General features: G+C 70.5%; 46 protein-coding genes, 3 pseudogenes and 1 riboswitch (2 of these 50 running past the window's edge). Of the genes and pseudogenes, 19 read left to right on the top strand and 30 right to left on the bottom strand.

What is annotated here, in order from left to right; all coding sequences use genetic code 11:
• The 3 genes from FDM97_RS17800 to FDM97_RS17790 all read left to right on the top strand — a co-directional run.
• Nucleotides 1-643 carry the final stretch of a phosphocholine-specific phospholipase C gene (locus tag FDM97_RS17800; protein WP_137991392.1) on the top strand. Its footprint begins 1,382 nt before the window's first position, so only the last 643 of its 2,025 coding nucleotides appear in the window; the start codon falls outside the window, past its left edge; its stop codon occupies nucleotides 641-643.
• Between the two features lie 302 nt (nucleotides 644-945).
• A riboswitch (cyclic di-AMP (ydaO/yuaA leader) is annotated at nucleotides 946-1,103 on the top strand.
• 2 nt (nucleotides 1,104-1,105) lie between these two features.
• Complete coding sequence (locus FDM97_RS17795; RefSeq protein WP_137991391.1) at nucleotides 1,106-1,972, top strand: transglycosylase SLT domain-containing protein; 867 nt, start codon at nucleotides 1,106-1,108, stop codon at nucleotides 1,970-1,972.
• A gap of 189 nt (nucleotides 1,973-2,161) precedes the next feature.
• Entirely contained in the window at nucleotides 2,162-3,334 is a 1,173-nt protein-coding gene (locus FDM97_RS17790) for a hypothetical protein (protein ID WP_137991390.1), read from the top strand.
• Between the two features lie 3 nt (nucleotides 3,335-3,337).
• Here FDM97_RS17790 and FDM97_RS17785 read toward each other — a convergent pair whose 3' ends face one another.
• The gene (locus FDM97_RS17785) at nucleotides 3,338-4,615 is read right to left on the bottom strand and encodes a phosphoribosyltransferase family protein (protein WP_137991389.1); all 1,278 of its coding nucleotides are present in this window, start codon (nucleotides 4,613-4,615) and stop codon (nucleotides 3,338-3,340) included.
• Between the two features lie 59 nt (nucleotides 4,616-4,674).
• The gene (locus tag FDM97_RS17780; RefSeq protein WP_137991388.1) at nucleotides 4,675-5,787 is read right to left on the bottom strand and encodes a CapA family protein; all 1,113 of its coding nucleotides are present in this window, start codon (nucleotides 5,785-5,787) and stop codon (nucleotides 4,675-4,677) included.
• Nucleotides 5,788-5,941: 154 nt separating this feature from the next.
• Between FDM97_RS17780 and FDM97_RS17775 the strand changes: the two genes are divergently transcribed.
• Nucleotides 5,942-6,646 (top strand): alpha/beta fold hydrolase, encoded by a 705-nt coding sequence (locus FDM97_RS17775; protein WP_137991387.1) that lies wholly within the window; start codon nucleotides 5,942-5,944, stop codon nucleotides 6,644-6,646.
• Nucleotides 6,647-6,692: 46 nt separating this feature from the next.
• Here the strand turns inward: FDM97_RS17775 and FDM97_RS17770 are convergent, their stop codons facing one another.
• Both FDM97_RS17770 and FDM97_RS17765 read right to left on the bottom strand, forming a co-directional pair.
• Nucleotides 6,693-7,610, bottom strand: a complete 918-nt coding sequence (locus FDM97_RS17770; RefSeq protein ID WP_254705635.1) for a phosphatase domain-containing protein — start codon at nucleotides 7,608-7,610, stop codon at nucleotides 6,693-6,695.
• Nucleotides 7,611-7,613: 3 nt separating this feature from the next.
• Nucleotides 7,614-8,834 (bottom strand): RNA ligase, encoded by a 1,221-nt coding sequence (locus FDM97_RS17765; RefSeq protein ID WP_137991386.1) that lies wholly within the window; start codon nucleotides 8,832-8,834, stop codon nucleotides 7,614-7,616.
• Nucleotides 8,835-9,173: 339 nt separating this feature from the next.
• On the opposite strand from FDM97_RS17765, the gene FDM97_RS17760 reads away from it, so the two are divergent.
• The 6 genes from FDM97_RS17760 to FDM97_RS37105 all read left to right on the top strand — a co-directional run bounded on the left by FDM97_RS17760 (nucleotide 9,174) and on the right by FDM97_RS37105 (nucleotide 13,358).
• Nucleotides 9,174-9,785 (top strand): ankyrin repeat domain-containing protein, encoded by a 612-nt coding sequence (locus tag FDM97_RS17760; RefSeq protein WP_137991385.1) that lies wholly within the window; start codon nucleotides 9,174-9,176, stop codon nucleotides 9,783-9,785.
• Nucleotides 9,782-10,891 (top strand): YncE family protein, encoded by a 1,110-nt coding sequence (locus tag FDM97_RS17755; RefSeq protein WP_175439151.1) that lies wholly within the window; start codon nucleotides 9,782-9,784, stop codon nucleotides 10,889-10,891. Before FDM97_RS17760 ends, FDM97_RS17755 begins: the two co-directional genes overlap by 4 nt.
• A 54-nt stretch (nucleotides 10,892-10,945) precedes the next feature.
• Nucleotides 10,946-11,893 (top strand): endonuclease/exonuclease/phosphatase family protein, encoded by a 948-nt coding sequence (locus tag FDM97_RS17750; protein ID WP_254705634.1) that lies wholly within the window; start codon nucleotides 10,946-10,948, stop codon nucleotides 11,891-11,893.
• Nucleotides 11,894-12,002: 109 nt separating this feature from the next.
• On the top strand, nucleotides 12,003-12,185 hold the full coding sequence (locus FDM97_RS17745) for a hypothetical protein (protein ID WP_432816223.1): 183 nt from the start codon (nucleotides 12,003-12,005) through the stop codon (nucleotides 12,183-12,185).
• Nucleotides 12,186-12,352: 167 nt separating this feature from the next.
• Nucleotides 12,353-13,069 (top strand): flavodoxin family protein, encoded by a 717-nt coding sequence (locus FDM97_RS17740; protein WP_137991384.1) that lies wholly within the window; start codon nucleotides 12,353-12,355, stop codon nucleotides 13,067-13,069.
• Nucleotides 12,987-13,358 (top strand): helix-turn-helix domain-containing protein, encoded by a 372-nt coding sequence (locus FDM97_RS37105; protein WP_137991383.1) that lies wholly within the window; start codon nucleotides 12,987-12,989, stop codon nucleotides 13,356-13,358. The genes FDM97_RS17740 and FDM97_RS37105 overlap by 83 nt, the downstream gene beginning before the upstream one ends.
• Before the next feature lie 65 nt (nucleotides 13,359-13,423).
• Here the strand turns inward: FDM97_RS37105 and FDM97_RS17730 are convergent, their stop codons facing one another.
• From FDM97_RS17730 to FDM97_RS37100, 4 genes are all read right to left on the bottom strand, one after another.
• Nucleotides 13,424-14,530, bottom strand: coding sequence for a ricin-type beta-trefoil lectin domain protein (locus FDM97_RS17730; protein WP_137991382.1), 1,107 nt, complete (start codon nucleotides 14,528-14,530; stop codon nucleotides 13,424-13,426).
• 26 nt (nucleotides 14,531-14,556) lie between these two features.
• A complete protein-coding gene (locus FDM97_RS17725; protein WP_137991381.1) occupies nucleotides 14,557-16,203 on the bottom strand; it encodes a glycoside hydrolase family 27 protein in 1,647 nt (548 codons plus the stop codon).
• 86 nt (nucleotides 16,204-16,289) lie between these two features.
• Entirely contained in the window at nucleotides 16,290-17,717 is a 1,428-nt protein-coding gene (locus FDM97_RS17720; RefSeq protein ID WP_137991380.1) for a non-reducing end alpha-L-arabinofuranosidase family hydrolase, read from the bottom strand.
• Between the two features lie 756 nt (nucleotides 17,718-18,473).
• Nucleotides 18,474-18,689 carry a hypothetical protein gene (locus tag FDM97_RS37100; RefSeq protein WP_217510242.1) on the bottom strand — a complete coding sequence of 72 codons (216 nt, stop codon included), beginning with the start codon at nucleotides 18,687-18,689 and terminating at the stop codon, nucleotides 18,474-18,476.
• Nucleotides 18,690-19,386: 697 nt separating this feature from the next.
• Here FDM97_RS37100 and FDM97_RS36440 point away from each other — a divergent pair.
• Nucleotides 19,387-19,626 (top strand): annotated as a pseudogene (locus FDM97_RS36440) (flavodoxin family protein); the annotation flags it as partial.
• A 143-nt stretch (nucleotides 19,627-19,769) separates the two neighbouring features.
• On the opposite strand, the gene FDM97_RS17705 reads toward FDM97_RS36440, so the two are convergent.
• Nucleotides 19,770-21,026, bottom strand: a complete 1,257-nt coding sequence (locus tag FDM97_RS17705) for an MFS transporter (protein ID WP_137991379.1) — start codon at nucleotides 21,024-21,026, stop codon at nucleotides 19,770-19,772.
• A 138-nt stretch (nucleotides 21,027-21,164) separates the two neighbouring features.
• Between FDM97_RS17705 and FDM97_RS17700 the strand changes: the two genes are divergently transcribed.
• The gene (locus FDM97_RS17700) at nucleotides 21,165-22,046 is read left to right on the top strand and encodes a winged helix-turn-helix transcriptional regulator (RefSeq protein ID WP_137991378.1); all 882 of its coding nucleotides are present in this window, start codon (nucleotides 21,165-21,167) and stop codon (nucleotides 22,044-22,046) included.
• A 305-nt stretch (nucleotides 22,047-22,351) separates the two neighbouring features.
• Here the strand turns inward: FDM97_RS17700 and FDM97_RS37095 are convergent.
• Nucleotides 22,352-22,519: pseudogene (locus FDM97_RS37095) on the bottom strand (helix-turn-helix domain-containing protein); the annotation flags it as partial.
• A gap of 428 nt (nucleotides 22,520-22,947) precedes the next feature.
• On the opposite strand from FDM97_RS37095, the gene FDM97_RS17690 reads away from it, so the two are divergent.
• Complete coding sequence (locus FDM97_RS17690) at nucleotides 22,948-24,615, top strand: ABC transporter ATP-binding protein (RefSeq protein ID WP_254705633.1); 1,668 nt, start codon at nucleotides 22,948-22,950, stop codon at nucleotides 24,613-24,615.
• A gap of 261 nt (nucleotides 24,616-24,876) precedes the next feature.
• Here the strand turns inward: FDM97_RS17690 and FDM97_RS17685 are convergent, their stop codons facing one another.
• The gene (locus FDM97_RS17685) at nucleotides 24,877-26,115 is read right to left on the bottom strand and encodes a DUF418 domain-containing protein (protein ID WP_137991376.1); all 1,239 of its coding nucleotides are present in this window, start codon (nucleotides 26,113-26,115) and stop codon (nucleotides 24,877-24,879) included.
• Between the two features lie 138 nt (nucleotides 26,116-26,253).
• A complete protein-coding gene (locus tag FDM97_RS17680; protein ID WP_137991375.1) occupies nucleotides 26,254-26,781 on the bottom strand; it encodes a hypothetical protein in 528 nt (175 codons plus the stop codon).
• Nucleotides 26,782-27,161: 380 nt separating this feature from the next.
• Between FDM97_RS17680 and FDM97_RS17675 the strand changes: the two genes are divergently transcribed.
• Entirely contained in the window at nucleotides 27,162-27,788 is a 627-nt protein-coding gene (locus FDM97_RS17675; RefSeq protein ID WP_254705931.1) for a response regulator, read from the top strand.
• Nucleotides 27,785-28,906 (top strand): sensor histidine kinase, encoded by a 1,122-nt coding sequence (locus FDM97_RS17670; protein ID WP_137991373.1) that lies wholly within the window; start codon nucleotides 27,785-27,787, stop codon nucleotides 28,904-28,906. The genes FDM97_RS17675 and FDM97_RS17670 overlap by 4 nt, the downstream gene beginning before the upstream one ends.
• A gap of 117 nt (nucleotides 28,907-29,023) precedes the next feature.
• Here the strand turns inward: FDM97_RS17670 and FDM97_RS17665 are convergent, their stop codons facing one another.
• The 13 genes from FDM97_RS17665 to FDM97_RS17605 form a co-directional block, all read right to left on the bottom strand.
• Nucleotides 29,024-31,648 (bottom strand): RICIN domain-containing protein, encoded by a 2,625-nt coding sequence (locus FDM97_RS17665; RefSeq protein ID WP_137991372.1) that lies wholly within the window; start codon nucleotides 31,646-31,648, stop codon nucleotides 29,024-29,026.
• Nucleotides 31,649-31,688: 40 nt separating this feature from the next.
• Complete coding sequence (locus tag FDM97_RS17660; RefSeq protein ID WP_137991371.1) at nucleotides 31,689-34,049, bottom strand: non-reducing end alpha-L-arabinofuranosidase family hydrolase; 2,361 nt, start codon at nucleotides 34,047-34,049, stop codon at nucleotides 31,689-31,691.
• Between the two features lie 279 nt (nucleotides 34,050-34,328).
• Complete coding sequence (locus tag FDM97_RS17655) at nucleotides 34,329-35,879, bottom strand: sigma-70 family RNA polymerase sigma factor (protein ID WP_137991370.1); 1,551 nt, start codon at nucleotides 35,877-35,879, stop codon at nucleotides 34,329-34,331.
• Nucleotides 35,880-35,978: 99 nt separating this feature from the next.
• Entirely contained in the window at nucleotides 35,979-36,167 is a 189-nt protein-coding gene (locus FDM97_RS36855) for a DUF1304 family protein (protein WP_284440292.1), read from the bottom strand.
• A gap of 16 nt (nucleotides 36,168-36,183) precedes the next feature.
• Complete coding sequence (locus FDM97_RS17645) at nucleotides 36,184-37,659, bottom strand: non-reducing end alpha-L-arabinofuranosidase family hydrolase (RefSeq protein ID WP_137991369.1); 1,476 nt, start codon at nucleotides 37,657-37,659, stop codon at nucleotides 36,184-36,186.
• Complete coding sequence (locus tag FDM97_RS17640; protein WP_137994872.1) at nucleotides 37,659-38,405, bottom strand: cupin domain-containing protein; 747 nt, start codon at nucleotides 38,403-38,405, stop codon at nucleotides 37,659-37,661. Before FDM97_RS17640 ends, FDM97_RS17645 begins: the two co-directional genes overlap by 1 nt.
• Nucleotides 38,402-39,262 (bottom strand): DUF6807 domain-containing protein, encoded by an 861-nt coding sequence (locus tag FDM97_RS17635; protein WP_137991368.1) that lies wholly within the window; start codon nucleotides 39,260-39,262, stop codon nucleotides 38,402-38,404. Before FDM97_RS17635 ends, FDM97_RS17640 begins: the two co-directional genes overlap by 4 nt.
• The gene (locus FDM97_RS17630) at nucleotides 39,259-40,305 is read right to left on the bottom strand and encodes a Gfo/Idh/MocA family protein (RefSeq protein ID WP_137991367.1); all 1,047 of its coding nucleotides are present in this window, start codon (nucleotides 40,303-40,305) and stop codon (nucleotides 39,259-39,261) included. Before FDM97_RS17630 ends, FDM97_RS17635 begins: the two co-directional genes overlap by 4 nt.
• Nucleotides 40,302-41,342, bottom strand: coding sequence for an endo-1,4-beta-xylanase (locus tag FDM97_RS17625; RefSeq protein ID WP_137991366.1), 1,041 nt, complete (start codon nucleotides 41,340-41,342; stop codon nucleotides 40,302-40,304). The genes FDM97_RS17630 and FDM97_RS17625 overlap by 4 nt, the downstream gene beginning before the upstream one ends.
• Nucleotides 41,343-41,370: 28 nt before the next feature.
• Entirely contained in the window at nucleotides 41,371-42,690 is a 1,320-nt protein-coding gene (locus FDM97_RS17620) for a glycoside hydrolase family 30 protein (protein ID WP_254705632.1), read from the bottom strand.
• A 108-nt stretch (nucleotides 42,691-42,798) separates the two neighbouring features.
• Nucleotides 42,799-43,629 (bottom strand): carbohydrate ABC transporter permease, encoded by an 831-nt coding sequence (locus tag FDM97_RS17615; RefSeq protein WP_137991364.1) that lies wholly within the window; start codon nucleotides 43,627-43,629, stop codon nucleotides 42,799-42,801.
• A complete protein-coding gene (locus FDM97_RS17610) occupies nucleotides 43,626-44,615 on the bottom strand; it encodes a carbohydrate ABC transporter permease (protein WP_137991363.1) in 990 nt (329 codons plus the stop codon). The genes FDM97_RS17615 and FDM97_RS17610 overlap by 4 nt, the downstream gene beginning before the upstream one ends.
• A complete protein-coding gene (locus FDM97_RS17605; RefSeq protein WP_137991362.1) occupies nucleotides 44,608-45,900 on the bottom strand; it encodes an extracellular solute-binding protein in 1,293 nt (430 codons plus the stop codon). The genes FDM97_RS17610 and FDM97_RS17605 overlap by 8 nt, the downstream gene beginning before the upstream one ends.
• 264 nt (nucleotides 45,901-46,164) lie before the next feature.
• Here FDM97_RS17605 and FDM97_RS17600 point away from each other — a divergent pair, with 264 nt between their 5' ends.
• The 4 genes from FDM97_RS17600 to FDM97_RS17585 all read left to right on the top strand — a co-directional run bounded on the left by FDM97_RS17600 (nucleotide 46,165) and on the right by FDM97_RS17585 (nucleotide 52,680).
• The gene (locus tag FDM97_RS17600; protein ID WP_137991361.1) at nucleotides 46,165-47,178 is read left to right on the top strand and encodes a LacI family DNA-binding transcriptional regulator; all 1,014 of its coding nucleotides are present in this window, start codon (nucleotides 46,165-46,167) and stop codon (nucleotides 47,176-47,178) included.
• 9 nt (nucleotides 47,179-47,187) lie between these two features.
• Entirely contained in the window at nucleotides 47,188-49,407 is a 2,220-nt protein-coding gene (locus tag FDM97_RS17595) for a beta-glucosidase (protein WP_137991360.1), read from the top strand.
• The gene (locus FDM97_RS17590) at nucleotides 49,404-50,882 is read left to right on the top strand and encodes a glycoside hydrolase family 43 protein (protein WP_137991359.1); all 1,479 of its coding nucleotides are present in this window, start codon (nucleotides 49,404-49,406) and stop codon (nucleotides 50,880-50,882) included. Before FDM97_RS17595 ends, FDM97_RS17590 begins: the two co-directional genes overlap by 4 nt.
• A gap of 355 nt (nucleotides 50,883-51,237) precedes the next feature.
• Complete coding sequence (locus FDM97_RS17585; RefSeq protein ID WP_137991358.1) at nucleotides 51,238-52,680, top strand: endo-1,4-beta-xylanase; 1,443 nt, start codon at nucleotides 51,238-51,240, stop codon at nucleotides 52,678-52,680.
• A gap of 57 nt (nucleotides 52,681-52,737) precedes the next feature.
• Here the strand turns inward: FDM97_RS17585 and FDM97_RS17580 are convergent.
• From FDM97_RS17580 to FDM97_RS17560, 5 genes and pseudogenes are all read right to left on the bottom strand, one after another.
• Nucleotides 52,738-53,004 (bottom strand): annotated as a pseudogene (locus tag FDM97_RS17580) (class II aldolase/adducin family protein); the annotation flags it as partial.
• A gap of 45 nt (nucleotides 53,005-53,049) precedes the next feature.
• A complete protein-coding gene (locus FDM97_RS17575; protein ID WP_137991357.1) occupies nucleotides 53,050-53,958 on the bottom strand; it encodes a carbohydrate ABC transporter permease in 909 nt (302 codons plus the stop codon).
• Between the two features lie 13 nt (nucleotides 53,959-53,971).
• On the bottom strand, nucleotides 53,972-54,976 hold the full coding sequence (locus FDM97_RS17570) for a carbohydrate ABC transporter permease (RefSeq protein ID WP_137991356.1): 1,005 nt from the start codon (nucleotides 54,974-54,976) through the stop codon (nucleotides 53,972-53,974).
• Between the two features lie 122 nt (nucleotides 54,977-55,098).
• Entirely contained in the window at nucleotides 55,099-56,409 is a 1,311-nt protein-coding gene (locus tag FDM97_RS17565) for an ABC transporter substrate-binding protein (protein ID WP_137991355.1), read from the bottom strand.
• 303 nt (nucleotides 56,410-56,712) lie between these two features.
• On the bottom strand, nucleotides 56,713-57,671 hold the 3' portion of the coding sequence (locus tag FDM97_RS17560; protein ID WP_137991354.1) for a LacI family DNA-binding transcriptional regulator. 55 nt of this gene lie beyond the right edge of the window; only the last 959 of its 1,014 coding nucleotides appear in the window; its start codon lies beyond the right edge, outside the window — the gene reads right to left on this strand; it ends in the stop codon at nucleotides 56,713-56,715.

Genomic DNA, 57,671 nt, shown 5'->3' with positions numbered 1-57,671 from the left:
CGCCCTGCCCGCGCAGGAGGCCGGCACCCGCCCGGCGCGCGCCGTGCCGTACCAGGTCAACGGCAATCTCGACCGGTTCGAGTTCGGGGCGGCCGGGAAGATCCTCGCCTGGTTCTCGATGACCAACCAGGGCGCCCAGGCGAAGCGGGCCGCCCACTTCGCGATCCACCCGCACCAGTACCGAGACACGGCGGCCTGGCAGTACACCGTCGACCCGGGCGCGACGTCCACGGACTACTTCAACATCGGGACGGGCTCGGGGTCCGGCAAGTACGACATCTCGATGATGGGCCCCAACCGCTTCCTGCGCCGCTTCATCGGCGACGCCTCCAAGGCGGGGAAGGCCATCGAGGTCGCGGCCCGCTTCGCGACCGAGCCGGGCACCGGGAAGACGGCCCTCTACTTCACGATGACCAACACCTCCGCCTCGCCGGTGACCTTCACCATCCGGTCGAACGCCTACCGCACGGACGGGCCGTGGACGTACACGGTCGCGGCGAACTCCTCCCGCGAGGACTTCTTCAACGCGGTGGCCTACCACAACGGCTGGTACGACTTCACGGTCCTCGCCGACATCGACGGCACGTGGTCGCGCCGCTACACCGGCCACATCGAGACGGGCGCCCCGAGCGTCACGGGCTGACGTACACCCACGTACCGACCAAAAGGGATACAAGTGGCCTTTTCAGCTCCTTGTATCCCTTTTATCGGCGCAGCGGAATTTCCCGGAATGACCGATTTTCTCGCCGGGTGAGATGAATCACGCCGCAGGGTGACGGCGCCCTCCCGCCGCGCCCCTCCCCTTGCGCCTCAAGGAAGTTCGGCGCACTCGGCGCCGCGCGAAAATCCCCCGGGAATTACCCACGGACTCGGCATCTTGTTTCGGCCGACATTTCTCGCCTACGGTCACCTCCACTCGGGCGGATCGCCGAATCCTGCCACCGCCCGAAAAGACCGACCATTCACCCGTAGGCAGGAGCGGGGGACCCACTTTTCGCCGGTCCGGATTCCCGGAGCGGCTCGGGGTGAAGTCGCATGCGTGCGGCCGGGCATCTCCAGCCCGAACCCGACAGCTCACCCCGCAGGCGCCGGAGAGGAATCTGTCATGCCCGCACACGGTAAGCACCGGCGCCCCAAGCGACGTCCCCTCAGCCGCGGTATCGCCCTGGCCGGTACAGGTGGCGCCGCACTGGCGCTCCCCCTGGTCGCCACGGCCGGCACCGCGCACGCCACGCCCCACAAGGCTCCCGAGATCGCGACCGTCGAGAAGACCGCCGCCGGCGTCTCGGCGAAGATCGCGGAATCGGTGACCGTCGCACCGAATTCCGCTCCCAAGACCTACACGGTCACCCGGGGCGACTCCCTTTCCTTGATCGCTCACGAGCAAGGTGTGCGGGGTGGCTGGAAGGCCTTGTACCAGGCCAATCGCAGCGCTGTCGGTGACAATCCGTCACTTATCCATCCCGGACTCGAACTGACGCTTCGCGGGAAATCCGCCACCGCTCCGAAGCCGAAGTCCTCGACCACCAAGCGCACCGACGCCACGGACCGCGCGGACCGCTCGCAGCAGCGGAGCGTCCCGGCCACCCAGAAGGCCCCGGCGAAGGCCGCCCCGGCCGCCGCCGCTCCGGCCGCCGCCGCCAAGAGCTACGCCAACAACCTCGACGGCTGGATCCGGGAGTCGCTGGACGTCATGGCGAAGTACGGCATTCCCGGTACGTACGACGGGATCCACCGCAACATCATGCGCGAGTCCTCCGGCAACCCGCAGGCCATCAACCTCTGGGACTCCAACGCCGCGAAGGGCACCCCCTCCAAGGGCCTCCTGCAGGTGATCGAGCCGACCTTCCTCGCCTATCACGTGCCCGGCACCTCGATGGACCTCTTCGACCCGGTCGCCAACATCACCGCCGCGTGCAACTACGCCGCGGACCGCTACGGCTCCATCGACAACGTCAACGGGCCGTACTGACCCTCGGCGGGCATCGACGCAGGCTGAAGGCCCCGGCCCTGGCCCCTTGCGGGCCGGGGCCGGGGCCTTCGCCGTCGCGCCCCAAGCGGTATGGGGTATTCCGTCCCATGGTGCGATCGTGGCGGGCAGGATGGGCGCCTGATGATCCGCGGCCGGGGAGCGCGGATCCCGTCCCAGGGGGGAACAGCGATGAAGAGAGCCCTTGCCGTGTCCGCGGCGGCCGCCGCACTCGCCGGTCTGCTGACGGCGGCCGGTCCCGCCGCGGCCGAGTCCGCGGCCGAGACCGCGGCCGGGACCGCCGCCGACCTCGCGCCCGGCACCGAAGCCTGCGCGTCGGGCCCGCGGGCCCTGCCCTCGCTCCCGCCCGCCGGCGGCAGCTTCACCACCGAGGGCGTGCACGATCTGGGACCGCGCGGCCTCGCCGTGGGTGCCAGCGGGAGCCTGCCCGTGTACTGGACGGGTGAGCGGCTCCATCGGGTGCCGATGCCCGAGGGGTATGACGAGGGGGTCGTCCGAGCCGTCAACCGGCAAGGTCTCATGGCCGGTTGGGTGAGCCGGCGGTCGGACCGCGCGACCGCTCTGTTCACCTACCGCCCGGGGGCGACCTCGGTGCGGCTGCTCGCCGAGGGCGGGGCGCCGGGCGCGTACGACGTCGATGTGAACGACGCCGGGATCGTCGCGGCCGTGGACGCCGACGGGACGGCGAAGCAGTGGCGGGGCGGACAGGTGGCGCGCACGCTGCCGCTGCCGCCGGACGCCGGTCCGGGCACGAGCGTGAAGCGGATCACCGGGATCAACACGCGCGGAGACGTGATCGGCGCGGCCGAGCAGTCGTACGACGGTCCCGACGGCTTCACCTGGAGTTCCTTCCCGGTCCTGTGGCCGGCGGACGGCGGCCCGGCACGCGCCCTGCCCGTCGCCCGCGCGGAGTGGCTGGTCCACAACCTCGCGGAGGGCATCGACGACGCGGGCCGGGTGACGGGGTACGTCTCGGTCACCGACCGGTTCGACCCGGACCACAAGCCGTGGGTCTGGGCGCCCCCGTACGAGGACCACGGCTCCTCCCCCGGCGTCCTCGCCGGTCGCCAGGAGGGCACGTTCGAGGCGATCAGCCCCACGACCGGTGTCTCGGTCGGGGCCGCCATGACGCACGCGGAGGACACCCCGGTCCCGCCGTACCAGGCGCAGTTGTGGCCGGGACACGGCCCGCTCCTCGCCCTCCCCTCGCTCACGGCCGATCGCGACGCCCGGGCCCGCGCGGTCTTCGACGACGACCGGGTCGGCGGTGTCGCCGTGGACGCGTCGTGGGTCGCCCACCCGGTGATCTGGACGTGCGCGAGCCGCCAGGCGTACGTGCCGTAGCCGTCAGAAGTGGTCGGTGAACCAGGCCGCGGCGTGTTCGCCGACCTGTTCCAGCGTGCCGGGCTCCTCGAAGAGGTGACTGGCGCCCGGGACGATCACCAGCTGGCTTTCGCAGCGGAGCTGACGCTGGGCCTGTTCGTTGAGGTCGATGACGAGGGTGTCGAGGCTCCCCACGAGGAGGAGTGTGGGGGCACGCACCTCGGCCAGGCGTGGTCCGGCCAGGTCGGGGCGGCCGCCGCGGGAGACCACCGCGGCCACGGTGGAGGAGGGGTCCGCCGCGGCCCACAGGGCGGCCGCCGCCCCCGTACTGGCGCCGAAGTAGCCGGTCCGCAGCCCCTCCAGGCCGGTCCGGGCGCCGAGCCACGCCGTCGCCTGGGCCAGCCGGCCGGCCAGGAGTTCGGTGTCGAACACATTGGCCCGGTCGAAGGCCTCGTCCTCGGTGAGCAGGTCGAAGAGCAGGGTGCCCAGTCCGGCCCTGTTCAGGTCGTCCGCCACGGCCCGGTTGCGCGGACTGTGCCGGCTGCTGCCGCTGCCGTGGGCGAACAGAACGACGCCCGCGGCGCCCTCGGGCACCACCAGCCGGCCCGCGACCCGCACGTCGCCGACCGGGATGCGCACCTCTGCGTCCTGCGCGGCGGTGCTGTTCCCGCTGTGGCCGCGCTCCAGGCAGGCGACGACCTCCTCGTCCGAGGTCTGTGAGAAGTCCTGGTAGAACTGGCCGATCGCGTAGAAGAACTCCGGTTCGTGGACGCTGACCGTCTCGTCCGCCTCCCCGCCGAGCCGCTCCGGCCAGCCGAGCGGCGCGACCGGAACCGCGAGCACGATCCGTGCGGCCCCCTGGGCGCGGACGACCCGGCAGGCGGCCAGCGCGGTGGCGCCCGTCGCCAGGCCGTCGTCGACGACCACGGCCGTCCGGCCGTCGAGCCGGGCCGGCTCCTTCGTCCCGCGGTAGCGCTCGGACCGCTGCCGCAGCACGGCGCGTTCCCGTTCCTCGACGGTCGCGAGGTCGCGGTCGGAGACACCCGTCTCGGCCAGGACGTGGTCGTTGAGGACCCTCACATCGCCCTCGCCGATGGCGCCCATGGCCAGCTCCGGCTGGAAGGGCACGCCGAGCTTGCGTACGAGACAGACGTCCAGGGGAGCCCCGAGTGCGTCGGCAACCTGTTCGGCGACCGGCACGCCGCCGCGTGGAAGTCCCAGGACCACGACGTCACGGTCCTTGAGATGGCCCAGGCGGGCAGCGAGTTGCCGTCCGGCGTCCGTGCGATCGGTGAAGTACATGTCCCGTTCGTCTCCCTGCTCCGAAGCAGTGCGCGCCGGCCGGTCCGCGCCGTGTCCCGCTAGGCGGGGCGGGCGACGAGGCTTCCGTCCTCGTCGAGGGCGACCTGCGCGCCGTAGGGCCGGCTGGTCCGGCCGAGAACGTCGTGGAGCCACCGCGCATCCCGGCCGGAGGCGTGCTCCAGCCGCATGCGCCGGGCCTGCAGGGGAATGATGCGCACCTCCTGGAGTCCGCCGTCCTCGGGCCTCACCGAGGCGAGGTGGAGCAGGCGCAGATCGTCGCGGTACTGCTCGTAGCCGGTGATGCCCTCGTAGTCGTTGATCAGGTCGCCACAGCCGTGGAGGACGAGTTTTCCCCGGTACACCTCCAGGGGCCGGGGGTGGTGCGAGGAGTGGCCGTGCACGATGTCGACGCCGCCCTCGATCAGCGCGTGCGCGAGCTCGACCTCGGCGCGTGAGAGCGCGTAGCCCCAGTTCGAACCCCAGTGGATCGACACCACGACGATGTCGCCGGGGTTCTTGGCGTCCCGTACCCGGCCGGCGAGCTGGGTGGCGGCGGTGTCGGCCGGCGCGGCGGCGAAGTGGACTCCGCCGCGCCGCGCGGTGGCGGCCCAGTCGTACGGGATGCCGCTGGAGGCCATGCCGAGGGCGTGGACGACGAGGCGTCCGCCCCCGGGAAGGCCGACGGTCGCGGGTCGCTGCGCCTCTTCGGCGGTCGCGCCCGCTCCGGCCGTGCGCAGTCCGTTCGCGGCCAGGGAGGCGAGGGTGTCGTCGAGTCCGCCGCGGCCGAAGTCCAGGACGTGGTTGTTGGCCAGGACGCAGACGTCGGGGCGCACGGCGGCCAGGCTCGGCAGATTGGCCGGGTGCATCCGGTAGTGGACCGCCTTGCCAGGGGCGAACGCGCCGTTCGTGGTCACCGCCGTCTCCAGATTGGTGACGCGGGCGTCGGGTGCGGCGGCGTCCAGGGCGTCGAGCGCGACCCCCCAGGGATACGCGAAGTCCGCCCGCCGGGGAACGGGGCCGTTGACCGCCTCGGCGAGCGCCACATAGGACCGTGCGTCGTGCACATACCGTTCGCGCAGGGCCGGGTCACCGGGATGAGGGAGGATCTGGTCCACCCCGCGGCCCAGCATCACATCGCCGCAGAGGAACAGTCTGACCAGGTCACTGCCCATACACCCAGGGTAGACGCGGTGGGCACGGGATCGTGGGCCTCGCGTGGGCGCCGTCTGCGAGTCGTAGCCGGGCGGTGACCCGTTGTGGCCGGTCCGGCCCTCGGGCATCGGCCGCGCCGGCCCGATTGTCAGTGCCTCCCGCTACGGTGCGGCCATGACACATTTCGTACTCGTGGCAGGGGCTTGGCTCGGATCGTGGGCGTGGGACGAGGTGGTGCCGGAGTTGCGCGCGGCCGGCCACGGGGCCCACGCGGTGACCTTGTCCGGGCTGGCCGAGAGACAGGGGGTGGCGGCCGGGCAGCAGACGCATGTGGCAGACGTCGTCGAGGTGGTCGAGCGCCTCGATCTGCGCGATGTCGTCCTCGTGGGGCACAGCTACGCGGGCATCCCGGTCGGCCAGGCGGCCGAGCGGATCGGTGACCGGCTGGCCCGGGTGGTCTTCGTGGACTCCGAGGTGCCCGCGCACGGGGCGTCGATGGCCTCCGCCTGGTGGCAGGGGCAGGCGGCCTTCGAGGCGGCGCTCGCCGAGAACGACGGGTTCTGGGTCCCGCTGACCGCGCCCGAGTTCGAGGGACAGGGGCTCACCGACGGGCAGATCGCCCGGATCGTCGGCGGCGCGACGCCGCAGCCGGGCGCCACGCTCACCGAACCGGCCGAACTGGCCCGCCCGCTCGGCGAGTTGCCCGCGACGTACATCAAGTGCCTGCTGGACGGCGCCGAGCCGAACGACGCCGTGGCGACGCTGCTGAAGAGCGAGCACTGGCGGCTGGTGACCATGGACACCGGCCACTGGCCCATGTTCTCCCAGCCGCGCGAGCTGGCGCGGATCCTGCTCGACGCGGCCGCGACGCGCACGTGACGGGGGCGGTGGGTGGTCTCCACTCGGGGCGGAGACCACCCACCGGCTAGAAGTTGCCGTAGTTGACCTGCCAGGTCGGCAGGCCCATGCGGCGCCAGAGGGCGACCACGCGGTCGCGGTCGTCGAGCGAGACCCGTACCGCGTAGCGGTGGCGTACGTGCGCGTCGAAGAGTTCGGCCTTCACGATGTCGTCGCTGCGGCCGTCGTCCGACGCGCGCATCCACAGCTCGTCGTACGGCACGTCATGGCGCGCGAGCCACTCCTCGGTGATGCCGCGGTGGTCCTCGCTGCGCCCGGACAGCAGCACGATCGTGTCGTTCTCGGCGCTGCGGAAGGCGCGCAGGGCCTGCCGTACCGAGACGTTGAGCAGGTCGAGGTCGCACCGTGTGAAGTCGTACGGGCCGCGGTCGCCGCGCAGCGCGAGCGTGCCGTCGATGTCGCACATCACCGCCGACGGCAGTGCCGGGTCGGGGACGTACGGCTCGGCCGCCGGCTGCGTGCCCAGCCACTCGGCGGTCAGCCGCCACCCGCCCCGGGTGGCCTTGGCGTGCTTCTCGGCGAGGACACGGATGATCTCCTCGCCGACGGAGCGTTCCCGCTCGGCGTCACGCCGTACGCACTCCTCGACCGGCACGTCGGTGAAGTCGTGCACGACGAAGCCCGCGTCGAGGCCCATGACGGCGGCCTTGAGCCGCTTGGGGATGTGGGGCGTCAGATGCGTGTTGTCGACGACCACGTCGAATCCGCCCTCGACGGCCGAACGGACCGCCGCGTCCTGGATGTCGAGGACGGTCCGCTCGTGCGCGTGGGAGCGGCCGCGCTCGGGGGCCGGGATGTCGAGCATGGTGCGCAGGTCGTCGAGGTTGACACGGCGCATCCGGCCCTCGGCCTCGGCCTGAAGCCGCCGGGCGGCCGTCGTCTTCCCGGAGGCGGGGAGCCCCGTCATGACGTGTACTACGGGCACGGTTCAGTTCTCCACATCGGTCGTGAACGGGTCGGACGCCTCGGGCCTGACGGCGCGCCAGACGACGAGGTCGGTCGGACGCCCGTCGAGGCGCAGGAACATGGCCGAGCGGACGTCCTGGTCGACGGGCAGGGTCCGGACGGCCCGGGCGAAGGCGCCCCGGTCCGCGGCGAGGTGGGCGACGCGCGTGTACGCCTCGTCGATGGCGCGCTCGCGTGCCGCCGCCTCGTCCTCCAGGCGGTCGATCACCCCGCGCACCCAGGTGTCGAACTCGTCCGGCACCTGCTCGAGGAGGGCGTCCAGCGGCCGGCCGGCCGCGGCCTTGATGCCGCCGAGCTCGGCGACGGAGCAACCCAGGCCCTGCGCCAGTCGCTTCACGGACATCCCGGCGAATCGCTGGATGCCGTGGCTGCGCCAGATGTCGCGCTCGGTGACCCCGGTCAGCACCTTGTGCAGCCGTACGTACTCGCTCAGCTTGGCCTTCGCCCGCACACCGGAGGCGTAGCGCAGGACGAAGCCCTCGGCGTCGGTGCCGGTGGCGGCGTGACCGCCGGGGAGCGTGTTCGACTCGGTCAGAGCGACGAGTTCGCCGAGCGGCATGGCGGGCCAGGTCCGGACGACGGAGCCGATGCCCTTCCAGTCCGCGGCGGCCTCGGCGAGGGGGATCTCCGTGCCGTCCGGGCCGAAGGCGGCGAGGAGCACGAGGTCCCGGCGGTCGCCGTAGTCGACGACGATACGATTCTGCGGGTACAGGATCTCGGCGAGGTAGGTGACTCCGGGGGTGAGCGCCCCCGTGTCCATGCCGTCGAGCCGGCGCTGGGCCCACGTCGCCTGGGCGCTGATGAAGGAGCCCTTGGACGCGACCTGCCACCGGCCCGCGTAGTGGAAGATCACCGCGAGGCTGCCGTCGACCTTGTCGTAGACCTCGAACGGCTCGTCGGGCAGCGCGGGCGCGTAAGGCTGACCGGCCTCGTGCTCCCCGATGTTGAAGAACTTCGGCAGGGGCAGCGCCACGATCCGCCCGGTGGCGTCGTCGGCGACGAGCCCACGGCAGCGCGTGGTCACCTGGTTCCAGACCCGCTCGTACTGGCACGCCCGCGTGTACGTGTAGATCGACAGCGGCAGCTCGGGGTGTGCCTTGCGGGTGACGTGTCCGGCGTCGAGCGCCGCCGCCAGCTCCTGCGGCGGCAGCAGCTCCTGGAGAGTCAGGTACGCCTGGCTCATGGGTTCCTCCTGGTCAGTGGTGGCTCATTCTCACCTGCGGGGAACCCGGGCGGACAGTGCTTTTCCCGTGAGCGACGGTGCGGGAGTGGTGGTCAGGTCACCGACTCGGCGTCAGATCGTCGGCGCCGCCGCCATGGCCGACCGGAACACTTCCGCCCCCGCTCCCCCGTGTCCTCCGATCGGTTGACCCGGCTGTCCACCGGACGGCTCTCCACGGCCACCCGCTGGGCCGACCGGCCGAGGGCCGCGGCGCACGCAGGATGGGAGGGGCCGAGCGGTCCCGCGCCCCCTGAAGGAACGACGTCCGTGCTGCTGACAGCCGTGAGAAGGAGAACCTCCATGCATCCGAACGACCGGCTTCTGCTCGCGGCGGCGCGCCGCGGGGACACCGCCGAGGTCCGTGCCGCGCTCGACGCCGGCGCGCATGTCGAGTGCCGGGACGGCGAGCGCCGCACCCCGCTGCTCCTGGCCGCCCGCGAGGACCGTGTGGGCGCCGCGGAGCTGCTTGTCGCGGCGGGCGCCGACCCCGACGCACGGGACGGCCAGGACGACACGCCGTGGCTGGTCACCGGGGTCACGGGGAGCGTGCGCATGATGCGCGTCCTGCTGCCCGCGGGCCCGGACCTGACACTCACCAACCGCTTCGGCGGGATCTCGCTCATCCCCGCGGCCGAGCGCGGCCACGTCGCGTACGTACGGGCGGTGCTGCGGGAGACCGACATCGACGTCGACCACGTCAACCGGCTCGGCTGGACCGCTCTGCTGGAGGCGGTGATCCTCGGCGACGGCGGTCGCCGGCACCAGGAGATCGTCGAGCTGCTGATCACCGCGGGGGCGGATCCGCTGCTCGCGGACCACGACGGCACGACGCCGCTCCGGCACGCGCGGCGGCGCGGATTCGACCGGATCGCAGGCCTGCTGGAGGCGGCGGGGCGGGCGGGCTCCCGATGAGCCTGCTACGTCTCCGGCGGGCCGCGCGCCTCCTCGTGCCCGGAGCGATGGCCGTGGCCGTCCTCGCGGGCTGCGCGCCCGGTGGCGGGTCTCCCGGGGCCGCCTCCCCCACCCCGGCCGTCACCGGCACGCCCCCCGAGGGGACCCTCCTCGTCGCCGACTTCGGCTCGGACACCGTCACCTTCGTCGACCCGAAGCGCGGCGCGCTCGCCTCCGTCGAGGTGGGCACCGCGCCGTACGGCCTGGCCGTCGGCGGCGACGGCCGCGCGTGGGTGGCCACCGCCGAGGGCGTCGCCGTCGTCGACACCCGTACCCGCGAACGGCTCGCCCTCGTCCCGTACGAGACCCCCACCGGCCCCGTCACCACCGGCGAGTACCGCGGCGGGGGCATGGGCATCGCGCTCTCCCCCGACGGCAGCCGGGTGTACGTCGGCGTCAACGTCCCGGGCGGCGACGGCGCCGTGGAGGTCATCGACACCGCGAGCCGCACGGTGACCGCGACGGTCCCCGTCGGCCGCCGCCCGTTCGACGTCGACGTGTCGCGGGACGGCTCCGAGGTGTACGCGACAGGGCACGACTCGTTCGACGTCACGGTCGTGCCGACGGACACGCTCGTCCCACGCCGAATCGAGGTCGCCCCGTACGGCACCGAAGGCGGTCTCGGCTCCTGGCTCAAGCCGCACTACGCGGTCGTACGTCCCTCCGACGGCAGGCTGCTGCTTCCCTTCGAGGGCGAACGGCTGGTGGTGGTCGATCCGCGGACCGGCCGCTCGCAGATCGCGCCGATGACCGCCGACACCCACCAGCACGGCGCCACGATCGCCCCCGACGGCACCCTCCTCGTCGTCGGCACGGGCCCGATCGACCCCGCCGAGGACGCGGGCCCCTCGCTCACGGTCCGCGCGCCCGGTGGCGCCGAACGGCTCTACCCCCTCGACGGTCCCCACGAGGCCGTCGCCGTGTCGCGCGACGGCCGCACCGCGTACGTGACCGGCGGCTTCACCCGGGACGGCTACTGGAACGGCATCACCGTCATCGACCTCCCGAAGGGCGCCACCCACCGACTCACCGCCGGTCAGCGCCCGCTCGCCATCGCGGTCCTGTGACGGGGCCGGGAACTGGATCTCCCGTTGCGGCGTCCCCTCCCCCGAGGGGGCGTGGTGGAGGCGATCAGAAGGACCCGCGGGCTGGTCACCGCGGCGGTGACGGCCGTCGTCGCCTGTCTGCTGCTGTTCCACACCGCGGTGCCTCGCCTGCCGGGGAACGCGATGAGCCTGCTGGAGACCTTCCTGCCGTGGCTCGGGCTCGCGGTGCCGGCCGGGCTCGTCGTCGCCGTCGTGCGCCGATCGGCTGTCGCGGCGGTGGCGTGTCTGGTGGCCGCCGTCGTCTGGGTGGGCGTGTTCCGGGAGGTGCTCCTGCCCTCGGGGGCCGGCTCCCCCGCCGCGTACGAGTTGACCGTCGTCCAGCACAACGTGAGCGACGAGAACACCAGCCCGTCCCGCGTCGCGCGTGTCCTCCTCGGCGCCGACCCCGATGTCGTCGCGCTCGAGGAACTCACCCCGGAGAGCCTGCCCGCGTACCGCACGGCCCTCGGGCGCACCCACCCGTACCACGCGACGGTGGGGTCGGTCGGCCTGTGGTCGGCGTATCCGCTGGTGGACATCGCCCGTGTCGACCTCAGGCCGCGGGCGGTGGGCAGCGGTTGGGATCGGGGGCTGCGCGCCGTGGTGCGCGGGCCGCGGGGGGAGGTGGCCACGTACGTGGCGCATCTGCCGTCGGTCCGGGTTCGGCCTGCCGAGGGGTACGCCACGGCGTGGCGCGACGAGAGCGCCGTGCTGCTCGGCCGTGCGCTCGCGGCGGAGCGCGCGCCCACGGTGCTGGTCCTCGGCGACCTCAACGGCACGGTCGACGACCGGGGGCTCGCTCCCGTCACGAGCCGGGTGCGGGGCAGTCGCGGTGACTTCGCGTTCAGCTGGCCCGCGGGCGTGCCGCTCGCGCGGATCGACCAGGTGCTGGCGCGCGGCGCCGAGGTGACCGCGACGTGGACCCTGCCCGACACCGGCAGCGACCATCTGCCCGTGGCCGCGCGCGTGCGGTTCCCGACATAGCGCGCGTCATCCGGTCGGTCACCCCCGATCGGCCCTTCCGCCGGGGGATGCGGAGGCTGGTGGGGGTACCGCGGCACTCCGGTACCCCCACCCCGCGAGGAGACGGCCGATGCCCGCGACGACGTACCGCTCCGACGACCTGCGCGCCCTGTACGTCAACTGCGCGCTCAAGCGTTCCCTGGAGGTCAGCAACACCGAGGGGCTGATCGGCCGCAGCAGGGCGGTGATGGAGCAGCAGGCGTGGAGATCTGATCCCGCGATACATGTCATGGCTGTGAGGCCACGCGGGTGATCGGGTAGCCGACTTCGTCAGCAATGGCGTGGCGTTCGGTCATTCCGTCCAACGAGGCGAGAGAGTGGACGCGATTTTCGGCCGACCCAACCCGGAGCCTATCGACGTCGGCAACCGGGCGTGATTCGCCGCCCGACCCGCCCACTCGTCCGCAGGGGAACGCATCCATGACCGACACTGACACGTCCTACCGTGGTCTCCGCGCCCTGGTGATCAATTGCACGCTCAAGCGTTCGCCGGAGCGGAGCCACACGCAGGGGCTGATCGACATCAGTAGAGGGATCATGGAGCGCCAGGGCGTCGAGGTCGAGGTGCTGCGAGCGGTGGATCTCGACATCGCGACCGGTGTGTGGCCCGACATGACGGAGCACGGCTGGGAGACCGACGAGTGGCCGGTGATCTACTCGAAGGTAATGGCCGCGGACATCCTCACCTTGGCTGGACCTGTATGGCTGGGAGACAACTCCTCAGTCATGAAGCAGGTGATCGAGCGTCTGTACGCCTGCTCGTCGATCCTCAACGAGCGCGGCCAGTACGCCTACTACGGTCGTGTGGGCGGCTGCCTGATCACCGGCAACGAGGACGGCGCCAAGCACTGCGCGATGAACGTCCTCTACAGCCTCCAGCACCTCGGATACGTCATTCCGCCGCAGGCGGACGCGGGCTGGGTCGGCGAGGCCGGCCCGGGCCCGTCGTACCTCGACCCCGGCTCCGGCGGGCCGGACAACGACTTCACGAACCGCAACACGACCTTCATGACCTGGAACCAGCTCCACCTGGCGAGGATGCTCAAGGACACCGGTGGCATCCCCGCCCGCGGAAACCAGCGCTCCGAATGGGACGCCGGCTGCCGGTTCGACTTCGAGAACCCCGAGCACCGTTGAGCGCGGGCCGGAACGGTCGAAGGTCCGGCCGCCGACGACGACAAACCGCACCGCGTCGCGACCCGGCCTACGCCATGAACCGGTTCCGCAAGGTCGTGGGCGCCACGAAGGCGAGCACCTGAAGCCGTACCGGCTCGCCGAAGCACGCCGACTGCCGGCGACCACCGACCTTCCCGCCGGTCAGGTGGCCGCGGCCGCCGGCTTCCGCTCGGTCAGCCGTTTCCACGGGGTCTTCACCGACGCCTGCGGAACGTCCCCGGCATGGTTCCGGCACAGCCGCGGACTCTGACGCGCCTGGCACCGGAGCTCTTCCGGGATCCGAGCCCGGCAGGCTTCGGATCCCGGGAGCGGCCGTCATCCGGCGCTCAGGGTGGTCCACTTCTGGTTGGAGCCGCTGTGGCAGTCCCAGAGCTGGAGCTGCGTGCCGTCGGCGGTGGAGGAGCCGGGGACGTCGAGGCAGCGGCCGGAGGCGGGGTTGCGGTAGCCGCCGTTGTAGGGCTGCCAGACCTGGTTGGCGCCGCCGTGGCAGGCCCAGAGCTGCACCTTGGTGCCGTTGGTGGTGCCCGCGCCGGCGGCGTCGAGGCACTTGCCCATGGAGCGCAGGGTGCCGTCGGTGTACGCGGACCAGAACTGGTTGGCGCCGCCGCCGCAGCTCCACGTCTGGACCGCGGTCCCGTCGGCGGTGCCGGCGCCGTTGACGTCCATGCACTTGCCGGCGATGCCGGACTGCACGCGCGCGGGGGCGGGGGCGGGGTTCCTCAGCCACCCGGCGCTGTCCGCGGCCTGGACGCCGCGGTGGAAGGCGTCGGCCATCTTCCGGTAGCCGGAGTCGTTGGGGTGCAGGGCGTCGGCCAGGTCGGCCGTGGTCAGGCCGCTCATGTCGACGTACGCGACGCGCTTGCCCGCGGCCTGCGCTTCGCTCACGATCTGGGGAATGGCCTGGTTGTACGCGGCACGGTACTGCTCCTCGGACCCGCTGGTGGACACCACCAGGGAGGCCACGAGGACGGTGGCGTCGGGTGCGGCGGCGGTGATCCTGCCGACCAGGGACTTCAGCCGGGCGGTGGCGGTGGAGACCTGGTGGGAGCGGTCGAGGTCGTTGGTGCCGATGTGCAGCGTCACGACGTTGGGCCGGTATCGGGTCAGTGAGGCGTCGGTGAGGGCGGCGATCTGCTCGATGAGGTATCCGGAGTGGCCTTCGTTGTCGGGGTCGGACATCGAACCGGCCCGCCCCGTGCCCACGAAGTCCAGCGGATGGCCGTCAGCCGCGAGCCTGTCCCACAGCGCCCCCCGGTACCCGTTGCCCGTACTGCTTCCCACGCCCCAGGTGATCGAGTCGCCCATCGGCATGACCCGCAGGGGCGTGTCGGAGGCGGCGGAGGCGGGGGCCGCTCCTGCCGCCGTCACTCCGAGCACGGCGGCGACGAGCGCGATCAGGGGGCGGATCCAGGACCTTCTCATGGGGTTGCCTTTCTTGGGGTCGCGCGTCACGGGAGCGTGGTCCACTTCTGGTTGCTCTGGCCGTTGCAGGTCCACAGGACGACAGGGGTTCCGTTGACGGTGCCGGCCCCGTTCGCGTCGAGGCACAGACCGGCGTGGACGTTGCGGATCGACCCGTCGGCCTGCGCGGTCCACTTCTGGTTGTTCTGGCCGTTGCAGGGCCAGATGACGACCGGCGTGCCGTCGGCGGTGCCCTGGCCGGAGGCGTCCAGGCACTTGTCGCCGTAGACGCGGATCTCGCCTCCGGCCCATGTGGTCCAGAGCTGGTTGGCGGCGGTGTGACAGTCCCAGATCAGCGTCCGCGTCCCGGCCGCGGTGGAGGCGCGGTCCACGTCCAGGCAGCGGCCCGATCCGGTGCCGCGCAGGCGTGCGGTGGTCGCGGCCTGCGGGCTCCCCCCGGTCATCCTGAACACGGCGACACCGTGCGCGGGCACGCTCGCGGAGATCTGGCCGGAGGTGCTCGAAGTGCCTCCGGTCCACAGGTCGGTGAGGGCGAACGACTGCCCGGTGAGGCCGACCTGCGCGGCCGTGGCGGTGATGGTCGTCGTGCTCCCTCCCCTGTTGAGCAGGCCCACGGCGACCGAGCCGTCGGCCAGGGGCTTGGCGAACACCTCGGTGCCGCCGTCGTCGCGCACCCTGCGTCCGCCCGCGCCCAGCGGGTCCTGGTTCACCGCCACCAGGCGGGGGTTGCGCAGGATGGAGCTCACGTCGGCGGACATGGTGCGGATGTCGTTGCCGGCCATGAGCGGGGCGCCCAGCAGCGCCCAGAGGGCGAAGTGGGTGCGGGACTCGGTCAGTGACAGGCCGGGGCGGCCGACGACCAGCATGTCGGGGTCGTTCCAGTGACCCGGACCCGACTGAGCGGCCAGCGGCGCGGTGACGTCCAGGACGTTGCCGACGCCCATCGGGTAGCTGTTGGTGTTGTTGTTCTGCCAGATGTCGAGCAGGTCCTCGGTCGTCCGCCACAGGTCGGCGACCTCGCCCCAGTCGTATGTGGCACCGGTGGGGGCGTGGAAGCTGTTGGGATTGATGCTGTAGACGATCGGGCGACCGGTGGCGCGCAGGGCGTCGCGCATGATCGTGAACCGTTCGACCTGTTCACCGAGGGTGCCGTTGCCGGAGCACCAGTCGTACTTGAGGTAGTCCACGCCCCAGGAGGCGAAGGCGGCGGCGTCCTGGGCCTCGTGGCCCTTGCTGCCGGTGGAGCCGGGGTAGGTGCCCACGCCCTGTGCGCAGGTGCGCTCGTTGGGTGCCTGGTAGATGCCGAACTTCAGGCCCTTGCTGTGGATGTAGTCCCCGAGCGCCTTCATGCCGCTCGGGAACGTGGTCGGATTGGCCCGGAGGTTGCCCGCCGCGTCGCGCTGCGGGTCGAACCAGCAGTCGTCGACGACGACGTACTGGTAGCCGGCGTCCTTCATGCCCGAGGACACCATCGTGTCGGCGGCCTGGCGGACCTGTGCCTCGGTGATCCCGCATCCGAAGCTGTTCCAGCTGTTCCAGCCCATCGGCGGGGTGAGCGCCGGGCTGCCCGGCGCGGCCTCGGCGGTCGTGTGGGCGGAGGCGGTGACGCACGCGGTGAGCGTCAGTGCGGCGGCCGTGAGGAGACGCAGTAATCGTCGGGGCAGGGGAACCATGGGGATTCCTTCCTGGCCCGCACAACGGGAGCCGCTGTGCGGACCGGATGGGCGGGGGTCATGAGCCGTTGATCAGATGCGGCGGATCAGCGCTGCAGGGTGAGCAGGCCCGGCCGGTACGGCAGTCGCTGGTAGGGGGTCCCCTGCGGTGTGGCGGGGTCGTAGCCCTGGTAGAGGAACTGCAGGTTGCAGGGGTCGACGGTCATGGTCTGATCGGAGTTGACGCGGACCAGGTCACCGTGGCTGATGTCGTTGGTCCAGGTGGCACCGCTGTTGGCCTTGCCCGCGAAGGGGCTGCTCTCGTTGCCGGCCTGGACGGTCCACGGGCCGTTCAGGCTGGAGGCGGTGAACGACCGGAAGTAGCGGTGCTCGTTCACCCCCCGGGCCTCGACGATCATGAGGTACTGGTTCCGGCCCTGGACCTTGTAGACCTCCGGCGCCTCGAAAAGGTTCTTCGCGGTGTCGCTCATGACGGTCGTGTACGACGAGCCGAAGCTGCTCGGGAAGTTCCCGATCGGCATGGTCGACTTGTAGATCTTGCCGTTGTCGTCGGCGAAGAACAGGTACATGTTCTGGTCGTCGCCGATCAGGGTCGGGTCGATCGGGCCGCTTTCGGGGAGGCTGCCGGTGAACAGCGGCTGCGGGGCGGACCACCCGTGGGGATTGGTGGGGTCGCTGGACGTGCGGTAGGTGAAGGGCCAGGCGGTGCCCCACCCGTTCGAGGCCAGTACCCAGATGTTCTTGGGCGCGAAGTAGAACAGTTTGGGCGCCACCGCCAAGCCCTGGCTCATGCCGGTCTGGGTGGCCGTCGCCATGTCCGACCAGTTCGTGAAGGGACGGAACGCCATCGTGCCCCACGACGAACCGTCGGAGGTGGTCGCGTAGACCAGGTTCTGGCCGTTGTACGGCACGGTGGTGAAGTCCTTCAGCGCGACCCACCCGTTCGCCGGCTGCGCCAGCGGACCTGTCGAGGTCCACCGGTACGTCGACGGAAGGGCACACGTGCTGCCCGGCCCGGACAGGCCGGTCCACTTCTGGTTGTCGCCGCCGTTGCAGTTCCACAGCTGCACCGCGGTGCCGTTGACCGTACCGCCACCCGAGACGTCCAGACACAGCCCGGACTCCACGGCGACGACCGTGCCGTCGGCGTTGACCCGCCACTGCTGGTTCGTACCGCCGTTGCAGCTCCAGATCACCGGTCGGGTCCCGGCCGTGGTGGCGTGGCCCGGAACATCCAGGCACTTGTCGCCGTACACGGTCAGCTGGTTGTCGTCGGTCAGGGTCCACCGCTGGTTGGTCCCACCGTGGCAGTCCCAGATCTGCACGTTCGTGCCATCGGTCCGGCCGGCGCCCGGCACATCGAGACACCGGCCGGAACCGACACCGCGCAAGGCGCCGCTGGTGGCCGCCTCGGCCGGGCCGGCGACGAGCATCGCGGCCAGCGAGACCAGGGCCGCAAGCACGGCGGGGAGCGCCAGGGACGGGTGTCCGCGGTGGAGTCGGCGTCTGCGCATGGTGACCTCTCACATCCTTGAGTAGGCGGTTGGCGCGTCCTGGCCCGGAGCCGGGACGCCTGAAGGGGTGCGGTGACATGAGGCGCCTGGTCTCCGGCGCCGCCGGACAGGCCCTCAGGCGGCCCTGTCCTCAAACTTCCGCCGTCGCCTGAAGGGCGGCCCTGCGGCGTCAGGTGCGTGTTCTCGGCGTGCCGGGCGCAAGCCCTCGTACATGCCGGCGGCGCGGCGCCGGAGGCGGCACCTCTGAAGGACGGGGATACCCGGGACGAGTAACAGGGTGCCCAGCGGGGCGAGCAGCGTTCTTACGGTTCCGTTCCATGCATCCTCCGGGCCCGGGCCGTTCCGCGCGGTCGATCCACTGCGACGGAAGGCCTGATTGTTCGAAATCACGAACAGCGTGCGACAGTTCGACCAGAAGATAGATTTCGAGCTGAGGTTCCGTCAACGCTTTCGACGAGTCACATCTCGGGAGCGTTACACCCTGCCCGGATAACAAAAATCCGGGCCCTGACACAAGTTGACCTGAATTAGGCGTGCCGTTTACGTTCAGCGCCAAGCCTGTCCGGCAATTCGACCTGTTCGGTATATCGGTTATTCGAGGTGCGAGGGAGGCCACCGGAAGCAAACCCATGGGCGTTCGCACCGCGGGTCGTCGACACCCCGGCCAAGGTGTGCCCACCTCGCCCACCCCGCCCACCCCGCCTCCCCGACCGACCCCAGAACGAGGAGGCACTCCAGGAGAAGGCTCGACGCTCGCTACCTTCGCCGGTGCGTATCGATGAGGAAAACGCTGCGAGTGAGCCATGAACGGACCATGGCGCGAGATGAAGGAGTGGAGTTCCGCCAGGCGTTGTAGGCGTCCACCGTGAACCCGGGAACGATCCAGATCACCTTGCGGAGGAAGTGGACGACCGCCGCAATGTCGTCGAACTCCATCCGGAGAGCTTCCTGGCGTACATCGACGACGTCCAAGCCCGCCACCTCCGCGGCACTACAGCGGCAATCGGGCTCGTACCCGAGTGGGCGGTGGCCGTCGGCGTCGAGCCTGGCTCGGGTTGCTGAGATCCCATCATGAATTCGGCCATTTCCCGCACTGTGCCGGAATCGACGTGCTGGGTCGAACGACTCGTCTACGAACGGCAGGTCGGATGCCTCCTCGACCTCGGCGACGGTCGCGTCGAACTTCGCCGGTGTACGGCGGGCGATCGCAAGGTTCGGGGCCAGGGCTCCGTCACCGCGAGCACCGGCTGGGCAACGGGGACCGAGGCCAGCACTCGCCACCACCCGTCTGGATGTCGAGTCCAGCCGCAGGCTTGGCCATGCGCTCGGCAAGCAGCCAGGCCTAGCCCCAGGAAGGTCGCTGCTCGGTTGCGCGACCTGCGAACCAGGAGAAGTCCCACCCTGCGGTGGGGACGGCCTCGCCTTCCGCTACGAGCTCTTCGAACGTACGCACGGCGCCGAGATTGGCAGACGGGAGCGGCGCAGGCATCCGAGTTTCGATGGTCCACGATCCGGCGTGACGCGCCTCGCGATTCCTGTACTCCTCGGGTCACGACCGCGCAGAGCGTCACAACTCCACGATCACGGGGTTGGTGCTTGCCCTACCTGTCGGCTGCCTATCCGCGCGCTCTCAGCAGAAGGGTGGCTGGATCGTTTGTTTCTCGATGGGGGGAACGAGGACGGGGCGAAGCACTGCGCGATGAACGTGCTCTACAGCCTCCAGCGTCTGGGGTACGTGATCCCGCCGCAGGCGGACAGGGGTTGGGTGGGGGAAGCGGGGCCGGGGCCGTCCTATCTCGACCCCGGGTCGGGTGGGCCGGAGCACGACTTCACCAACCGGAACACCACGTTCATGACGTGGAACCTGCTGCACCTGGCTCGGATGCTGAAGGACTCCGACGGCATCCCTGTGACGAGATCCGCCGCGTCAAGACAACCACCGTCACCCGCGGACTCGGTTTCCCCCACGCGATCGCGGCCGTGCAGATCGTGCGCCGTCGCCGGAACGCGGCTACGTGGTCAGCGATCTGACGGTGTCGTGGCGTCAGGGCGTCAGATGAGGTCACGGTGGCGGCCCACCTTGGTGGAGAAGAGGTAGAGCGGGGGCAGGAGGGCGGCGGCGCAGACGGTCCAGAGCGCGTTATGGGCGCCGACGTGGGTGGCGAGGAGGCCGGCGGTGAGCGCACCGAGGGGCAGCGCGCCCCAGGAGACGAAGCGGACCGTGGCCATCACGCGGGACAGCAGTTCCGGGGGCGACTGCGTCTGCCGGTAGGTGCGGGTCGTGATCGAGCCGATGACGGTGCCGAAGGCGAAGCCGGCGTTGCCCAGGGCGAACCAGTACGCGTCCCCCGCCGACGTGGTCAGCGGGGCGAGGAGGAGCAGCGCGCCGCCGGCCAGATCGGCCACGATGACGCCCCGTGCGGTGCCGAGGCGCGTGGTCACGCGGACCGCGACGGCGGCGCCGGCGAGCGCGCCGACCCCGTCCATGGCGAGGACGAGACCGAGCTGTACGGAGTCGAGGCCGGCCCCGCGGACCAGGTAGAGGGGGGTGAGGGCGAGGAGGGCCGCGTTGAGGAAGTTGGCGGCGGTCGCCCAGATCATGCAGGGGCGCATGACCGGGTGCTTGGTGACGTACCTCCATCCCTCGCGCATCAGCCGCAGCGCGCTCTCGCTGGTGCGGGGCGCGGGGCGGCTCTCGGGGAGGGTGCGCAGGAGCACGGCGGAGGCCAGGTAGCTGGCGGCGTCCACGACGAGCGCGCCGACCGGGCCTGTCGCGCCGATCAGGACGCCGCCGAGGGAGGGGCCGCCGGTGTCGGTGACGGCGTGCGTGCCCGACATGACGCTGTTGCGGGCGGCCAGCCGCCGGGCCGGGACGACGGCGGGCAGGAAGGTCGAATTGCCGATGTCGAACAGCACGGTCGCCGAGCCGGTGACGAGCGCCGCGAACAGCAGGTGCGCATACGTGAGCGTGCCGATCCACCAGGCGAGCGGCAGCGATCCGAGCGCCGCGAACCGTACGAGGTCGAGCGTGACCTGGAGTCGGCGCAGCGGCACGCGCTGCGCGAGGACGCCCGCCGGGAGGCTGAGCAGCAGCCACGAGACCTGCCCGGCGGCGGCGAGCAGGGCGACCTCGAAGGCGGTGGCGTCGAGGACGGTGAGGGCGACGAGCGGCAGGGCGAGGGCGGTGACGGCGGTGCCCGCGCCGCTGACGGTGGCGGCGGCCCAGAAACGCCAGAAGACACCCGGCGACGAGGTCTCCCGTTCGTCGTCGCGTCGGTCGTGTTCCTGGATCGCTTGTGTTCCGCTCATACGGCGCCCACCCCCGGGTCTTGTTAGTCTCTTTTGGGAACTCACTTGTTCCAGGTGAGTTTCTATCCGGAACCGACCTCATGGCGCAAGATGGTCCCGACGAGCGGCCACCGTGCGCGCAGAAGTGGAGACGCAGTGATGAGGTCGGTTCCCGAGCGGGACGCCGCCTGCGCGATCGCGCAGGCCGCGTCTGTGGTCGGCGACTGGTGGAGCCTGCTCCTGATCCGGGAGACCGCCCGAGGGCACCACAGGTTCGACGCGCTCCAGGAGGAGCTGGGCATCTCCCGGAAGGTGCTCACCGAGCGCCTGGCGCACCTGGTGGAGACGGGGGTGCTGGAGAAGGTCCCGTACCAGGAGCGGCCGACGCGGCACGAGTACCGGCTGACCGAGAGCGGCCGGGGGCTGCTGCCGGTCCTGCTGTCGATGCAGGACTGGGCCGACCGCTGGCTCCTCGGCGACGGATCGCTCAGCGGTACCGCCGACGAGACGAGCGCGGAGGCACGGCGCGTCGCGGACCTGACGGGCCGGCGACTGCCGCGCCTGCGGTTGCCCGGTCACCGGGACGGCGCGCCGGTCGACCCGGTGGCCGGCGGCGTGGCCACCGTCCTGTTCTGCTATCCGGCGACCGGGAGCCCCAGCCCCCTGCCGGAGGGCTGGTCACACATCCCCGGCACCGTCGGCTGCACGCTGGAGAACCGGCTCTTCCGGGACGCCTACGAGGACTTCCGCGCCGCGGGCGCGGAGGTGCACGGCGTCAGCACCCAACGCCACGACGAACAGCGGGTGTTCGCGAGCCAGGAGGACATCCCCTTCACTCTCCTCTCCGACGTCGATCTCCGACTCGCCGCCGCCCTGCGCCTGCCTACCTTCCGCGCCGGACAACTGCTGCGACTGAAACGGACCGTGCTGGTCATCGACCGTGACGGCACGGTGCGGCACGCGCGGTTCCCGGTGACGGACATCCCGGCAGCGGTGAGCGAGGCGCTGGCCGAGGTACGGCGCCTGGCCGCGGAGGACTGACACCTACGGGATTCTCGAGGGAAGACCGCTCGCGGACCTCCGTAGACCGTGGAAAGAGCGCGCAGGGGCGCCGGTTGCGGCGACAGGTGGGACGGCTGATGTCCCTCGCCCCGGAAGCGAGCGAAACCCTGCGGGTCGTGGCGCACTTCGACGGGCTCCTCCCCCGGGCACCGGACTCGATGGGACCCTGCGCGGCACCGTAGCGCCCTCCGGGGCCGTAGCCGGCGCCGGGATCCGCGGGCGGGTGCGTGGGCGGCCCTGCACCAGGCGCATGGCGGCGATCGCCGCAGCGTGCCGCATCCGAGCTTGTCGAAGATGTGCACGATGTGGGTGGTGCCGGTGCGGGCGCTGAGCGCGAGCCGGGCCGCGGTCTCGGGGTTGGAGCAGCCGCGGGTGATCAGCCCCAGGACATCGAGCTCGCGCGGGCTCGGGCCGTGGAGGGCCGGCGTGCGGTCTCCCCGACGGCCGGTCATGGACTCGTTGGCGACCAGGGCGTTGAGCACCGCCTTCTCGACGCACCGCACCGCCGCTTCGTGCAAGGGGTCGATCCGGCCCCACGGCGTTTCGAGGAGTCACCGCGGACCTCTGGATGCGGATGGTGCGGACTCCCTGCGAAGCAGACGACTCGCAGGGCAACAGAGGCGCCGTTCATCAGATCTCTCGCCTCGTGGGGGATCTCCGTTTCCAGCCACTCGGCGGGGGTCCGCCCGACGATCTTCGGATGGTCGAAGAGACGTCCCGCCTCGCAGGCTGAGGCATGACACGACGTACGCACGAGCACGAGCTCGACGTCTCACACCGGTTCACCGGCCGGTGCGGCGGACCGTCGTGACGCCGGCTACGGGGCGTTCGTCCCGCCATAGCGGCAGACCACCAGGAGAGGATCGTACTCGGTCTGCTGTTGGCGCTGGTCGGGGCCGCCGGAGGGCTGCTGCAGCCGCTGGCCACGAAGGCGCTGGTCGACCGGCTCTCGTCCGGTGGCACGCTCGCCACCATTCTGCTGACGCTGACCGTGCTGGTGCTGCTGAGCACGGTGGCCGAGGCGTTCGGTGCCTATGTGCTGGAGCGGACGGCGGAGTCGGTGGTCCTGGCCGCCCGCCGCAGCCTGATCGGCCGGCTGCTGCGGCTGCGGCTCGCGGAGGTGGACCGGATGCAGCCGGGCGATCTGATGTCACGGGTGACGTCCGACACCACGCTGCTGCGGGCCGTCAGCACCCAGGCGGTGGTCAACGCCGCGACCGGGGCGCTGACGTTGATCGCGGCGGTCGCGGTGATGGCGTTCCTGGACGCCGTCCTGGTCGGCGTCGCACTCGTCGTGGTCGCGGTCGTCGGCGCGGGCGCCGCCTGTGTGATGCCGAAGATCGGGCAGGCCACCGAGCGTTCCCAGGCCGCGGTCGGGGAGATGTCCACCGGCCTGGAGCGGGTCTTCGGTGCCTTCCGCACCGTGAAGGCGTCCGGCGCCGAGGAGCGGGAGACCGCCCGCGTCGAGGCGTCGGCCCGGCGGGCGTGGCGCCACGGCGTGCGCGGCGCGAAGTGGGAGGCCTTGCTCGGGACGGCGGACAACCTCGCCGTCGAGCTGGCGTTCCTCGCCGTGCTCGCGGTCGGCGGGGCGCGGGTGGCCGCCGGGGACATCCCCGTCTCCACGCTCATCGCCTTTCTGCTGTACCTGTTCTACCTGATGGAGCCGGTGTACAAGCTGGTCGAGGCCGCCTCCGCGTACCAGGAGGGCGCGGCCGCGATCTCCCGGATCAAGGAGGTGGACCGCCTGGCGGCGGAGCCGCCGGCCACGTACAAGCCGGTGCGGACCGAGGTGCGTCCGGCGTCGGTCCGCTTCCAGGAGGTGTCCTTCCGCTACGGGCCCGGGCTGCCGTACATCCACCAGCAGGTGGACTTCGACGTGCCGGGCGCCGGGATGACAGCCTTCGTCGGCCCCTCTGGGGCGGGCAAGTCGACGGTCTTCTCGCTCATCGAGCGGTTCTACGAGACGACCGGCGGGCGCATCCTGGTCGACGGCCGGGACATACGGCAGTGGCCGCTGTCCGAGCTGCGGTCCGCCATCGGGTACGTCGAGCAGGACGCGCCGGTCCTTGCCGGCACGCTGCGGGAGAACCTGGTCTTCAGCGCACCCGGCGCGACGGACGACGACATCCGCGCCGTCCTCGCCCGGACCAGGCTCGACACCCTCGTCGAGCGTCTCCCGCACGGCCTGGACACCCTGGTCGGGCACCGCGGCTCGAAGCTGTCCGGCGGCGAGCGCCAGCGCGTCGCGATCGCCCGCGCACTGCTGCGCAGGCCCCGGCTGCTGCTCCTGGACGAGGCCACCTCGCAGCTCGACGCCGTCAACGAGCTGGCGCTGCGCGACGTCATCGCCGAGACGGCACGCGAGACCACCGTCCTGGTGGTGGCACACCGCCTGTCGACGGTCACGGACGCCGAGCGCATCGTCGTCATGGACGCCGGCACGGTACGCGCGATCGGCACCCACGAGGAACTGGTGCACCGGGACGAGCTGTACGCACAGCTCGCCACGACCCAGCTCCTGACCCCGACGGGGCGCCCCGGCGGGTAGGGCGGGTGTCCCACCGGCTGCCCCCGCCGCACGGCGGGGCGGAGGTGACGCCGTGCCCACAAGGAGTGCCACGCCTGATCGAGCGGGAGTCCAGTCGGCGGCGTCTCACCGACACCGGGCTACGCTGCTGTGCCGTGAGCCGTGACCGGCACGCCCACGCCGGGCACCGCACCCGCGAGGGCTGATGGGAACAGCCCTCGCGGGTCGCGTGGATCGGCGCAGCCGGGACGGGCCATGCGGGCCGACCGTCCCGGCCCGGCCTCATCGGATGTGCTTCGCCGGCTTGGTGACGGCGTTGAGCAACGCCTCCAGCGGTCCGCGGCGGAAGAAGCGGGACCAGACCGTGGCGAACCCGATCGCCCCGAGGATGAACGTGAGCACGGGGATCCAGGACGTCTGGGTGCTTTCGCCGGCCGATACGCCGACCATGGACTGCGCGAGGAAGTGGCCGACGTAGGCCGTCAGCGACATGGTGCCCACCGCGATGACCGGCTTCGCCAGGCGGCGCAGGCGCGGCAGACGGTCCATCAGCACCGTCGCGCCGACGATCACGAGGATGGCGACGCCGACGCTGCCGATGATGTCGAAGGTGGTGCCGCTGTGCGGCCCGGCAGACAGCAGTTCCGAGGCCGCCCGCTGAGGGGCCTCGAAGGATCCGCTGCCGAAGGACGACGCCTTCTCGAACCCGGCGGACGACTTCCCGTCCTCCGCCATGCTGCGCAGCGCGTCCTTGCCCGCCAGCAGCAGGGACAGGCCGTACGCGCCGACGGTCAGAGCGGCACCGAGCGCGGCCAGGAGACGCTGGACGGAGACGGCCGACAGGTCGAGGCGGGCCAGCGCCATGCCGGCGACCACGAACGACATCCACGTGATCGTCGGATAGAAACCGGTGAGCAGCAGGTCGAGCACGCCGACCTCGCTGATCTTCTTGAGCGGGTCGTAGGCGTCGATGGTCTGCTGGACGGACTCGCCGAGCAGCGAGTTCAGGAAGAACGCGAGCTGGGGTGTGACGAGCGCGAGCCCGGTCGCGGTGATCGCCAGTGCCTTGGCGGACAGCCGCAGCAGGGGCAGGGCGAGGAGGAAGTAGACACCGTAGAAGCCGAGGATGATCACTCCCCCGTACTCCATCGCCAGCACGGTGCCCAGCGCCAGCAGGACCACGGCGCGGATCGCGATCCGGGCGTTCGCCTGCCGGCCCGCCAGGCCGGTCTTCGGCTCACGGCGCCCGGCGATCAGCATCAGCGAGAACCCGGCGAGGGTGGCGAACAGAACCGACGAGTGGCCGTCGGCAAGGTACCGGACCCAGCTGGCGACGCCGTCCGTGGCCGACAGTGGCGGGCCGATGTGGACGATGTACATGCCGAACACCGCCAGCGCGCGGGCCAGATCCACCCCGACCAGGCGCCCCGTCGAGGGACCTCCGGAGAGCTTCCTGGCGGACTCGGTCGAAGTGCGGGGCAGTGGAGGCGAGTTCTCCTGCCGCGGCTGTATCTGTGTCATACGGACAATCTCCGGGCGCCGCCAGGAAGCGGACCATCCGACGGGCTTCGGTGACGCCCCCGCCGACCGGCCGGGACCGCCCCGCCGACCGGCGGAACAGCGCCCCGGCCGGACAGTGGTCCCGGACGGCCCACCGCCCTACTTGATGACGGCGTTGGCCACCACGACGACAAGTCCGAGCAGCGCGTCCGCCATGCCGATCCGCAAGGCGGAGCCCCACGTACGGCCGGCGGCGCGGGCCGCGAGCACGCCCCAGGTGAACAGCAGCACCACATTCACAGCGAAGATCACGTACTCGACGCCGGCGGAGGGCCACCACCCCCAGGTCGCACCGAGCAGCAGGACCAGCGTCGGTACCGTCGCGACCACCAGCGGCCACTCGGACAGCAGCAGCCGCCCCCCGGCGCGTACACCGTGATGGGTCCGGTCGCCACGCAGGGCGATCAGATGCGCGTAACCGTGCGCCAGAGCCGAGGCGACGGCCGTGACCAGGAGCCACTGGGCGCTGGTGAACCGGTCGGCGGGCGCCGTCTCACCCTGCTCCGTCAGGGCGGCCACCATGGAGCTGGCCAGCACCGCCCCGTACACACCCCCGAACAGCACATGGGGCTGCGCCGCACAGCGGCGCACAGCACGGACGGACTGACGCGGGAACAGGCGGGACATGGGTGGGCGGTCCTCGAGCGGTACGGAAATCGGCTGCGGCCCGCAGACTCTGGCGGACCCACGGACCGATCCCACCGTCCGAGCGCCACGGACACCATCCGCCGAGCCTCGCCCGCCGGCCTGCCGACGGGCCGGAGCACTCCCCCCGAACGGCTGGAGCCAGCCCGCCAGGTGTCCACAGTCCGCAGTGATCGCGCCACCGCGTACCCTGCCGGACGTACTGTCGACGGCAGGCGATCATCGTACGAGATCGTGGACGCCCCGATGCGAGGCGTACGGGTCGCCCAGAAGCTGGACAGAGCAGACGAGTGTGAGGCGGAACGCCGGTGATCCGGGTAGTGGTGGTGGACGACGAGGCGCTGGTGCGATCCGGCTTCCAGATGATCCTGAACGCGTCCGACGGCATCGAGGTCGTCGCGACCGCGGAGGGGGCGCAGGCGGCCGACGTCATCCGGCGCGAGAGGCCGGACGTCGTACTCCTCGACATCCGTATGCCGGACGTGGACGGCCTGACCGTCCTGCGGCAGATCCAGACGCTGTCCGAACCACCGTACGTGGCCATGCTGACCACGTTCGACACCGACGAGTACATCCTGACCGCGCTGCGCTCGGGAGCCGCCGGCTTCCTGCTCAAGGACACCGAGCCCGAGCAGCTCGCCCAGCTCGTGCGCACCCTGGCCGCCGGCGGGGTGGTGATGTCCCCGAAAGCCTCACGCGCGTTGCTGCGCGGTCACCCTGGGGCGGGAGCACCCCAGGACGCGGACGTGGCGCGAGTGAACCTGCTCAGCGACCGGGAACGCGACGTCCTCGTCCTCGTCGCGGAAGGACTGTCCAACGCCGACATCGGCACCCGCATCCATCTGAGCGCGGGCACCGTCAAGGACCACGTCAGCTCGATCCTGACCAAACTGCGGGTCACCAGCCGTGTCCAGGCCGCACTGCTCGCCGAGCGGGCCGGACTGCTCGGCAGGAACGGCGACAACCCGTCACGGGACAACGGGCGATGAGCACGGGCCGGGCACTGTGGCGGCGCGTACCCCCCTGGGCCGTCGACGGGGGTCTTGTCGTCCTCGCCGTGCTCGACGCCTGGATCAACCTCTACGGCGAGGGGACCCCTCTCGTCTGGGCCTGCGTCGCCCTCGGCAGCACGGCGTTGTTCCTGCGCAGGCGCTTCCCGCTTGCCGTCTTCCTGTTCACCCTGCCCATGACCCTGTTCATGGACGTCGCGGTCGCGCCGATCGCCGCCCTGTACACACTGGCCGCGTCCAGCCGCAACCGCCCGCTGCTGGCCGGATGCGCCCTGCTGAACGCGGCGGCGGGCACCCTCGCCTGGCCGCTGGCCGACGCGTTCGACGGCGACCGGACCTGGACCCTCGTCCAGTTCGTCTACACGCTGGCCACAGCCATCGCCCCCGTGCTGTTCGGCCAACTCGTCCAGGCCAGACACGACATGGCCCTCCAGCTCGTCGAGGTCGAAGAGGCCCGGGAACACGAACGCGCCCTGCACGCCCAGACCGTCCTCGCCCGCGAACGCGCCCAACTCGCCCGCGAGATGCACGACGTCGTCTCCCACCAGGTCAGCCTCATCGCCGTACAGGCCGGAGCCCTGCAGGTCGCCGCCAAGGACCCCGACGCCCGGGAGGCCGCCCGCACCATCCGCACCCTGAGCGCGAACACCCTGGACGAACTCCGCCACATGGTCACCCTGCTCCGCGCCTCCGGCGGCAAGGAAACCGAACTCGCCCCCCAGCCCACCCTCGCCGACCTCCAGCAGCTCATCGCCAACAGCGGCATCGAGACCACCCTGACCGGAGGGCTTCCCGCAGACATCAGCACCACCGCCCAGCGCACCGTCTACCGCACGGTCCAGGAAGCACTCACCAACGTGCGCAAACACGCCCCCGGAGCCCGCGCCGAGGTACGCCTGTGGCACGACGCACACCGCTTCGGCGTCACCGTGACCAACACCGCCCCCACCCGCCCGTCTGTCGCCCTGCCCAGCGCCCACCACGGCCTCATCGGTCTGAAGGAACGCGCCGAACTGCTCGACGGCATCCTCACCGCCGAATCCACCCCACAGGGCGGGTACAAGGTCGAACTACGAGCCCCCGCCCGGTCCGACTGAGCCGGCCGCGCGAGCAGCCCGCGAGGCGTGTCGGCAACGGGTCGCCCCTCCGGGTGGAGGCCGTAGCACCTGCCGGGGCCGCAGGCATCGTGCCTGCGGCCCCGCTCGGGGGGAGGGTCAGGACGGGTCGCCGTACTGGAGGCCGCGTCCGTTGGTGCCGACGAAGACGCGGCCGTAGGTGTCGGGGTCGCCGGTGACGACGCCGACGCCTCCGATGGCGCCCCACTGGTGGGCGTCGTCGTTGACGCGGAGCCAGGTGGCGCCCTTGTCGGTGGAGCGGAAGACGCCGGTGACGTCCTTGACGGTGCCGATCAGATAGAGGGCCTGATAGGAGGCGCCGGGTGCGGCCTTGCCGAAGCCGAGGGCGGACGCGGACTGCACCGTGGTGAGCGTGGTGAAGGTGCGGCCGCCGTCGGTGGAGTGCAGCAGTCCCTTGGCGCTGCCGGCGATCCACAGGTCCCCGGCGACGCCGGGGACGGCCGTGAGCCGGCCGGCGGGCAGGTTCGTGGCGCGGGCGGTGAAGGTCGCGCCGCCGTCCGTGCTGGCGTGGAGCGTGCCGCCGGCCAGGGAGTAGAAGGTCCTGGCCGAGGAGCGGTCGGCGACGACGACGGCGTCGGTGCCCAGGCCGCGGACCTTGGACCAGCTCGCCCCCTTGTCGGTCGAGCGGTACGGAGCCTGGCCGGCCTGGGTCCAGACGATGGTGGAGCCGTCCGCCGCGAGCGCGACATGGCCGTCCTGGGCGCCGGCCACCGGCTCCGCCTTGAAGCCGGTCCAGCTGGTGCCGCCGTCGGTGGAGTACGCGCCGTCCTGCGCGCCGCCACGGCCGACCCGGACCATCATCGAGGGGTTGGCCTGAGCGAAGTCGATGTCGGTGCTGTTGGTCATCATCGGGTTGCTCAGTCGCCCGGCGGGCACCTTGGTCAGGTCGTCGTGGCGGAATCCGCCCTGGTCGCCCATGGCGGTGAGGACGGTGACGCCGCCCGGTGGGGCGATCGCGTCCATCAGCGCGGTCTCCTCAAGGCCGCGCGCTCCGACGGTCCAGTGGCTGGTGCCGCCGCTGTCGGTGGCGGTGGCGTCCTTGCTGCGCCAGATGCCGTTGCCGGTGCCGTACAGCACGTGCCCGGAGTCGAAGGGGTCGATGGCCAGGGCGGTCATCCAGTGCCCGGTGTGGGTGCCGACGTAGGGAGCGGCGGAGGCGTTCCGCACCGACTTGTCCGCCAGCGCCGTCCACGTCGTGCCGCCGTCGGTGGTGCGGTAGATCTCGTCCTCGGGCCACCAGCGGTCAAGAGTGGTGACCATCACCGTGGACGGCTTGCGCGGGTCGACGGCCAGTCCGGAGAAGCCGTAGCTGCCCTGAGAGGGGGAAACGTTCTTCCAGGCCCCGCCGCTCGGCGTGTGCTTCCACACCGAGCCGGCCGTCACGCCGTTGGGTCCGGGGGCGTTGGTGTACGTCAGGTAGAGCGAGCCGTCGCCGGAGAGGACACCGTGCTGCGGGAACTGGCCGGTGGGCTGTCCGGGGACGGCCTGCCATGTGGTGCCGCCGTCGGTGGAGCGGTACAGGGAGGTGGACTTGTCGGCGACGCCGACGTAGACCGTGTTGCTGCCTGCCGGACCGTACGTCACGAAGGAGATGCCCGCGCCGCTGCTCGCCCCGTCCTTGACGGGGAACGAGGAGACCTGCCGCCATGTCACACCGCTGTCCGTGCTGCGCCACAGGCCGTTCTTGCGGGTGCCCAGCAGTAGGGTGCGGTTGTCCGAGGGGTCGATCACGAGCCGTTCGCCCGCCCCGCGGCCGTCCTCGTTGCCGCCCAGCTTGAACGGCAGGTCGGTGCGCCGGAAGGTGCGGCCCCGGTCGGTGGAGCGCAGGAGCGCTCCGTTGCCGGCCCACTCGTTGGTGTAGGTGCCCGCCGCGAGGTAGAGCCGGTCGGGGTCGACGGGGTCGGTGGCCAGCGCGTCGATGCCCAGCAGGTTCCAGTCCTTCTCACCGAGCCAGTCGGTCAGTGGGATCCACTGCTCGGCCGCGCTGTCCCAGCGGTAGGCGCCGCCCATGTCGGTACGCGCGTACAGCAGCCCCTTCTCCCGTGGGTTGAACACAAGCCCGGTGACGTAACCTCCGCCGACCACCTGGGCGTTCCGCCACGTGTACGGTCCGGCCGCGGCCGACTGCGCGTCGGCGACCTTCAGCAGCTTCCACTGCTGGTTGGCGCTGCCCCTGCCGGGATACTGGATGATCGCCGCGCCCTGAGCCGTGGAGCCTCCGGAGACGTCCAGGACCTGGCCGCTCCTGCGGGAGGTGAAGGTGACGGCGCCGGAACCGCTCACCTCGTCGATCCGCCACTCCTGGGAGGCGGAGGAGCTGTCGGTCTGCTGCTCGGCGGCAGCCGCCTGTGCGGTCGAATCGCCCGCTATGCCGAGCACTTTGCCGCTGTTGCGGTTCACCAGCTCGTAGTAGCCGTCGCCGGTGGACCGCAGCCGCCACTGCTGGTTGGCGGTGTTCTGGTCGGTCCACTGCTGGATGCGGGTTCCGTCGGCGGTGGAGAAGGCGTTGACGTCCAGGGCCTTGCCGCTGCGCACGGAGATCAGCCGGTAGTAGGCGTTGGCGTCGACGGTCGCGGCCTGCGAGTCCTCCTGGGTGAACAGGAGGTACGGGACGACGGCGGCGGGCACACCGAGCAGCAGGGCGGTGGCGCTCCAGCGACGACGGTGACGCCCGCGGCGCGCGCCGTTCGTGGGGTTGTTCATGAGGGGGGTGTTCTCCTTGTGTAACCGTTGATCGGGCGGGTCAGCGCTGCAGCGTGAGGACGCCCGGCCGGTACGGCAGTCGGTCGTAGGGGCCACCCGCGGTGCGGGACTTGCCCTGGTAGAGGAACTGCAGGTTGCAGGGGTCGATCGTCATGGTCTGATCGGGGTTGCTGCGGACCACGTCACCGTGGCTGATGTCGTCGGTCCAGGTGGCTCCGCTGTTCGCCTTCCCCGCGAAGGGGTTGTTCTCGGTCGCGGCCTGCGGGGTCCACGCACCGCTCAGGCTGGAGGCCGTGAACGAGCGGAAGTAGCGCTGCTCGCTCGCGCCCCGGGCCTCGACGATCATGAGGTACTGGTTCTGGCCCTTGACCTTGTAGACCTGGGGCGCCTCGAACAGGTTCTTCGCCGTGTCGCTCATGACCGTCGTGTACGACGAGCCGAAGCTGCCGGGGAAGTTCCCGATCGGCATGCTCGCCCGGTAGATCTTGCCGTTGTCACCGGCGAAGAACAGGTACATGTTCCGGTCGTCGGCGATCAGGGTCTGGTCGATCGGGCCGGTGCCGGATTCGGTGCGGGGGATGCTGCCGGTGAACAGTGGCTTCGGCGCGGACCAGCCATGGGGGTTGGTGGGGTCGCTGGACGTGCGGTAGCTGAAGGGCGACGCACCCCACTGGTACGCAAGGACCCAGATCTTCTTGGGCGCAAAGTAGAACAACGTGGGCGCCACCGCGTTCTGGCTCATCTTCGTCTGGCCGGCCGACGCCATGTCGGACCAGTTCGTGAAGGGGCTGAACGCCATCGAGCCGTACGAGGTTCCCGACGCGCTCGACGCGTAGACCAGGTGCTTGCCGTTGTGCATGACGTGAGTGAAGTCCTTCACCGCTGCCCATCCGTTCGACGGCTGGGCGAGGGCACCCGTCGAGCTCCACTTGTACGTCGAAGGAAGAGCACACACGCCGCTGCCCGTCGCGGAGGGGACGGTCCACTTCTGGTTGCCGACCGACGCGCAGGTGTACAGCTGGATCGTGGTGCCGTTCGCGGTGGCCGCGCCGACGGCGTCGAGGCACAGCCCGGACTGGACGCCGATGATCGTGCCGTCGGGGGTGACGTCCCACTGCTGGTTGGCGCCACCGTTGCAGTCCCAGATGATCACCGGGGTGCCGTTGGCGGTGCCCTTTCCCTTGGCGTCCAGGCACTTGCCGGCGTGGACCTTCAGCTGCTTGGCGGCGGTGTGGGTCCAGCGCTGGCCGGCCTGTCCGCCGCAGTCCCACAGTTGCGCCCGGATGCCGTTGGCGGTGGCGGAGCCGGGCACGTCGATACAGCGGCCGGAGGCCACGCCCTTGATCTCCCCGGTACCGTCGGTCGGCTTGGCCGGGGTATCGGAGCCGGACGTGAGAGCGTTCATGACGGTGGTGTACGCGGGCTTGGGCTTGCCGTTCCGGTCGAACAGCAGGGGGCTTTCGCCGCTCCGCCAGGAGTCGCCGTCACGGACGCCCCACACCGTGATGCCGGTGCACCGGGCCACGGAAAGGCAGGTGCTGACCGTGTTCGCGTAGTGGGTGGGTGACGCCTGGGCGATGTCCAGCTCGGTGATCTGGACGTCGACGCCCAGGGCGGCGAAGGCGGCCAGGGTGGTCCTGAAGCTCGCCGGCGGTCCACCCGACCCGAAGTGGCTCTGGAACCCGACGCAGTCGATGGGAACGCCGCGGGACTTGAAGTCCTTGACCATGCGGTGGACAGCCTGGGTCTTGGCGTCCGACCAGTTCTCGATGTTGTAGTCGTTGTAGCAGAGCTTGGCCGAGGGGTCGGCCGCGCGGGCGGTGCGGAACGCTTCCTCGATGAAGCCGTCGCCCAGCACCTTCTGGAAGACCGAGTCGCGGAGCCGGCCGCTGCCGCCGTCGGCGAACGCCTCGTTGACCACGTCCCAGGCGTAGATCTTGCCCTTGTAGTGGGTCAGCTGGGTGGTGATGTGGTGGTTCATCACGCTGCGCAGCGTCTTCGCGTCGCGGATGGAGCTCACCCAGGAGGGGAGCTGCGAGTGCCAGACCGTGGTGTGGCCGCGGAGGCGCTGGCCGCGTGCCAGGGAACGATCGACGATCCGGTCCGCCGGGGCGAAGTTGAATCTGCCGCGGGACGGTTCGATGGCGTCCCACTTCATCTCGTTCTCCGGGGTGATCATGTTGAACTCCCGGTCCGAGATCGCTGTGTACGCGGCGTCGCCGAGCCTGCCGGCGGCCACGGCCGTGCCGAAGTACCTGCCCGAGGGGGCCGCGTGAGTGCCCAGGCCTGCGGCGCCGGCGGAGCTGGGGAGGAACGTCACGACACCGGTCGCCACTGCCGCGGCCGACAGTCCTGTCGCCCAGGTACGGCGACGCCTGCGGAGCCGGTGCAGGCCCTTCATACCTTTCCTCGCGGGTCGCGGTGCACATGGGTGCGTTGCGTCATGGGAGGCCTCTCTTCAGGGGGATACGCCAGTGGGGGAAGGTCACCCCTGAAGTGGAGGCTGCCGAACACGAGGTCGCATAACAGAAAAGTCGCGCTGTCCGGAAGTCTGCTCAGTGACGCATGTCGCAGGCAGAAAGCGATACGCCGAGCCCCGCGGCTCGGTCGTCCCCGCGGAGGCGGCGCGAGGCACCCGACTCACTGCCTGGTGGGAAACGGCGTGGCGCAGGAGGAACTCTCACGACCAGGTCCGGCGCACGATGAAGGATGCCTGCCCGGCGAAGGTCCGTGTCCCGTCGGAGCCGTCGAGCCAGATGCCTCCGTCACGATGGCGGAGGACGGAGCCGGGATAGTTGTGCGCGTGCAGGGTCACCGACCCCGCGACCGACCCAGGCCGCGGACAGAAGGTCGCGTCTTCACGGAACAGATCGCTGCCGTCGTCGGTGCTCAGCCGCAGCCGCAGGTAGTAGTGGCGAAGGTACCGGCCGTCCGCGGCGCGGAAGGTGACACACCGTGTGTCGGCCAGCCCCGCGATGACCGTGAAGGTGCCCCGGTTCCGGGTCTGCGCGCCGCTGGACGCGGAGACCCGGCCGAGCGTCGCGTGGTCGCCGGCATAGGTGACGAACAGGCCGGGTTCGTCCACGGACTCCAGCGACCGCGCGCCGAGCGGAACAGTGGCCGCGGCGGCGGGCGGACTCGCCGGGGACGGTTCGTCCGACGTCGTGGTGCGCGACGGGACCGGCGAGGCGGTGCCGGCCGTGGGGGCGGCGATGACGGCGGGCACCCGAGGCGCCGGTTCGGGCCAGTTCACATAGGTGGCGGTTCCGGCGATGAGCACCGCGCCGGTGGCGAGGCTCACCAGCGGGTGAGCGGTGATCGGCCCGAGTTTGCCGGTCAGCGCGACGTGCAGGCCACCTCCCCCCGTCGCGCTGCCGACAGCGACGTGTGCCGCGGCCGGCCCGGCGGCGATCGCGGCGGCACCCGACAGCAGACCCTTGGCGGCGAGCGCGGAGATCAGTCCGGCCGGGACGGCCAGCGTCGCGAGGCCGAGGGGGAGCAGTTCTGCCGGAACCCGTTCCGTCGTCGGCCCCGTGCAGACCGGGCAGCCACGGGTGTGCCGCGCCATGCGCTTGCGCCACACCGACGCGTGCAGGCCGTCCCAGCCGACGACGGCCTCGTCCAGTTGGGGACAGCGCGGGTCGGCCTCCAGCGCGGCGACGATCGTCCTGCACAGTTCCAGCTGCTCGCGCATGCGTTGCAGGCGTACTCCGACGTGGGCGACCGTGAGCCCCGTCGCGGCGGCGATGTCGTCGCGGCTCAGCGAACCGGCGCATTCCTGCCACCAGAGCGACAGCAGCACCCGATGATCCGGATCAAGCCACCGGCCGGCTTCGACGACGCGACGGCGCTCGTCCGAGACATGCAGCCGGAGGATCGCCGTGTCCACGGGCTCGGCGCCGGCATCCGGTATCTGGTGCGCCTCGTCGATGGCCGTGGTCCGTTCGGCGAAGGCGTGTTTCCGGTGCAGGTGGCTATTGATCTGGCGGAGCGTGATCGACACGAGCCAGGACCGGAAGCTCTCGGGGGCGCGCAGGGCAGGCAGGTCACGCACCACACGCAACAGGGTTTCCTGGACGACGTCGTCGACGTCGGCATGGCCGCTCAGCGCTCGCCCGACGATGTTGTAGACCAGCGGCAGGTACGCAGCGATCAGCTCCTCGCGCGCCCGGTCGTCACCGGCCTGCGCCGCGACGACCAGCCCCGTGTGGTCCACGTCGATGAGCCCCATTCCCACCTTCTCCAGGGAAGCGGTCCGCCGGGGTACGGCGACCTGCCTCTGCGTCGGCAAAGAATACGACGTGAGACCGGGTCGGTCCGCCGGCGTCGCTCAGTGGGCGGCCGGCACCAGGGCCGGACCGATCAGTGCCTGAACGGTCTGCACGAAGAGGATCTTCCGGCTCGCCGTAGCGGCACCGTACGCGCCGGCCACGGCCACGCACACCAGGAAGAACAGCGAAGGCGACGCGGGTCCCGAACGCGGCCCTGGCCCGCGACCATGGCGGGCTCGGGTGACCACCGAGCCCGCCACGTCGTCAGCGCTGGAGCGTCAGCAGACCCGGGCGGTAGGCCCACTGGCCGTAGTCACCGCCGGAGTTGGGATCACGACCCTGGTAGAGGAACTGCAGGTTGCAGGGGTCGATCGTGAACGTCTGGTCGGCGCCGGCGCGGATCAGCTCGCCGTGGCTGATGTCGTCGGTCCAGGTGGCTCCGCTGTTGGCCTTCCCCGCGAAGGGGTTGTTCTCGGTCGCGGCCTGCGGGGTCCACGCACCGCTCAGGCTGGAGGCCGTGAACGAGCGGAAGTAGCGCTGCTCGCTCGCCCCCCGGGCCTCGACGATCATGAGGTACTGGTTCTGGCCCTTGACCTTGTAGACCTGGGGCGCCTCGAACAGGTTCTTCGCCGTGTCGCTCATGACCGTCGTGTACGACGAGCCGAAGCTGCCGGGGAAGTTCCCGATCGGCATGCTCGCCCGGTAGATCTTGCCGTTGTCACCGGCGAAGAACAGGTACATGTTCCGGTCGTCGGCGATGAGCGTCTGGTCGATCGGACCCGTGCCCGAGTCGGCGATGGTTCCGGAGAAGAGCTCCTGCTCCGCCGACCAGCCGTTCGGGTTGGTGGGGTCGCTCGACGTCCGGTAGGAGAAGGCGGTCCTGCCCCATTGGTACGCAAGGACCCAGATGTTCTTCGGCGCGAAGTAGAAGAGCGTGGGTGCGACGACGGAATTCGACATCTTGTTCTGGCCCGTCGTGGCCATCTGAGACCAGTCGGTGAACGGGGTGAAGTTCATCGAGCCCCAGCCCACTCCCGTCCCCGTGGTGCCGTGCGTCGTCGCGTAGACGAGGTGCTTGCCGTTGTGGGGGGCGACGGTGAAGTCCTTGAGCGAGGCCCACCCGGCCTTGGGCTGCGCCAGCGCGCCCGTCGACGACCAGCGGTACGTCGAGGGAAGGACACAGGTGCCGGGGGTGCCGCCCGCGACCTTGACGAGCTGCCACTGCTGGTTGGCGCCGCCCCAGTCGTCGTACTGGACGATATTCGCGTTGTCGGCGGTGGAGCCGCCCTGGACCTCGAGGGCCTTGCCGCTGTGGCGGGCGACGAGCCTGATGTGACCGTCCGCGCTGTCGGCCGGCCGCCACTGCTGGTTGGTGCCGTTCACGTCCGTCCACTGGACGATCGCGCCGCCGTTGGCGGTGGAACTGTTCTGGACGTCCAGGACCTTGCCCGAGTGGCGGGACTTGACACGGTAGTAGCCGTCGCCGGAGGCGACGAACTGCCACTGCTGCTGGTTCTGGTCGTTCCTGGTCCACTGGGTGATGCGGGCGCCGTCGCCGGTCGCGAGGTTGTAGACGTCCAGGGCCTTTCCGCTGTTGCGGTTGACCAGCACGTACCAGGCGTTGGTGTCGATGGTGGCCGCGGCGGCGGGCGGGGCATTGAGAAGAGTGGCCCCGAGCAGCAAGGACGACAGGACCGCGAGGACGAGACTCAGGACCAGGGGTGGATGGCGAAACCTCATCAGCAGGGCTCCTTCGGGGGTTGGAGGTGAGGTGACTCCGACGAACCGCGCGGCGGCCGCGTCGTCAGGAGGACGGGGACGGGGTAGGCGTGGAGAAGGCCGCACATGCCGAAGAGCGGTTCCTCCGGGCGCTCCAGCCGCGACACGTCGCCGTGATCGAGGTGGGAGAGGTCTCCAGTCTTCAGCCCTGCCAGTTGGCAGCCGGTGGCGAGGGTCGCCGCCAGCGGGCCGTCACGCCAGCGGAACCACCAGTCGTCAAGGAGATCGCGCTTCAGGCGGTGGGCCGCGGCGTGGAACTCCCGCAGCCCACCTTCACGCAGGGCCAGGAAGCCTTCGAGTGCCAGGTCGCGGCGGCGGCGCGCCGCCGCGGCGTGGTCGCCGGTCAGGACGGCCGCCGCCCGGTAGGCGTCGGGATCGGCCAGTACGGGAGCGGGGAAGGTGAAGACGGCGTCGCCCGCCTCGGGAAGTCCGCTGTTCTGCATGAGGACCACGAGACGCAGGCCGCCGGCGTTGACGAGACGGTGGATCGTTCCGGGGGTGAACCAGACGACGTCACCGGGGCGCAGCGGCGTGTCGGTGAAACCGGAGGTGGTGAGGGTCTGGACGCTGCCGGAGCCGCCGATCACGATGTACGCCTCGGAGCAGACGAGGTGCATGTGGGGGGTGCCGCCGCACAGCCCGTCGGCGGCCTCCCAGTCGTACACGGTCAACCCGGAGATCCCCACACCGCCGGGGAGCGGGGTCACCACGGGTGTTCCTCGACGTGGCGGGACAGGCGCGAGAGGGTCCACGCGTCGTCGGCCACGACGATCCGGTAACGGCGCGACAGGGTGTCGCCCGGGGCCAGCGACAGTTCCTTGCCGAACGCCAGGGACGGGTTGACGGCGGGAAGGGGCTCACTGCGGACGAACCAGTGGCCGGGGACGTCCGGATCGTCCAGGAACAGCAGAGTGGAGGAGCGGTCGACCTCGTCGTGCCTGCCGATGAAGGCCAGCCACGCGCCCTGCTCGCCCATGCCGGGGCCGATCACGTCGCCGCCGGTGAAGTCACGCGGGCCGCGCCAGAACAGACCGGAGTATCCGGCGAGTTCTCGGCCCTGTGTGCCGGGGCTGCCGAACATCAGGTCGGTGTCGAGGACGTTGGTCAGCGCGGTGGTGATCTCCAGGGTCCAGGAGCCGGCCTCGACGTCCCGCGCGGTGAGCGTGCGACGCTCGTCGATCCAGTGCTCCCCCGCCATCGTGTGCCAGGCCAGGTGCTCGGTGACGACGGCACGGCCGTGACTTGTCTCGCCGGACACGGTGAGGCTGCGCATCGTGCCGAGGTTCGGCAGGTCGACATAGCCCCGGCCGCGCAGGTACGTGCCGCCGCCCCAGAAGTTCTGTCCCGACACCCATGACGCCGTGAACTGGACGCCCTTGTGCCAGCGGTGGTCGTGCGGCCGGTATCCGGTCACCACGTCGCCGGCGAGCGTACGCACCGGATGCAGGTAGGGCTTCGGTGCCTCGAAGGGGTCCATGACCGGCCGGTGCACATAGCGGAAGAGGTCGACCCCGCGAGCCCGGACGATCAGCGAGTCCTCGTTCTCGAGGAGTTCGAACGTCATCGGAAAGCCTCCGGTCGTCCCCCGTCGAGTGAGCCGTAGAACGGATCGGTCGCGTCGATCTCTCCGCGCCGGACCGGCAGGCCGGTGATCGCCGCCTTGTAGAGGGCGGTGACCAGTTCCATGGTGGGCCTGCCCAGGTCGGGCCGGAGCCCGGCCTCGTAGCCGTCCATGAAGTCCGCGAGCTGGGCGGTGTGCGAGCTGGGCAGGTCGTCCGGCGGCTCCCACTTCGCGTGGGGCGACCTGGCGGTGAACGTCCAGTCCGCGTTGGAGTAGCCGTACAGGTGCCGGAGTTCGACCGTGGCGTCGGTGAGGTCGAACCGCAGATAGCTCTCCTCGCGTGGGGAGAGGACGCTGTTGACGACCGTCGCGATGGCTCCGTTCTCGAACCGGACCAGGGCCGTGGACACGTCCTCGGTCTGGACGTCGCGCTCCAGCCGGCCGGCCATCGCGCGCACCTCTGCCCATGCGCCGAGCACGTCCAGCATCAGATCCATCTGATGGATGCCGTGCCCCAGGGTCGGGCCGCCGCCCTCGCTGCGCCAGCTGCCGCGCCAGGGCACCTCGTAGTAGGCGTCGTCGCGGTACCACGCCGTGACGCACTGCGCGACCAAGGGACGCCCCAGGGTCCCGGCCGCGATCCGGTCGCGCAGGTATCGGGCGCCCGAGCCGTACCTGTGCTGGAACACCGCGCCCGCGACGGCGGGGCCTTCGGCGGCTTGGATCCGGTCGAGCTCGGCCAGCGACAGGGCCACCGGCTTCTCGCACCACACCCACGCCCCCGACTCCAGGCACGCCACGGCCTGTTCGGCGTGCAAGGACGGCGGCGTGCACAGATGCACGACGTCCGGGCGCTGTTCGTCGAGCATCGTGTGCAGGTCTGTGTAGACCGCGGGGATGCCGTGCTCGGCCGCGAACGCCTCGGCGCGCGTGGCGTCCACGTCGACGGCCGCCACGATCTCGGCCCGGTGCGCCTGTGCCCGGAGAGCGGGAACGTGGCAGATGCCGGCGATCCCGCCCGTACCCACGATCGCCGTTCTGATCATCCGCCCAGTACCTCCCTGATCGCGTGGTAGGCGGGCTTGGGCCTCAGGTTCTCGTCGTAGGGCAGCGCGGCGCCCTCGCCGGGGAATACGGAGGGGATCCACGAGTACTTGTCCGTGTAGTCCCAGATGGTGACGCCGACGCATTTCCTGACCGCCAGGCAGGCCTTGACGTAGTCCGCGTACCAGGTGGCCTGGGTGGCGAGCATCGAAGGGGTCGCCGGGAGGTTCATCCGGATGTCGAGCTCGGTGACCGCGACCTCGACGCCGAGGTCGGCGAAGCGCTGCATGTTCTGCCGGACGTCGGCGGGGAAGCCGTACTGAAGCGCCAGATGGCCCTGGATGCCGAAGCCCTCCACCGGGACGCCGTCGGCCTTCAACTGCTTGATCAGGGTGTGGTAGGCGTCGCTCTTGGGGCCGATCCCGTCGACGTTGTAGTCGTTGAGGTACAGCTTGGCGTGCGGGTCGATCTCGTGGGCCCAGCGCAGGGCGTCGGCGATGTAGCCGGGGCCGAGCGTCTTGTAGAAGAGCGACTCTCGGTAGGTGCCGTCCTCGTTGAACGCCTCGTTGACGACGTCCCAGTGAATGACCTGACCCTTGTAGTGCCGGACCACCGTCTGGATGTGGTTCTTGAGGACGGCGCGCAGCTCCTCGGCGGTCCAGTCGCGCTCGGTGAGCCAGGCGGGGAGCTGGCTGTGCCAGACGAGGGTGTGGCCGCGGACCTTCTGGTGGTGGGCCTTGGCGAAGGCCACGACCTCGTCGCCGGCGGTGAAGTCGAAGACACCGCGCTCGGGTTCGGTGGCATACCACTTCATGGCGTTGCCGGGGGTGGTCTGCCCGAATTCGCTGCCGAGGAGCTTCAGATAGGCGGCGTCGGTGAACTCGGGGTTGTCGGTGGCCGAGCCGAAGTACTTGTGGTGCTTCCTGGCCAGTTCGCCGAGCGTCCTGGGACGGGGCTCGGCGGTCGCGGGCGCGGCGGCGAGGCCGGCCGCGAGGCAGACGGCGGCGGACAGGGCGATGAGGTGCCGGGACAGGGACATGGATGACTCCTCGGAGGGGTCCGTCGTTTCAGTCGAGGACGATCGTGGTCAGCGCGCGCGGGGCGAGCGTGGCCGTGAGGGTCGTGCCGTGCGTGGAGACGACGTCGGCCGGGGTGATCGAGCGGGTCTCGTCGGTGACGTAGCCGTCGGGGTGCCGGTCGCCTCCGCCGCGGAGAGCGAACTCGGCGGACTTCCGCGTGGTCGCGGTGTTGAGGATCTCGATGACGCGACTGCCGTCGGTGTTGCGGAAGGCCGTGATGCGCAGTGCCGGGTCGGCGTTCGTGACCGGCACGCGGACGGCGCCGGGGCGGATGAACCGGCTGAAGGCGGCCAGTGCCCAGTACCGCTTGGACACCCGGTAGCCGTCACCCGGGTTGGCGAGCTGGATGAGCCCTCGGGTCGCGCCGAGGGACGCGCCGGTCCAGTAGACGTAGGCGTTGGCGTTGCCGACGGTCAGGGTGTTCTGGATGTCGGCGGCAACCGTGAGGCCGTCGTAGCCGCTGCCGTCGTCCCAGTTCTCGTTCCAGGTGGTGCCGTCCGGTGACCATTCCGACATCCAGACGCGCTTGTCGGTCGGCTGCGGGACCGTGGTCGGACCGCTGTAGCGGTGGCCGGTGATGGTCCGCACGGCCTTGTCGGCCGCCGGGTCCGCCTCGATGGCCTCGGTGTAGGCGACCTGCCGGTCCCAACCCGCGGCGTCGCAGCAGACCACCCCGGCCTTCAGTCCGGACGCGCGGACGGTCGGCCCGAGCACCTTGAGGAAGTCGACGGCCTGCTGCGGGGTGAAGCGCATCGAGGCGTAGGTCGCCGTCCAGTCGGGTTCGTTGGTGAACCCCAGGTCGGTGATTCCGATGCCTTCCCGCTCGTAGAACTTCGCGTACTGGACGAGGTAGTTCGCGTAGGCCTGACGCCATTCGGGCAGGAGCTCGCCGCCGTCGTTCTCGCTGCCGTTGGTCTTCATGAAGGCCGGCGCGCTCCAGGCGTCGGCGAAGAACCGTTCGACGCCGTACGCCTTGGCCTCCTTGGCGAGCCAGACCTGGCCGCCGTCATAGCCGTCCCAGACGTACTTCGGTGTGGCGTCCGGCCCGCCCGGATCGGCCGGCAGGATCGTCGGCATGTGGTCGTAGACCCGGTCGGTCGACGACCCGATGCCCAGGCGCAGGATCGACAGGCCCGCGCCCTTGTCCTTGCTGAGCAGCAGGTCGAGCACCTCGCGCCGCTTGGCGGGGCTGAGGCCGCGCGCGCCGTGCAGCAGGTCGGCCCGCTGGAAGGCCATCGAGAAGCCGAATCCGTCGATGGGCTGGAGTGCGGCCCGGAAGTCGATGGCGGGGCCGGTGGCGAGTGGCACGGGGTCAGCGGCGGCAACGTGAGTTGTCAGCGCTAACAGTACGACTGCCGTCAGAGCGGTCAGGCGTTTCACGGAGTCTCCTCGGGGGTGGAGGTCACGCGGGACAGGTCAACCCTTGGTGGCGCCGGCGGTAAGGCCGCCGATCAGCTGACGCTCGGCGACGGCGTAGAAGGCGAGGGCAGGGACCATGGCGAGCACGATGTAGGCCAGGACGAGCGCGAAGTCGGTCGAGTACTGGCCCTGGAACTGCTGGACACCGACCGGGATCGTCTGCCATTTCGGATCGCTGAACACCAGCAGCGGCAGGAAGAAGTTGTTCCAGCTCGCGACGACCGCCAGCACCGAGACCGTACCGAGCGCCGGACGCGCCATCGGCAGCAGGATCTTCCAGAAGAAGCGGAACTTGCCGCAGCCGTCCATGGTGGCGGCCTCCTCGATCTCCGCCGGGATGGTCCGGAAGAAGCCGCGCAGAATCACGATCGTCATGGGGAGCCCGAAAGCCGCCTGCGGGAGGATCACCCCGAGCGGGTTGTCGAGCAGGCCGAAGGTGCGCAGCATGAGGAAGAGCGGCAGGACGGCCACCGCGAACGGGAACATCAGCCCGATCGTGAAGAGCGTATAGAACAACTCCCTGCCCCGGAAGGCATAACGGGCCAGCACGAACGCCGCCATCGCGGAGGCCGCCACCGTGCAGCACGTCGTGCCGATCGCGATTCCCGCGCTGTTGGCGATCTGCCGCCAGAACATTCCGTCGCTGAGAATTCCGGTGTAGTTTCCGGTCTTCCACTGCTCCGGCAGCCCGAACGGATTCGTCGTGAGCTCGCCGGTGCTCTTGAACCCGGAGATCACCGCGTAGAGCAGCGGCACGGCGACGAACGCGGCGATCAGCCAGACCACGGCGTGCAGCGAAAGGCCGCGTGCCGTCCGGCGGGCGTTCATCGGCCAGCTCCCGAGGTAACGGCCCCGCTCAGATCGCGGCGGAGCACGTAACGCTGGTAGAAGAGGGAGAAGACCAGGCTGATCATGAACAGCACCACACTGATCGCACTGGCGTAGCCGACCTGGTACCGCTTGAACCCGAACTGGAACATCGCGATCGCCATCGTCTCGGAGGAGTGGTTGGGCCCGCCCGCGGTCATGACCCAGACGAGGTCGAAGAGCTGGATGGACCCGATGATCGAAAGGAAGACGCTGATCCGGATCGTCGGGCCGAGCAGCGGCAGCGTCACGTGCCGGAAGCGCTGCCAGGCGCCGGCGCCGTCGATGGAGGCGGCCTCGAGGATCTCGGACGGGATGCTCTGCAGTCCGGCGAGGAAGAGCATCATGTGGAAGCCGAAGTACTTCCAGATCATCACCACGAACAGGGTCGGCATGACCGTCGAGGGATCGGCGAGCCACTTGCCCTGCAATCCCTCCAGGCCCAAGAGGCCGGCGAGGTGGTCGGCCATGCCGGCGCCGGGCAGGAAGATCATCGTGAAGAGGACCGCCGTGACCACTTCGGACAGGATGTACGGCGCGAAGAACAGCATCCGGTAGACGGCCCGGCCACGGAGCCTCTGGTTGAGCAGGACCGCGGTGAACAGGGCGAACGGCAGCTGCACTGTGATCGACAGCACGATCAGATACAGCCCGCGCCCCAGATCGCCGAGGAAGACCTGATCGCCGAACAGTTTGGTGTAGTTCGCGAAGCCGACGAAGTCGTCCATGGGGCCGATCCCGCCCCATTTGAAGAAGCCGGTGTAGACGGCGACGACGATCGGGGCGAGGACGAAGACGAGGAAGAGGACCAGGGCCGGGACGAGGAACCAGGCGACCGACGCCCAGTCTCCCCACCCGCGCAGGCGCGACCGGGCCGGGAGTGGCGGGTGCGCCGGCACGGCCTCCTCCGTCCGCTCCTTTGCCAGGGTGGACACGAAGCTAGGCACTCTGCGCAGCCTCGGTGATCGACGTGGTGACCTGCTCGGGCGTCTTCTTGCCGGCTATGAGGTCGGCGACGCTGTCGTTGACCTCCTGGCCGACCGCCGGCGGGTACGCCTGGTCGAGGAAGAGCTGGAAGCCCGTCGCCTTGACCAGGCTCTCGGCCACCACCTTCTTGTTGGCGTCGGTGAGCTGGCTCTCCGCCCCCTTGACCACCGGCAGGTAGCCGTTGGAGGCCAGCAGCTTGGACTCGTTCTCCAGGACGAAGAACTTCAGGAAGTCCAGTGCCTCCTTCGGGGCGCCCTTGCGCAGCGCGAAGCCACCGCCGCCGCCGAACACCTCGGTGGCCTGTCCCACACCGCCGTCGACCGTCGGGAAGGGGAAGAAGCCCAGGTCCGCTCCGAGGTCGGCGCCCGCGTCCTTCTGTACCGACGGTCCCCACTGTCCCATCAGCTCCATGGCGGCCTTGCCGTTGCCCATGGTCGCGGCCTGCCCGCCGGGGGTGGCGTAGCCGGCGCCGAGGAAGGCCGGCTGGAACGGCTGGAGGTCGACGAGCTCCTTGAGGTGGGCGCCCGCCTGGACGAAGCCGGCGCCGGTGAAGTCCTTGGTGGTCGCGGCCTTCTGCAGCGCGGGGAGGCCGGCGACGCGCATCGCGAGGTAGGCCCAGTAGTAGTGGCCCGGCCACTTCTCCTTGCCCGCGAGGGCGATCGGGGTGATGCCCGCCGCCTTGAGCTTCCTGACGTCGTCGAGGAACTCGGCCCAGGTGGCCGGCGGGGCGGTGATTCCGGCCTTGGCGAAGAGCTTCTTGTTGTACCAGAAGCCGACCATGCCGATGTCGTACGGCACCGCGTAGGTGCGGCCCCCGAACTGGTAGGCCTGCAGCGAGACCGGGGTGAGGGCGGACGACCAGCCCAGGACGTCGGTGAGGTCCTCGACCAGCCCCGCGTCGACCTGCTGCTGCAGCACACCGCCGCCCCAGGTCTGGAAGACGTCGGGGAGCTTGCCCGAGGAGGTGGTGGCGGTCAGCTTGGACTTGAAGGCCTCGTTCTCCAACGAGGTCGTGTTGATCGCGATGTTCGGGTGAGCGGTCGTGAACGCCGAGGAGATCTGCGGGAAGAGGGATTTGCCCGGTTCCGTCGTGGCGATGTTCCACCACTCGAACGTCACCTTGCCGTCGGCCGACGGCCTGCCGCCCGATTCGTCGGCCCCGCAGGCCGCGGTCATGGAGACGGACAGTGCGGTCAAGCCCGCGAGCGCCAGGAAGTTTCGCCGGCTCGGGGGAGTGCTGGCCATGGGACCTCCGTGATGGGGGATGCCGGGTTCGATGCCGAGCCGCTGCCGGGTTGATCGCCGGTCTCGCGCTCGAAAACTTTTCGAAATACTCTCGAATTCTGTGGTGCCACAAACTAGGAACGTCGGGCTGCACGGTCAAGACCTCTCACCGATTTATCTCGGAACACTGCTTGATCCTGGGCTTGACAAGCAGTCGCGCCGACCAGAAACTCTTCGAAAGTTTGCGATACCTGTCGTCGATCGACGGCGTCGAGAGGAGAGAAGTTGAACGAGCGGCGTGCGACTCTGGCGGTCATCGCCGCGGAGGCAGGGGTCTCCCAGGCCACCGTCTCCAAGGTGATCAACGGCCGCTCCGATGTCGCGCCCTCGACACGCGAACGGATCGAGGCACTGCTGCGGTCCCACAACTACCTCCAGCCCGGCAGGCAGAGCAGGGCTCGCAGATCGGGCCTGGTCGACCTGATCATCGGCGGTCTGGACAGCGCGTGGGCGGTGGAGATACTGCGCGGCGTCGAGGCCGAGTGCGCCCAGCGGGGCGTCGGCACCGTCGTGTCGCTCGTCCCGCCGGGCGAGGCCACGCCGTCGAGCTGGGCCGCACTGCCGGTCCAGCATCACAGCGACGGCGTCATCCTCGTCACCGCCTCGGTCACCCAGGCCCAGCGCGCCCAGGTCGAGCGGGGCGGGGTGGCGCTGGTCGTCATCGACCCGATCGACCTGCCGGACAACGGCGTTCCGAGCATCGGCGCGACCAACTGGGCCGGCGGCCTGGCCGCCACCGAGCACCTGCTGGGAATGGGACACCGCCGGATCGCCGCGATCGGCGGGCGCAGGGAGATGCTCTGCAGCCAGGCTCGCATCGACGGATACCGGGCCGCTCTGGAGCGGGCCGGTATCGAGGTCGACCGCGACCTGATCCGGTTCGGCGACTTCCAGCACGAAGGCGGATTCCGGTGCGCCCAGGAGCTGCTCGCCCTCCCCGAGCCGCCGACCGCCGTCTTCGCCGGCAGCGACCAGCAGGCGATGGGCGTCTACGAGGCCGCCCGACAGGGCGGACTGAGCATCCCGCGGGACCTCAGCGTGATCGGCTTCGACGACCTGCCGATGTGCGACTGGCTGTCACCGCCGCTGACGACGGTGCGCCAGCCGCTGGAGGAGATGGGCCGGCTCGCCGCCCGCACGCTGTTCCAGCTTCTGGAGGACCAGCCCCTGGTCAGCCCCCGGATGGAGCTCTCGACCGAACTCAAGGTCCGGCTCTCCACCGCCCCGCCCCGTCTCTAGGAGAACCCCTTGAACGAGCCTTGGCGTGACCCCCTCCTGCCCGCTTCCGTGCGAGTCGCCGATCTGCTGAGTCGGATGACGCTGGAGGAGAAGGCGGGGCAACTCACCGGCTTCTGGGCACTGCCCTCGAATCCCGGAGCGCCCGTCGCGCCGATGGAGGACGATTCCGGCGAGCCGGCGCCGGGCCTCGACGACATCGTGGGGCACGGTCTTGGCCAGCTCACCCGGGTGTACGGAACCGCGCCGATCACGGCGGAAGCCGGGATGGAGCGACTCGCCTCACTCCAGCGGCAGGTGACCGGGGCCGGCCGGTTCGGTATCCCGGCGATCGCTCACGAGGAGTGCCTGACCGGGTTCATGACGTTCGGGGCCACGGTCTTCCCCGGGCCGCTCGCCTGGGGCGCGTCCTTCGATCCCGCGCTCGTACAGCGGATGGCCGCCGCCATCGGCGAGAGGATGCGGCGGGTCGGCGTCCACCAGGGGCTGGCTCCGGTGCTCGACGTGGTCCGCGACTACCGGTGGGGCAGGACCGAGGAGTGCATCGCCGAGGACCCCTATCTCGTCGGAGCGATCGGCACCGCCTACGTGCAGGGCCTGGAAGGCGCCGGCGTCGTGGCGACGCTCAAGCACTTCGCCGGGTACTCGGCCTCGCGAGGCGGCCGGAACATGGCCCCCGTCGCCTCGGGGCCGCGCGAGTTCGCCGACGTGCTGGTCGAGCCCTTCGTACGGGCGCTGCGCGAGGGAGGCGCCCGGTCGGTGATGAACAGCTACACCGACGTGGACGGCGTCCCGGTCGCATCCGACGAACGCCTGCTGACCGGACTGCTCAGGGATGAGCTCGGTTTCGGCGGTGTCGTCGTCGCCGACTATTACGCCGTCTCCTTCCTGGAGACCCGGCACGGCGTGACCGGATCGCGCGGCGCGGCCGGCGCGCTGGCGTTGACCGCCGGAATCGACGTCGAGCTGCCCACGGCCCGCTGCTACGGCGAGCCGCTGACCACACTCGTACGGTCGGGAGACGTACCCGAGGAGCTCGTCGACCGGGCCGCGGAGCGCGTCCTGCTGCAGAAGGCCGAACTCGGCCTGCTCGACCCCGACTGGGAACCCGTCAAGCCCGAGCCGGTCGACCTCGACCCGCCGGAGCACCGGGCACTGGCCAGGCTCCTGGCCGAACGGTCCACCGTGTTGCTCGCCAACGACGGCATCCTGCCGCTGCGGCCGTGCCGGGTCGCGGTCAGCGGGCCGTACGCCGACGACCCCCACTCCTTCCTCGGCTGCTACTCCTTCCCCAACCACGTCGCGCTGCCCGGCGCCCCCGGGCTGGACATCCCGACACTCGGCGAGGCGCTCACCGCCGCCGGGTTCACGGTCACCGCGGACGATCCGGAGGTGAACGTGCTGGTACTCGGCGACCGGGCCGGCATGTTCGGCCGGGGCACCTCGGGAGAGGGCTGCGACGCCGAGACCCTCGACCTGCCCGGTGACCAGGCCGCGCTCGCCTCCGCCGTGCTGGACTCCGGGGTGCCGACCGTCCTGGTCCTCGTCTCCGGCCGGCCCTACGCGCTCGGCTCGCTCGCCGAGCGCGCGGCGGCCGTCGTCCAGGCCTTCTTCCCCGGCGAAGAGGGCGGGACGGCGCTGGCGCGGATCATCAGCGGGGCCGCGGAACCATCCGGGCGGCTCCCCGTCTCCATCCCCCGCCAGGTCGGCGGACAGCCCGGCACCTACCTGCACTCCACGCTGGGCGGTCACACCGACTGGAGCTCGGTGGACCCGACTCCGCTGTTCCCTTTCGGGCACGGGCTGAGCTGGACCAGATTCACCTACTCGGACATCTCGGTGGATCCCGTCGCTCCGACGGACGGAGTCGTCTCCGTCGCGGTCACCGTACGCAACGTCGGCGAGGTGGCCGGGACCGAGGTGGTCCAGCTGTACCTCTCGGACCCCGAGGCGTCCGTCGTCCGGCCCCGGCGGTGGCTCGCCGGATTCGGCAGGGTCGAGCTGCGGCCGGGCGAGGCTGCCCGGATCACCTTCTCCGTCCATGCCGACCGGACCTCCTTCACCGGGGTCGACCTGCGCAGGAGAGTGGAACCCGGAGAGATCGGCGTGGCCGTCGGACGGTCCAGCGGCGATCTTCCGCTCCAGGGGTCCTTCACCCTGCACGGCCCCCTACGTCACCCGGCGGCCGACCGGGTGCTGTCCGTGCCGGTCGAGATCGTCCCGGTGCCATGACCACGTCGTTCGGTGATCCCGTGCTGCCCGGGTTCCGCCCCGACCCGTCCGTCTGCCGGGTGGGGGCGGACTACTACCTGGTGACGTCCAGCTTCGAGTGGTTCCCGGGGCTCCCCGTGTTCCACAGCCGCGATCTCGTGAACTGGCGCCGTCTCGGCTCCGCGCTGGACCGACCGTCCCAGCTCGACCTCGACGGGTGCGGGCCCTCACGCGGCCTGTTCGCGCCGACGATCCGGCACCATGACGGGCTCTTCCACCTCGTCTGCACACTGATGGACGGCCCCGGCCATTTCGTCGTCACGGCGACCGACCCGGCCGGGCCGTGGTCGGAACCGTACTGGCTGGAGGGCGAGGGCTTCGACCCGTCGCTGTTCTTCGACGACGGGCCCGACGGCGACGGCCGGGCCTGGTTCACCGCCGCCCGCGTACGGGACGAGGCCGTCGGCCGCACCGAGATCTGGATGCGCGAATACCTTCCCCGCGAACGACGTCTCACGGGACCCGAGTACGTCCTGTGGTCGGGAAGCCACCCGGACGCCCGATGGTCGGAAGCCCCGCACCTCTACAGGATCGACGCCACCTATCTCCTGCTCACCGCGGAGGGGGGCACCGATGTGGACCACAGCGTGGTGGCCGCCCGCGCCGACCGCGTGACCGGCCCCTACGAGGGCGCCCCCGCCAACCCGGTATTGCCTCCCGCCCCGAAGGGCCCGGTCACCTGCACCGGACACGCCGACCTCGTGCGGACGCCGTACGGCGACTGGCGGGCCGTACTCCTGGGCGTCCGCCCGGGCTCCGCCCTCGGCCGCGAGACCTTCCTCAGCCGGATCACCTGGCACGACGGCTGGCCGGCCTTCTCCCCCGTCGTCCACACCGGTCTTCCCCGCCCCCTGCACGACGGCTTCGCCACCCTCTCCGCCGACTGGAGCACCCTGCGCACCCCACGCGCGCCGTTCTGGACCACCGGCGACGGGCTCCGTCTCCGGCTCCGCCCCGAACGCCTCGGCGAACTCACCGTCCCGTCCCTCCTGGTCCGCCCCCAGGAACAGCCCGACTGCGACGTGTCCACCGAGCTGCACTTCACCCCCGCCGCACCGGGCGAACAGGCCGGCCTCGCCGTGGTCGTCGACGACGACGCCCACCTCCTGCTCCTTCGCACCACGGAGGGACTCATCCTCCGCCGGGGTCCCGACGTCCTGGTCCGCGTCCCCCTCTCCCCCGGCCCCGTTCGCCTGGGGGTCCGCATCCGCGGCTTCAGCCACACCTTCGCCCACGCGGCGCCCGACGGCGCCTGGCAGGACCTGGCCACCATCGAAGCCACCTTCCTCACGCCACTGTTCACCAGCGTCCAGCTCGGCCTCTACGCCTCCTCCCACGGCCGCCCGTCCACGAATCAGGCCCACTTCACGTGGTTCGACATCACGCATCCACACCGACCTTCCGGGGCGAGTGACTTCGACGAACCGGAAATGTGACCCGAGGAAAGCGCTCGCTTATGAGCGAAAGCGGCCCCGTCGAAATACTTTCGATAGGGGCCGCTTTGTTGTCGCGCCGGCAAAATTATCTGGCGGGCCGTTCCAAAGGGCCACACCGGCACCATTCCCGGGCCACAGCCCCGAAACATCTTCGAAACTCTTGACATGCCCCTGCCGGATTTCCACACTGAGTCCAGAGGCGCCGCCGCCCCTTTACCTGCGTATCGCGGCGCCGGCCTCGAATGATTGCGCCCTGATGGTCCGCATCCTCTTTCCATGGACGCGGACATCGTCGTTGCGGGTTCTTTCCGCCGCGCACTCATCCATCCGTGATTTCCGTCCTGGAGGTCCAGTCATGCGTTTACACGCCATTCCCCCATCCACCGTCCGCCGGAAAATCGGCGGCCTGTGCGCGGCGCTGATCGTCGGCGTCCTCGGTTCCGCCACCGTGCTGGTGGCGCCGTCGGCCTCACACGCCGCCGAGAGCACGCTCGGCAGCGCGGCGGCGCAGAGCGGCCGCTACTTCGGCACCGCCATCGCCTCGGGCCGGCTCGGCGACTCGACGTACACGACGATCGCGGCCCGCGAGTTCAACTCGGTGACGGCCGAGAACGAGATGAAGATCGACGCCACCGAGCCCCAGCAGGGCCGGTTCGACTTCACCGCCGGCGACCGCGTCTACAACTGGGCGGTGCAGAACGGCAAGCAGGTGCGCGGCCACACCCTGGCCTGGCACTCCCAGCAGCCCGGCTGGATGCAGAACCTCAGCGGCAGCGCGCTGCGCCAGGCGATGATCAACCACATCAACGGCGTGATGGCCCACTACAAGGGCAAGATCGTCCAGTGGGACGTGGTGAACGAGGCCTTCGTCGACGGCAACTCGGGAGCCCGGCGCGACTCCAACCTGCAGCGCACCGGCAACGACTGGATCGAGGTCGCCTTCCGCACCGCACGCGCCGCAGACCCGGCCGCCAAGCTCTGCTACAACGACTACAACGTCGAGAACTGGACCTGGGCCAAGACCCAGGCCATGTACGCCATGGTCCGGGACTTCAAGCAACGTGGCGTGCCCATCGACTGCGTCGGCTTCCAGTCGCACTTCAACAACGACAGCCCCTACAACGGCAACTTCCGCACCACTCTGCAGAACTTCGCAGCCCTCGGCGTCGACGTCGCCATCACCGAACTCGACATCCAGGGCGCCTCGGGCACGACCTACGCCAACGTGACCAACGACTGCCTGGCCGTGCCGCGTTGCCTCGGCATCACCGTCTGGGGCGTGCGCGACACCGACTCCTGGCGAGCGGAGCACACGCCGCTGCTGTTCAACGGCGACGGCAGCAAGAAGCCCGCCTACGCCTCCGTCCTCAACGCGCTCAACGCCGTCTCCCCCAACCCCACTCCGACCCCCTCCCCCGGCTCCGGAGCGATCAAGGGAGTCGCCTCGGGCCGCTGCCTGGACGTACCCGGTGCCGTGACGACCGACGGCACCCAGCTCCAGCTGTGGGACTGCAACAACCGCACCAACCAACAGTGGACCTACACCACCACGGGTGAGCTCAGGGTCTACGGCGACAAGTGCCTGGACGCCGCCGGCACCGGCAACGGCGCCAAGGTGCAGATCTACGGCTGCTGGGGCGGCGAGAACCAGAAGTGGCGCCTCAACTCCGACGGAACCATCGTCGGCGTCCAGTCCGGCCTCTGCCTCGACGCCGCCGCCAACGGCACCACCAACGGCACCCAGATCCAGCTCTACTCCTGCTGGAACGGCGGCAATCAGCGCTGGACCCGCACCTGACCCGCTGCGGCGCACCATGGAGGGGAGTCAGGATGATCCTGGCTCCCCTCGGCGCGGTCAGGCAGAGGGAGGGTTGCCGTAGTAGGGGTCAGGACCGTGCTCGCGCGTGAAGTGGCGGTCCAGCACGTGTTGCGGGGGCTCGACCGCGCCCAGGGCGATGGTGTGGAGGGCCATCTCGGCCACCGCCTCGCAGATGACGGCATGCTCCAGGGACGTGGTGGCGTCCGCGCCCCAGCTCAACGGGCCGTGGTGGGCGACCAGGGCGCCCGGGACCTCCCGGGCCCGGGTGTCGTCGCTGCCCAACAGGTCCACGATGACCCGGCCGGCCCTTTTGCGGTGCGTGTCGTGGACGAGGAGAGAGGGCGTGGGTCAGCCCTTGACGGCGCCCTGGGTGATGCCGCCGACGATGTGACGGCCGAGGAGGGCGAAGACCAGGAGGAGCGGCAGGGTGCCCATGAGCGCTCCGGCGGTGATGACGGACCAGTCGGTCGACCAGCCGGTTCCCAGGCCGGCGAGCGCGACCTGGACCGTCGGGTTGGTGGAGCCGTTCATGACGATGATCGGCCAGAGGAAGTCGTTCCAGGACTGGACGAAGGTCAGCATGCCCAGGACCGCCATCGCCGGGCGGGCGACGGGGAAGACGACGTGCCAGATGACGCGCAGCGAATTGGCGCCGTCGACCCGGGCGGCCTCCAGCAGTTCGGTGGGCAGTGCCTGGGAGAGGAACTGCCGCATGAAGAAGACGCCGAAGGCGGTGACCAGGACAGGCAGGATCAGCGCCCCGAGGTGATTTCCCAGTCCCAGGTTCTTGGTCAGGATGAACAGCGGTACGACACTGAGCTGCGCGGGCACGGCGAGGGTGGACAGGACCAGGCCGAGCATGACCTTCTTCCCTCGGAAACGGAGTTTGGCGAAGGCGAAGCCGGCGAGCACGGAGAAGGTCACCGTACTGACGGTGACGGCGCCCGCGACGAGCGTGGAGTTGAGCAGGGCGACGCCCATGCCGCGCCCGCCGGCGTTGTGCCAGACATAGGTGAGGTTCTCGAAGAGGTTGCCGCCGGGCAGCATCGGCGGTGGGCTGGAGACGACGGCGTGACTGTCCGTGGAGGCCGCCACCAGCGTCCAGTACAGCGGGAACAGCGAGGCCAGGGCCGCGAGTCCCAGGACGACGTGGGCGAGCCACCCGGCCCGGTGCTGGCCGCCGGCCCGGCCGGCACGGGTGGACGGTCGCGCCGCCGTCCGGTGAGGACGGTCGGACACGGGGGCGGTGGTGGTCATGTCGTACTCCACATCACTGGGTGGCGCGCAGGCGGCGGGTGATCAGCGCGTTGACGAGCCCGATGAGCAGCAGCAGGCCGAACATGATCCAGGCGACCGCGCTGGCGCGCCCGAGCATGCTGGAGTGGAAGCCCTGGTCGTACATGAGGATTCCGAGGGTCTCGTACTGGTGGTCGGTGCCGCCTTGGTGACCGCTCTGGCCGCCGAACAGGTAGGGCTCGCCGAAGAGCTGGGTGGCTCCGATGGTCGAGACGATCACCGTGAAGAGGATCGTGGGCCGCAGGGCGGGGACCGTGACGTGCAGGAACTGCTGCCAGCGGTTGGCACCGTCCAGGGTTGCGGCCTCGTACAGCTCGCGCGGTACGGCCTGCATGGCGGCGAGGTAGATCAGGGCGTTGTAGCCGGTCCAGCGCCAGGTGACGATCACGGAGATCGCGAACTGCGAGCTCCAGCGACCGGCCTCCCAGTGCACGGGCCCGGCGCCGAAAAGGCCGAGGAACCAGTTGGCCATGCCCCCCTCGGGGCTGAAGATCAGGGCGAAGACGAGGGTGGCGGCGGCGACGGAGGTCGCGTACGGGGCGAGGAGCGCCGTGCGCAGGAACCCGCGGGCGCGCAGCCGGTAGTTGAGCAGGTGGGCGAGACCCAGTGCCATCAGCAGCTGCGGGACGGTGGACAGGACACCGAGGGTGAAGGTGTTGAGGAGCGCGTTCCAGAAGTAGTGGCTGACCTGGCCGGTGAACAGGTCCGCGTAGTTGCGCAGGCCGACCCATTCGGCGCGGTCGACGTTGTACAGGCTCACCCGGTGGAAGGAGAGCCATCCCGTGTAGAGCAGCGGGAAGAGGCCGAAGGCGGCGAAGACGAGGAAGAAGGGCGCGACGAGGGCGTACGGCGTGCCCTTGGTGTCCCAGCGGTGCAGGCGGCTGCGCCAGACCGAGGGGCCGGAGGGGTGGGCGTGGGGCGGTTGGGTGTCCTGCCGGCCTGCGGGGCCGTTGCGGCTGGGTGCGGTCGTGGAGGCCACGGGCGGGTTCCTTCTGTGGTCACGGCCGGTCGCGTCGGTACGGGGTGGGGGCGGCCGGCTCCCCGGTGGCCGGCCGCCCTCTCCCCCGCGACGGCGGCCGGAAGAGGTGGGGGCGGGGAGCGTTACTGGATGGTGCTGTCGATCTGGCGCACCGTGGCGTTCCACGCCTCCTCCGGGCTCTTGCCGTTCTGCTCCATCAGCTGGACGCCGGTGCTGAACGCCCCGGTCAGGTCCTGCGCGTGCGGGCCGGTCTCGGCGGGCTGGATGGCCTTGGCGGCGGTGGAGAAGATCTGTCCGGTGGCGGCGTCGGGGCCGATGTAGGCGTTCTTGTGGTCGATGACGCCCGGGAGGTCATGGGCGGCCTGGTTGGCGGGGATGTTGCCGACCTGCTGGAAGACCTTCGCCTGCTGCTCGGGCGCGGTCAGCCAGGCGACGAGCTTCTTGGCCTCGTCGACGTGCTTGCCGGAGGCCGGTACGGCCAGGAAGGAACCGCCCCAGTTGCCGGCGGCCGGGGGCTGGGCGATGTTCCACTTACCCTTGTTGGACGGGCCGGAGAACTGCTGGATGTTCGCCTGCTGCCAGGAGGGGCAGACCGTGGTGGCGAAGGTGGACTTGGAGAACGCGGTCTGCCAGGGGGTGTCGAACATCTTCAGGCCCTGGCTGGTCCTGCCGTGGACGGCCTTGACGGCCAGGTCCCAGCCGGTCTTGACGCTGGGCGAGTCCTTGTAGGCGAGCTTGCCGTCCTTGTAGTACTGGACGGTGCTGCTGGAGACGACGGCGTTGAACAGACCGGTGGCGCTGTCCATGAAGTAGGTGCCCTTGGGCGCCTTGGCCTGGTAACGCTTGCCCGTCTCGACGAACTTCGCCCAGTCGCCCGCCCACAGCTTGCCGACGGACTCGGGGTCGGAGGGCAGACCCGCGGCCTTGAACAGGTCCTGGCGGTAGCAGATGGCCATCGGGCCGACGTCGGTGCCCAGGCCGATCGTCCTGCCGTCGGCAGTGGTGGCCTGGTCCCACTTCCACGGCAGGTAGTCCTTCTTGTCGACACCGGGGGCTTCGGACAGGTCGGCGAAGGCATCGGCGAGGTCCTCGGACGTGGCCAGGGATATGCGACCGACTTCGAGAGCCTGGACGTCGTCGAGACCGCCGCCGGACAGCCGGGTCTGCAGGGCGGTCCAGTAGTTGCCCTCGACGGTCGTCGGGTTCTCCTTGATGGTGATCTCCGGGTGCAGCTTCATGTACGCGTCGTACAGGCCGGCCTCCTTGTATCCGAAGGTCCCGAAGGTCCCGACGGTCAGGGTGATCTTCCCGTCGGCGGAGGCGGAGGCGTCTCCGGAGGACGAGCAGCCGGTGAGGGCGAGGGCGAGCGCCGCCGCGGCGGAGGCGAGTGCGACGGAGCGGATGCGGGCGCGCTGCTCGGTCGGGTGGGGCATGACATCTCCTCGGTGCGTCAAGGAAGGGGTGAGGGGTACGCCGGCGGGTCGCCTCGATGGCGGTCGGCGTGGGAGAGGCGGCCTTCGAAGGCCGGGGTGAAGCCGTACGCTCGGGGCTTCTTCCCAAATTGGGAGCGCTCCCAAGAGATGGCGTCGAAACCCTGCCGTCACTTTGACGGTCTGTCAAGGTCACTGGCAGGGAAGGGCTGTGCGTTGCGGACGGGTGCCCGTGGAGATGGGCGCACGGCGACGTAGCGGGCCGGAGCTCGGAGTCGGCCGGCAGGCCGGGCGCGAGGCGGCCCGTCAGGCGCTGGCGCGGGTGACCAGACGCGTAGGGAGGATCAGCGGGGTGGGGGCCTGTCCGTTGATGAGCGCGACGAGCATGCGCGCCATCTCACGACCGAGACCCTCTATGGGCTGGTGCACTGTAGTCAGCGGCGGATCGGCGATCCTGGCCACGGCAAGGTCGTCGAAGCCGATCACGGCGACGTCGGCGGGGACGCGGCGGCCGGCATCGCGCAGCGTGCGCAACGCCCCCGCCGCCATGTTGTCGCTGGCGGCGAACAGTCCGTCCAACTCCGGGTGCCGCGCAGACAGCGCCGCCATGGCGGCCGCGCCGCTCGACTCGGTGAAGTCACCGGCTTCCGGCGGAAGCGGTTCGAGGCCGGCCGCCAGCATGGCGTCCTGGTAGCCGCGGTGACGGGCGCGCCCCACCTCGGTGTCCAGCCGCCCGCAGATCGTCGCGATCCTGGTCCGGCCGAGCGAGATCAGGTACTCGGTCGCCGCGCGCGCTCCTCCGAGGTTGTCCACGTCCACATACCACCGCGGGTCCAAACCGACCGGGCGCCCGCCGAACACCACGGGAATCTCCGCCTCTTCCGCCATGCGGGCCAACGGATCGTCCTCGCGCAGCGCCATCAGCATCACCCCGTCGGCCCGCTTGGAGCGGAGAAGCTGCTCCACGCGCCGGCGTCCCCGGTCGGAGGCCGCCAGACACAGCATCAGGTGCAGTTCGGCCTCCTCCAGCGCGGCCGAGGCGCCCACGATCACCTGAGCGAAGAACGGGTCCGCGAAGATCGACGGATCCTCTCCCGAGACGACCAGAGCGGCCGCACCGGTCTGACGGGTCGCCAGCGCCCGGGCGGTCGGGTTCGGTACGTATCCGAGTCGATGGACGGCCCGTTCGACGGCTTCACGTTTGGCACGGCTGACGTGCGGGGCGTTGTTGAGCACACGCGAGGCCACCGACCTGGAGACTCCGG

This window comes from Streptomyces vilmorinianum, assembly GCF_005517195.1.
GTDB lineage: Bacteria > Actinomycetota > Actinomycetes > Streptomycetales > Streptomycetaceae > Streptomyces > Streptomyces vilmorinianum.
The sequence above is the reverse complement of the archived record's forward strand: the minus strand, read 5'-3'. Positions and strand labels throughout refer to the sequence as shown.

Coding starts and splice junctions, on each gene's coding strand:
- FDM97_RS17605 (WP_137991362.1), bottom strand. CDS start 45,900: ATGGCCAGCACTCCCCCGAGCCGGCGAAACTTCCTGGCGCTCGCGGGC.
- FDM97_RS17745 (WP_432816223.1), top strand. CDS start 12,003: ATGCCCGCGACGACGTACCGCTCCGACGACCTGCGCGCCCTGTACGTC.
- FDM97_RS17615 (WP_137991364.1), bottom strand. CDS start 43,629: ATGAACGCCCGCCGGACGGCACGCGGCCTTTCGCTGCACGCCGTGGTC.
- FDM97_RS17585 (WP_137991358.1), top strand. CDS start 51,238: ATGCGTTTACACGCCATTCCCCCATCCACCGTCCGCCGGAAAATCGGC.
- FDM97_RS17630 (WP_137991367.1), bottom strand. CDS start 40,305: ATGATCAGAACGGCGATCGTGGGTACGGGCGGGATCGCCGGCATCTGC.
- FDM97_RS17575 (WP_137991357.1), bottom strand. CDS start 53,958: ATGACCACCACCGCCCCCGTGTCCGACCGTCCTCACCGGACGGCGGCG.
- FDM97_RS17665 (WP_137991372.1), bottom strand. CDS start 31,648: ATGAACAACCCCACGAACGGCGCGCGCCGCGGGCGTCACCGTCGTCGC.
- FDM97_RS17725 (WP_137991381.1), bottom strand. CDS start 16,203: ATGGTTCCCCTGCCCCGACGATTACTGCGTCTCCTCACGGCCGCCGCA.
- FDM97_RS17740 (WP_137991384.1), top strand. CDS start 12,353: ATGACCGACACTGACACGTCCTACCGTGGTCTCCGCGCCCTGGTGATC.
- FDM97_RS17760 (WP_137991385.1), top strand. CDS start 9,174: ATGCATCCGAACGACCGGCTTCTGCTCGCGGCGGCGCGCCGCGGGGAC.
- FDM97_RS17765 (WP_137991386.1), bottom strand. CDS start 8,834: ATGAGCCAGGCGTACCTGACTCTCCAGGAGCTGCTGCCGCCGCAGGAG.
- FDM97_RS17565 (WP_137991355.1), bottom strand. CDS start 56,409: ATGCCCCACCCGACCGAGCAGCGCGCCCGCATCCGCTCCGTCGCACTC.
- FDM97_RS17785 (WP_137991389.1), bottom strand. CDS start 4,615: ATGTACTTCACCGATCGCACGGACGCCGGACGGCAACTCGCTGCCCGC.
- FDM97_RS17655 (WP_137991370.1), bottom strand. CDS start 35,879: ATGGGGCTCATCGACGTGGACCACACGGGGCTGGTCGTCGCGGCGCAG.
- FDM97_RS17780 (WP_137991388.1), bottom strand. CDS start 5,787: ATGGGCAGTGACCTGGTCAGACTGTTCCTCTGCGGCGATGTGATGCTG.
- FDM97_RS17705 (WP_137991379.1), bottom strand. CDS start 21,026: ATGAGCGGAACACAAGCGATCCAGGAACACGACCGACGCGACGACGAA.
- FDM97_RS17625 (WP_137991366.1), bottom strand. CDS start 41,342: ATGTCCCTGTCCCGGCACCTCATCGCCCTGTCCGCCGCCGTCTGCCTC.
- FDM97_RS17590 (WP_137991359.1), top strand. CDS start 49,404: ATGACCACGTCGTTCGGTGATCCCGTGCTGCCCGGGTTCCGCCCCGAC.
- FDM97_RS17660 (WP_137991371.1), bottom strand. CDS start 34,049: ATGAAGGGCCTGCACCGGCTCCGCAGGCGTCGCCGTACCTGGGCGACA.
- FDM97_RS17670 (WP_137991373.1), top strand. CDS start 27,785: ATGAGCACGGGCCGGGCACTGTGGCGGCGCGTACCCCCCTGGGCCGTC.
- FDM97_RS17755 (WP_175439151.1), top strand. CDS start 9,782: ATGAGCCTGCTACGTCTCCGGCGGGCCGCGCGCCTCCTCGTGCCCGGA.
- FDM97_RS17775 (WP_137991387.1), top strand. CDS start 5,942: ATGACACATTTCGTACTCGTGGCAGGGGCTTGGCTCGGATCGTGGGCG.
- FDM97_RS17700 (WP_137991378.1), top strand. CDS start 21,165: ATGAGGTCGGTTCCCGAGCGGGACGCCGCCTGCGCGATCGCGCAGGCC.
- FDM97_RS17685 (WP_137991376.1), bottom strand. CDS start 26,115: ATGACACAGATACAGCCGCGGCAGGAGAACTCGCCTCCACTGCCCCGC.
- FDM97_RS17795 (WP_137991391.1), top strand. CDS start 1,106: ATGCCCGCACACGGTAAGCACCGGCGCCCCAAGCGACGTCCCCTCAGC.
- FDM97_RS17720 (WP_137991380.1), bottom strand. CDS start 17,717: ATGCGCAGACGCCGACTCCACCGCGGACACCCGTCCCTGGCGCTCCCC.
- FDM97_RS17680 (WP_137991375.1), bottom strand. CDS start 26,781: ATGTCCCGCCTGTTCCCGCGTCAGTCCGTCCGTGCTGTGCGCCGCTGT.
- FDM97_RS17645 (WP_137991369.1), bottom strand. CDS start 37,659: ATGAGGTTTCGCCATCCACCCCTGGTCCTGAGTCTCGTCCTCGCGGTC.
- FDM97_RS17730 (WP_137991382.1), bottom strand. CDS start 14,530: ATGAGAAGGTCCTGGATCCGCCCCCTGATCGCGCTCGTCGCCGCCGTG.
- FDM97_RS17675 (WP_254705931.1), top strand. CDS start 27,162: ATGATCCTGAACGCGTCCGACGGCATCGAGGTCGTCGCGACCGCGGAG.
- FDM97_RS17635 (WP_137991368.1), bottom strand. CDS start 39,262: ATGACGTTCGAACTCCTCGAGAACGAGGACTCGCTGATCGTCCGGGCT.
- FDM97_RS17790 (WP_137991390.1), top strand. CDS start 2,162: ATGAAGAGAGCCCTTGCCGTGTCCGCGGCGGCCGCCGCACTCGCCGGT.